We start from the raw sequence: 54,886 nt of genomic DNA, 5'->3' as shown, positions 1-54,886 counted from the left end.
ACCCCGAGATCACACCGGCCTGGCCGCGCCCGGACGCCGAACCGGTGCGGCTGCACGCCGGTGCCATGCGCGACGGCTCCGCTCACCACCGAACCGTCCGCGTCACAGGACTTCCACCTCGTCCCCGACGCCAGGTCGGGCCCGCTGCTCAAGACCCAGCCCGCGCCAGGACCGCCGTACCGGATCTTCGCGCTCACCCCGCTCTCGGCCTACCTCGTCACCTACAGGGACGGGGTGAAGGGCATCAAGGTCATGTCGCAGGGGATCATCGACCTGAAGAACCGGAACTCCCTCTACCTGCCGGACCCCCTCGTTCCCGGTGAGACGGTGACGATCACCTGGGAGATGAGCGCGCTCGATCGCACTGTCCCCGCAGGACAACGCATAGCGCTCATCCTGCTCGGCGACAACTACGGCTCGGACACCGTGCCCGTGCCCGTGGTCGGCGGCCACAGCGCGATCACCCTGTAGAGCAAGGCGCAGGACACGACATCACGGTGCTGGTCGCGACTCCGTCGCGGTCGCGACCAGCGCCGCGGCGGCCGCCAGGGCGTCGACGTGCTCCCGCACCAGCTCGCGCAGTTCCGCGAAGCCGGGGTTGTCGTGGCGCAGCCACCGGCGGCGAGCCAGGCGCCAGCCCGACACCGCCGATTCCAGGGCGAGCTCGACGACGTGGTCCGGTGTCCGGTCCTCCCGCGGGCGGAGGACTTCGCGCAACCGGCCGGCTGTCCTGGCGCAGAGCTCCAGCCCGACCGCCTCCACCGCCGGGATCTCGTCGATCACGCGGGCGGCCTCGACGAACCGGGCGCACCACTCGTCGTCGAACCGCGTGGTCGCTTCGACGAGCGCCTCGCCCACCAGCTCGATGACGAGGCCGGTTCTCCCGGAACCGCTCAGCACGTCCACGGCGGCGTCGAAGAAGTCGCTCTCGAGGGCGATGAGGACGTTTTCCTTCGTGGGGAAGAAGCGGAAGAACGTGCGACGGGACACGTCGGCACGTTCGGCTATGGCGTCCACCGTCGTGGCGCCGAAGCCGCGCTGGGCGCACAGGTCCAGGGTGGCGCCGATGATGGCCTCGCGTGTCTGGATCCTTCTGCGTTCGCGCAGACCCATGACTTCCATGCCGGAAGCCTATCCCGACGAGCTAAAACTGACACCTTGCGCCAAGTGGCACACCGTGCCAATCTGGGGTTCATGCGAGCTCTGATCACCGACCAGCGCGCCGCGGGCCGGATTCGCGTGGCCGACGTCGCCGAACCGGTTCCGGCGCCGGACGAGGCCCTGGTCCGCGTGCACGCCTTCTCGGTCAACCCCGGTGACCTGCACCAGGTCTCGACCGCACCCGACGGCACGGTGGCGGGCTGGGAGGCGTCCGGTGTCGTGGAGCGGGAAGCGGCCGACGGCAGTGGACCGGCGCGGGGAACGCACGTCATCACCTGCGCGGCCGCCGGCGGCTGGGCCGAGGTGCGCGCGGTCCCGACCCGGTGGCTCGGCGTCGTCCCGGACGGTGTGGACCTGGTCGGCGCGGCGACCCTGCCGGTCGCCGCCGGCTCGGCCCTGCGCGCGCTGCGGGCGGTGGGGCCCATCCTCGGCCGGCGGGTGCTCGTGACCGGCGCGACCGGTGCGGTCGGCGCCCACGCCGTCCAGCTCGCCGCCATGGGCGGGGCCGAAGTCGTGGCCGTCACCCGGGATCCGGCTCGTGAGCCGTGGTTGCGCGAACTGGGCGCGACCGAGGTCGTCACCCGTCCCTCCGCGGTGACCGGCGCCGTCGACGGGGTCGTCGACAACGTCGGTGGCGACGTGCTCACCGAGGCGTTCGCATTACTCCGCGACGGCGGCGTGCTCATGACCGTCGGCCGTGCGGCCCGGCAGGACGCCGTTCTGCCGCCCGATGCCCTGCTGGGCGCCTGGGACCTGCCTCAACGGGAGATCCGCACGTTCATGCTGCTGTTCGAGGACATCCGCCTCGACCGCGATCTCACCCTGCTCGCCCGATGGGTCGCGGAGGGCAGGCTGCGCACGCGCGTCGACCGCGTCGAAGGCCTGGAGGCGGGCGCGGAGCTGATCGCAGGCGGCGAGTGGACCGGCAAACTGGTCGTGCGGCTGACCTGATCGCGACGGCTTCGTCCGCAGCCCCGTCAGGTTGCCGGACGCAGCCGCCGCACGGTCGCCGGGCCGTCGACGGCGCCGCGGGCGATGCGGTGGGCGAGCTCTTCCAACCGTTCCTGGGTCGTGCGGTCCACCGGCTGGTACACGACGACACGGGTGCGGGGGTTTTCCTCGATCAACATCGTGATGGCGTGCACGGTCAGGTTGCCGACGTGCAGTGACCGGATGCGCTTCACCCATCCCGGTTCGGTGGACACGTCCGCCTGCTCCCACAGGCGCGCGAACAGCGGTGACTCCTCGCGGAGCCGGCCGAGCAACGGCGCCCACGCCGGATCCGCGACCGACTCGCCGTGGTAGGCGCGCAGTTTGGCCACGAGGGCCGCGTACTCCTGTTCGTGGCCGGAGTGCCCCGCGATCCAGTCGGGGTGGGTGAAGTGCAGGTAGGCGCAGTTGCGGTCGGCCTCCGGCAGCGCCTCCAGGTCGTCGATCATGAACCGGAACGACGCGTTGTAGGCCAAGGGCTCGAACCAGGGGGTGATCACCACCGCCGGGTGCGGGGAGAGGCTGTCCAGCAGCACCTGCAGCCGGCCGGCCACCCCTTCGAAGTTCGACGGTTGTTCCGCGTCCGGGTGTCCGCCGAGGAGGAACAGGTGCCGGCGCTCGCCGCTCGAAAGCCGCAACGCGTCCGCGATCGCGGCCAGCACCTCCACGCTCGGCCGCACGTCACGTCCTTGCTCGAGCCACGTGTACCAGCTCGACCCGACGTTCGCGAGAACCGCGACCTCCTCGCGGCGCAGTCCCTTCACCCGGCGGCCGCCGCCTCCTGGCAGTCCCACGTCCGCGGGCGAGAGCCGGTCGCGCCGTGCACGCAGGTACGCACCGAGTTCACGAGAACGCACGTCTGCCACGGCAACGAGCATCTCACGGCCGGGCGAGCTCACGCTGGTGGTCCGAGCACCAGCACCACGACACTCTGGGCCGCTGCTCGCCGGACTCGCACAGTGGGGCTCCACCGCACTTCCGCGCACGAACTCCTGCCGGCAGAAGGATCGAGTACAACCGTGATCAAGATGATCATCACCTTGAAGCGTCGTGAAGGCATGACCCACGACGAGTTCAAGCACTACCAGCAGAACGTCCACCGTCCACTGCTCATGTCGATCCCGGAGACCGGCCTGTACATCCGCCGGTTCGTCGTGTCGTACCCCGTTCCAGCGCCCCAGTACCCCGAACCGGAGTACGACTCGGTGGTGGAGGTCTGGTTCGACGGCATGGCCGACCTCGAAGCCCTGTTCTCCAGCGACAACTTCCTGAAGAAGATCGACCCGGACCACGGGAACTTCATCGACCTGTCGGCGTTCAGGCAGATCATCTCCGAAGAGGACGTGGTCATCGACCACCGGTAGCTCGCAACGGGCTGCGCCACGCGTCGGCGTGGCGCAGCCCGCGAGAACACTCACCCGGCGGAAGGCTCACCTCACCGTGATGTTGGAGTTGCCACTGCTCTGGTAGCCCTCGGTCGCGAGGATCATGTAGTAGTTGAAACTGCCCAGCCGCATGTCGGCACGGCTCCACGCGTCGAAGTGGTTTCCGGTGGTGATGGATCCACCCGTCTTCTTCTGCTGCCGGACGCTCCAGAACTGCGGGACGGTCTTGGTGCCTTCCACGGAAGGCGCGTTGTAACGCATGGTCTGATAGATGTCGTACGTGCCGCCATCGGTGGTGACGCTGCCCTTGTAGGTACCGGTGGGCCGCCAGCTCCCCCAGTTGTCGACGATGTAGTACTCGACGAGCGGGTTCGACGTCCAGCCGTACAGAGTCAGATACGCATTGCCCGACGGGTTGAAGCTTCCGGAATAGTTCACCGTCCGCCGTGAACCGTTGCTCCAGCCCTTGCCGCCGACGAAGTTGCCGACATTGCTCCACGAGGTGCTGTAGTTGCCACCGGACCCGAAGTCCATGCAGACCCTGCCGCCACCATCGGTCCAGAACGAATAGTAGTAACCGCCGTTGTTGCCGGTCTGGCTCGAGCACGTGGCGGCGATACCGACATCGGCGCTGGCGACGACCGGTGTCAGCGCCATGACCAACGCGGTGCAGGCGCCGCCGACGAGCAGTGCGACACGGCCGCGCTTGCGGCTCGACGGTCGCGAACTGGCTTCAGCCATATGCGGAACTCCTCGTCATTGAGGTTGACACGGCAGCGGACAGCACGAATCGACCGGTGTGAATTCTCGGTGATCGCGATGACGGCCGCCATCGATTCCGGCCAACTCGCCGAGTTGACCGGCGGTGCGGTCACGACCGGCCGGTCCGGAATTCACGGACCCCGGATCGACCGTGGCCGAACCTTTATCGACACTAGCAGTGCCCAGCCGACTACCCAAGGTTGCCGATAGGTTTCGAAACCTTTTCGATGGGCTTGGACCCGCTATAGCGGGTTGATTTTGTGCTCACCAAACTCGTCGCGTTGATCGAATGTCGGCGGACCGAGCTAAAAGATTTAGCTCTCGGGTGACCTGCACATCGCAGGCGCGCAACTCATGGCTGTGCAATGACCACACCGGTGCGCGCGGCTCGGGAAACGCCCCAGTCGTAGAGCGCCTGGAGTGCGGGCTCCAAGCTCCGGCCCTCCTCCGTCAGCGAGTACTCGACGCGGGGCGGCACCTCGGCCCGGGACACCAGCCCCGCGTCCTGCAGCTCGCGGAGCCGCTGCACGAACATCTTCTCGCTGATGCCGGCCACCTTGCGGCGCAGCTCGCCGTAGTGGTGCGGGCGTTCCTTGAGGTGGGCGAGGATCACGGCGCGCCACTTGCCGCCGATGACGTCGAGAGCGAGCTCGACAGGACACTGGTACACGGGCTCTCCTCACCAAAAGGTGCGTACTTGCCGGGCTTTTCGCTTGCTGCTGGAGTGGGCGTCGTGATCAACGACCAGTCAACACCTTCGCTGTACACGTGGGCCGGTGGCGAGGCGGCCCTGTCGCGGCTGACCGAGGCGTTCTACCGGCGCGTCGCCGACGACGCGGTGCTCGCGCCGGTGTTCGCCGGCATGGAGGCCGGTCACGCCCGCCACGTCGCGCTGTGGCTGGGCGAGGTGTTCGGCGGGCCCGCCGCCTACACCGCCGGGCGGGGCGGCTACGAGTTCATGCTGGCCAAGCACCTCGGCCGGGGCATCACCGAGGAACAGCGCCGCCGCTGGCTGACCCTGATCGTGGACGCGGCGGACGAGGTGGGGCTGCCGAGCGATCCCGAGTTCCGCGCGGCGTTCGTGTCCTACCTGGAGTGGGGCACGCGGCTGGCGGTGCGGAACTCCGCACCGGACGCCACACCGTTCCACGGCGCGCCCGTGCCGAAGTGGGGCTGGGGCGAGGCGCCGCCGTACATCGCGGAGTGATCCGGCCATGAACTCGATCGGGGCGTTCTCGAACGACAGCGCTACGACTCCTCCCGCCCCGACGCACGGCCGTGGCTGTACGGCATCGCCACGAACCTGGTCGGCCGGCACCGGCGGGAGGAGGTGCGCCGCTACCGGGGCCCCGGCCGGGTCCCACGTGGACGACCACGCCGACCGGGTGTCCTCGGACGTCACCGCGCGGGCCATGCGGTCGATGCCGACCGGCGCGCTGGGGGCGTTGTCCGCCGAGGACAGGGACGTGCCGCTGCTGGTCGCGTGGGAGCAGCTCAGCTGTCTCGAGGCCGAGGAAGCGCTGGTGATCCCGGCCGGTCGACTCGTACGGCAAGGACGTGCTGGGCATGGTCAGCGACTCGTACCTGCCGGGGCCGCAGCGGGCCGCGTTGTTCGAGGCGGTGACCCGCGTGCCGGGGCCGACCGTGGTGAGGGACGTCTCGGCGGGCCGTCCCGGGATCGGGATCAGCCGGCCGGCACCGGAGGGCTCGGGGCCGAGGGCCGAACCGGTGGTGATGGTGTTCGACCAGAACACCTACGAGTACCTCGGCACGAAGAACAAGCCGCTCGACGCGTCCGGGTCCGTCGACCAGGTGGGCGACCGGATCTGGTGGCGCGACCGGGAACGTTGCCGGGCCACGCCACCAGCCGACGGACGAGGTCCTGGTGCGCACCGCCGAGGCAGTGCGCACCAGGACCCTCCTCAGTTCGTGCCGATCGCGAACAGGTGGATCTGCTTGTCCGTCGCGAGAGTCACGCTCGCGATGGTCTTGCCCTCGGGGGCGTCGAACGGCGCGGTGGCGAAGATGAACGCCGGTCCGGTGCCGCCCGAGGCCACGTTGCGGTAGCGGGGGTGCGCGACGACGGTGTTGCCGAAGACCGGCTCTTCAGGGCTGCCACCGGGAAGCACCCAGTCGCCGAACGACATGTCGGCCGGGGCGGTGCTGCCGTCGGTGAAGGTGACGGTGGCGGTGCCCCTGTGGTCGCCGTTGCCGGCCGCGCCGACGAACACCAGGCGCGTGGGCTGTCCGGCCAGGGTGACGGTCTGGCCCTCCGCGGCGACGTTGTCCGGGCGGCCTGCCGGTGGTGCGGGCCAGGTGAACGTCGTGCCCGCGACCTCGGACTGCTCGCCGCCGGTCAGGCCCGCCTCGGCGAGCGCCTGGCGGGAGTAGCTGTTGCCGGCGCCGTCGAGGTTCGCCCGTGACTTGTCGTTGTCGTCGGTGATCCCGGTGTTGTCGTAGCGGGTGACGAGGCTTCCTTCCTGGGCCACCAGCACCGTCACGGTGGTGGTGACCGTGCGGTGGTCGCCCTTGATGGTCAGCGGGATGTCGTAGTAGCCCTCGGGTGCGGTCGCGCTCACCTGGAACCGCGCCTGGCCGTCGTCCAGGCGGAACCGCTGCGGGCCGGTGACGGTGATCCCGGCGGGTGGCGTGCTGGTGACGCTCAATGTCCGGTCCCTGCCCGCGAGCCTGCGCGCGGACACGGTGAGCTCGGCGGTGCCGCCGGGCTGAACGGTGATCATGTTGTCGGCACTGGCCAGGAAGTCGTGCTCACCGTCGCGATAGGACGGTGGGGCCTCGTCGGCGTCGGTGGCCCACTTCTGGTCCGGTGTGGTGCACAGGTCGAAGTCGAGCTCGCCGCCGGTGGTGATGATGTCGCGGGGCAGGCTGGTGCGCTCGTGGTCGCGGCCGTCGAGGTCGAGGTCGTGCACGTACATCGCGGTGGCGGAGGCCTTGGGCGCGTTGATGGTCAGGTCGCGGCCGGGCAGGTCGAGCACGATGCGCGGGAACAGCGGGCTGTGCACGGCCAGGTCCGAGGTGCCCGGCGTGGCGGGGTAGAGACCCAGCGCGGCCCAGACGTACCAGGAGGACTGGGCGCCGAGGTCGTCGTTGCCCGGCTCGCCGTCCGGGGTGGCGTTGAACAGGGTGGTCATGATCTGCCGGACCACCTGCTGCGTGCGCCAGGGCCGTCCGGTGTGGTTGTAGAGCCACGGGATGCCGAACGCGGGTTCGTTGCCCGCCCACATGTACGGCTTCAGCGGGCCGGCGTTGAGCTCGGTGGTGAAGGTGTCCAGGCGTGCCGCGGCCGCGTCCTCGCCGCCCATCGCGGTGATGAGGCCCGCCGGGTTGTGCGGGACCATCCAGCTGTACTGCACCGAGTTGCCCTCGTCGAACCCGTCCTGCCCGAACCCTCCTGACGGCGGGGTGAACGCCGGGCCGTCGGGGAACCGGCCGTCGCCGTCGCGCGGCTGGACGTGGGCGGTGGCCGGGTTGAACAGGTTCTGCCAGTTCTGGCCGCGCCGGGTGAACTCCGCGGCGGTCGCGCGGTCGCCGGCGGCGAGGGCGAGCTGGGCGATGGCGAAGTCGTCGACCGACCACTCCAGGGTGATCGAGGCGCCGACCCGGTTGTGGTCGCCGCGGGCGGCGTCGGTGTTGGGCAGGTAACCGCGCTGGACGTACTCGCTGATGCCAGGACGCTCCTGGTAGGCGCCCGGTGTGGTGTCGACCGTGGTCGCGCCCTTGACGAGGTACCGGAGCGCCGTTGTGAGGTCGAAGTCCTTGGCGCCGTAAGCGTGCAGGTTGGCGATCAACGGGACCGAGCTGTCGCCGGTCATCTGTGCGGTGTAGTCGTTGGCGAGCGGCCAGCGCGGCCACCAGCCGCCCTGCACGGCGTCGTTGACGAGCGACTGGGCCATGTCGCCGGCCTCGCGCGGCCACAGCATCCCGTGCAGCGGGGCCAGGCTGCGATAGGTGTCCCAGTCGGAGAAGTTGGCGTACTGGGTGCGTCCCGCCGGAAGGGTGTGGATCTGGTCGTCGAAGCCGATGTAGCGGCCGTCCACGTCGTTGAACGTGTTGGGGTGCATGAGCGAGTGGTAGAGCGCGGTGTAGAAGGTCTTCAGCTCGTCCGCGTTCGTGCCGGCGACCCGGATCCTGCTCAGCTCGGTGCGCCACTTCGCCCTGGTGGCCGTGCGAACCCCGTCCGCGTCCCAGTCCGGGACCTCCTGGGCCATGTTCCGCTTCGCGCCGTCCACGCCGACGTACGACAGCGCCACCTTCGCCTTGACCTGACCCGCGGGGAAGCTCAGGTAGGCGCCGGCACGCGGCGCCCGCACGGTGCCGCTGCCCGGGCTGATCGCGTTGCCGTCCCAGGTGCCCCGTGCGGTGAACGGCCGGTCGAAGGTGATGGCGTAGTAGATGGTGTACTTGTTGGCCTTGCCGCAGAACCCGCCGGTGGCGGCCGAGCCTGTGATGGTCGTGTCGTTCTCGACGGTCACCTCGGCCGCGGTGTTGCCGGACAGACTCGCTCCGCCCTTGACCAGGACGTGGCCGTCTGCGGGCAGGGTGAAGGTGGCCAAGCCGGTGCGCGTGGTGGCGGTCAGCTCGGCCCGGACCCGCGAGTCCTCGAGCGTCACGGCGTAGTAGCCGGGCTCGGCCTGCTCGGTGCTGTGCTGGTAGCGCTCGACGCGGTCCCAGGGCTTGTCCCCCAGGTCGCCGGTGATCGGCAGGATCGGCACGTCACCGAAGGCGCTGCACCCCACGCTGGCGTGTGTGAGGCTGAAACCTCGGATCTTTTCGTTGTGGTACTGGTAACCGGCGTACGAGCCCTGCGTGTCCGGCGAGAACTGCACCATGCCGAACGGCACCGAGGGGCCGGGGAAGTTGTTGATCTCCCCCGCCGCCGCGTTCGCCATCCCGGTGCCGATGAAAGGATCTACGTACGCGCTCGGATCGGCCACCAACGGCGGCGCCGGTTCCGCGGACGCGACCAGCGGGGCCGCGATCATCACCGCGGCCGCGATCATCACCACTCTGCTGCAGCGCATACATCGGAACTTTCAGCACAACCCCGCCGCTGTCAACGTTGTCTTCACTGATTGACCCGTTCCGGACAGCGCGCTCTCAACGGCGGCGGGCAGCAGGAGCGAGAGACGGGCTGACCCAGCCGTTGTCCGCGGGGTTGAGGGTGAGGCCGGGCGCCACGATCTGGTCGATGCGGTCCAGGACGTCGTCGGTCAGCACCACCTCGGCCGCGGCGAGCTGCGACTCGAGGTGGTCCGGGGTGCGCGGGCCGATGATCGCGCTGGTGATGGCGGGGTGACGCAGGACGAACGCGATCGCCATCTGGATCAGGCTGAGCCCCGCCTCCTCGGCGAGCCGCGCCAACCGGTCGGCGGCCTCGAGCTTGCGCTGGTTCTCGGGCAGTGCCAGGTCGAACCGGTTGGCCAGGCGCCTGCGGGCCTGCGACATCGGTCCGGTCTGGTCGTCCTCGCGGTAGCGGCCGGTGAGCCAGCCGCCGGCCAGCGGGCTGTAGGACAGCACGCCCATGCCGTAACGCTGACAGACCGGCAGCACCTCGTTCTCGATGCCGCGGGTGAGGATCGAGTAGGTGGGCTGCTCGGTGACGAACCGCTCGCGGCCGCGAGCGCGGGCGATGTGCTGGGCTTCGACGATGGTGGACGCGGGGAACGTGGAGTGCCCGATGTAGCGGACCTTGCCCGCGCGGACGAGGTCGGTGAGCGCACCCAGCGTCTCGTCCAGATCGACCGACGGGTCCCAGCGGTGCATCTGGTAGAGGTCGATGTGGTCGACGTCCAGGCGCCGCAACGAGTTCTCGACCGCGGTCGTGACCCAGCGGCGGGACGCGCCGCGGTGGTTCGGGTCGTCGTCCATGGGCATGAAGAACTTCGTGGCGAGCACGACGTCGTCACGACGGCCCTTCAGCGCCTTGCCGACGATGACCTCGCACTCGCCCTGGGAGTAGACGTCGGCGGTGTCGACGAAGGTGATGCCGGCGTCCAGCGCGCGGTGGATCGTCTTGATGCTCTCGTCGTGGTCCTTGGTGCCCCAGTCGCCGAACATCATGGTGCCCAGGCACAGGGTGCTGACCGAGACGCCGGTGCGTCCCAGCTGTCGCTGTTCCACAGGTGTGTCCTTTCTGGAGTGTCAGCGCGCCGCAGCTGCCGGCCTCAGGCCCGCGAGCGGCCGAGGTCCTGGGTGGCGGCCCAGCTGGCCAGCATCCTGAGCCCGTCCGCGGCCGGCGTGCCGGACGCGGCGGTGTAGACGTTGAGGGTCAGGCCGGGCTCGGACGGCAGCTCCATCGACTCGAAGTTCAGGTCGAGCTGTCCCACGACCGGGTGACGCAGCCGCTTCTGCCCGCTCCGGTGGTACTGCACGTCGTGCGACGCCCACCGCTTGCGGAACACCTCGCTGCGCGTGGACAGCTCCCCCACCAGTTCGATGAGCTTGCGGTCGTGCGGGTTGCGCCCGGCCTCCAGCCGCAACATCGCGGCGGCGTCGTTGGCCACCCGGTCCCAGTCCACGAAGAACTCCCGCGCGGCCGGGTCGAGGTAGACGAACCGGGTCGTGTTCGCCGGTCGGCGCGGATCGGCCAGCACCGGCGCGTAGAGCGCCCGGCCGAGGCGGTTCAACGCCACGATGTCGTGCCGGCCGTTGCGCACCCAGGCCGGCGCGTCCGTGATCGCGTCGAGCACCTGCTGCACGACGGGCCGCACCGCCACGGGCGGGGTGCGCCGGCGCCGCTCCCCCGGCTCGGCAGTCCTGGCCAGCGTGAAGAGGTGCTCCCGCTCGGCCTCGTCGAGCCGCAGCGCGCGGGCGAGGGCGTCCAGCACGCTGTCCGACGCGCCGGAGAGGTTCCCGCGTTCCATGCGCACGTAGTAGTCGATGGACACCCCGGCGAGCAGCGCGACCTCTTCCCGGCGCAACCCCTCGACCCGCCGGTTCCCGCCGAACGCGGGCAGCCCTGCCTGCTCGGGCGTGATGCGCGCCCGCCGTGAGCGGAGGAACTCGCGCACCTCGGCGCGGTGGTCGATCTGGGCCATAAGCCCAGCGTAGGCGCGCTGGGCGGATGAGGGAGGGTCTGACATTACCCCCGAAGAGGTGGTGGAACGACGTCGTCGAGGCGTGACGGGTCACGTCACCAGCCCGGCCTGCCGCAACCGCGACGAGACGGCGTCGCGGACTTCTTCCCCGCGCACGGCGATGCCGTCGCCGTCGACCGCGCCACGACAGGATTCGGGGTACCGGCACCATCCCTCGCTGGCGGAGCTCACAGCGCCCGGCACCACCCAACCGGCTTCACGATGTCCGGCAGCGCGGGTCTCATGACCCGGCTCTGTTCCGCCGGCGGGCTGTCCTGATCTCGTCGACGTAGTCGAGAAGTTCCCCAGAGCGACACGATCACACAGGCCCGGTCGTCCATCCTCACGTCACCGGACGGCGTGTACGCCCGCCGCAGGTCCCCGAACGCGCTCACCGGATCCAGGGCCAGGAGCAGTGAGCGCAGGCCCACGCCTTCTGCCCTCGTCATGCCCTGCGGCAGGGAGGTGGTGGACTCGCCCTGGCTCTGCGGCAGCCTGTCCGCGAGCGTCTCGGTCAGTTCGATGTCCGCCTTGGCCAGGTCGAGCTCGTCCTTGGACAACGTCGTGGCGTAGGCCGCGCGGGCCACCGGGACCACGAACCGGAGCATGGAGGCGATGAACCGCACGTACGGACCGATCGTGGTGGTACTTCTCGTCACCGGTCAGCACGTTCCGCTCGGGCAGGTGGTCCGACGGCAAGGCCGCCCCCTCATTGTCGGAGGCGATCGATCGTAGTGCGCGGTCCTCCCGGCGACCAGGCGGCAGCAGGCGCCTCTCCCTGGCCGGATCGGCGCCCCACCGGCCACGTGAGCTGAAACTGTTGTGACGAAAGCTTTTCGCGGACGGCAGTCGCGGAACCCGGCCAACGGGAGCGCCGGAAACCGTTCAGGCGAGGCCGACCTGCGGCGTGACCGAGGACGGAGTACCGTAGTCACGTTGATCCTGATGCGGTCACGCAAGGCGTGAGCCCAGACCTCGCGACGTCCAGGACGACTGGAATCAGTCGACGTGGTGGAGGAAACCGGTGTCAACCGCAGGTGATCTCTCGTTATCCGGTGGTGCGACCACCGATGAATGACCCTGATAGAACCCGGCGAACGTTGAGCCACGCACGCGCGACGGTGATGGCCGCGTTTCGTGGCAGTGACAGCAAACTCGACACGTTGGCACGCGTGATTCGCGCGTGCGTGGACGTGCTTCCCGTGGACGGTGCCTCCGTTTCGGTGATGAGCGGTCCACGGGAGCGGGAAATGCTCTACGCCAGCGACGAGACCGCGGCGGAGATCGAGACCGTCCAGTTCAGCCTGGGCGAGGGTCCTTGCTTCGAGGCGTTCGCCACCCGCAGACCCGTGCTGGTTCCCGATCTGCCGCAGGCCTCGGCCCTGGAGTGGCCGATGTTCGCGGCGGCGATCAGCCGGCTGCCCATCGGCGCGATCTTCGCGTTCCCGCTGCAGGCAGGTGCGATCGACATCGGCGCGGTCGACCTCTACCGCCACCGGCCTGGCTGGTTGACGGGTGACGAACTGGCCGTCGCGCTGGAGGTCGTGGACGTCGTGTCCGCGGTGCTCCTCGGACTCCTGCTGGGCGAGGTCGACGACGCCGACGGGTTGAGGGGTCTGATGTCGCCGGGACGCGAGCAGGTGCACCAGGCCACCGGCATGCTCGTCGCGGCCTTCGACATCTCCGCGGAGGAGGCCCTCGCCCGGCTGCGGGGGTACGCGTTCGTCGTGAACAAGCCGGTGGACGAGGTCGCGAAGGGCATCGTGACGCGCGAGATCTCCCCGTTGGAGCTCGACAGATGACCACGAGCGATGGGTTTGTGGTGACCTGTTCCAGGCAGCACCACCGCCGGACGAAGCAGACAGGAGCTGTTGATGAACGGTAGGGCTTCCTCGAGAACGGAGCGGGAGTCCCGGCTGCTCCAGGCGTTCGTCCAACTGGCGGACACCTTGGTCGACGACTACGACGTGGTGGACGTGCTGCACCGGCTGGTCGAGCACTGCGTGCTGCTGCTGGACGCGACGGCGGCCGGGTTGATGCTCTCCGACCAGCGCGGCGGCCTGCGCGTGCTGGCCCACTCCTCCGCCCAGACGGAGATGCTCGAACTGTTCCAGCTCAAGGCCGGCGAAGGTCCGTGCCTGGAGTGCGTCCACAGCGGCGAGCCGGTGCACGTCCCCGACCTGGCGGCCGAGACCCAGCGCTGGCCCCGGTTCGCGCCGCGCGCTCTGGAGGAGGGTTTCGCCTCCGTGCACGCGGTGCCGATGAGGTTGCGCCGCGAGACCATCGGCACGCTGAACCTGTTCCGCCGGGAGACCGGTCCGCTGGTCCAGGAGGACCTGCTGGTGGTGCGGGCCCTGGCGGACACGGCCACGATCGGGATCCTCCAGGAACGTGCCATCCGGCGCGGCGAGGTCGTCACCGAGCAGTTGCAGACGGCGCTGAACAGCCGGGTCGTCATCGAGCAGGCCAAGGGTGTGCTCGCGCTCGCGGGAAGCCTGGAGATGGAGCAGGCGTTCCAGGTGTTGCGCACCTACGCGCGGAACGGCGGTCGCCGCCTGGCCGAAGTCGCGCGTGAGCTCGTCGTCGGCGAGCTTCGCCCTCAGCAACTCCTCGGGACGAAGCACGGTTCCGGCGACGCGTGAGGCAATGACCCGCGAGAAGGGTTCGCCCGCACAGTCGCTGATCCGGTGGCGACATCGTGTGCCGGACGGTCCTCGCGCGGATGGCCTGGTCTTGCCGGCAGACTCAGCAGCCGCCCGGACCTCGCGGTCGTGACCTCGTCATGAGGAGAACACCGTGGGCGGCAATCCGGAACGACCCACGTCGACACGGTGCTGGACGGGACCGGTCTGCGGGTGCCGCCGAGGGATCCCGGAGCGATCGCGGAGGCGTTGCGGACGCTGCTCCCGAACGACGCACGACGGCAACGGCTCGGTGCCGCCGGCCGGGACAGGACGCGTGCGCGGTATTCCTGGGACCACATCGCCTCGGAGCTGGTGCGGGTCTGCACCGCCGTCGGCAGGACCGCGCCTGCCGCCACCCGACCGTCACATGTGGACTGAACGGGTCCGGCTCCTGGCCGGCGCCGAGTGCCCGAGGCCGTCGTGGCGGTTCCGCGCGGAGCGGCGCGGTCGTCGGGGCCTCCGCGCCGTACCATTCGCTGCGAGCGTTGAGCACCAGCGCCGTCACTTCGTTCCCGGTGAAAGGCGATGCGGCATGGACGACCTGACGACCGCGCTCGGGCATGAAAACGCGGACATCGCCGGAACGGACCGGCAGGACCCGGTGGAGCGCCTGGACGAGGCCGCCGCGGCGCTGGCGATGCTGAGAGACGGGTTCTCCGTCGAGGAACCCCTCGACGACATCCTCCAGCGGCTCGCCGACACCGCGACCAAGGCGATCCAGGACGCCGACGCCGTCACCATCACGGTCGACGACAAGCAGCCGAGAACCGCCGCTGCCAGCGACAGCGCTCTCGTCGAGGTCGACGAGAGGCAGTACGACGCCGACCGCGGCCCCTGCCTGGAGGCCGCACGCACCCACCAGGCCGTCCGCGCCGTCGTCGGCGAGAACGCCGACACCTGGCCGGAGTTCGAGGCGGCCGCGGGCCAGCACGGCGTGCGCGCCTACCTGTCCGTGCCCATCGCGCTGCCGGCGTCGGACCACAACGACGCCGTGCACGTGGGATCGCTCAACATCTACAGCCGCAACGCGGCGGCCTTCGACCCGTTCGACGAAAGCGTGATGCGGCTGTTCACCACCGCCGCCAGCGCCGCGATCACCCACGCCCACCAGCGCCAGAGATCGCGCGAGCACATCGAGAACCTCGAGACCGCGCTGGCCTCGCGAGCGGTCATCGACCAGGCCAAGGGGGTGCTCATGGCGGTGCACGCCTGCTCCGCCGACGAGGCCTTCTCCATGCTCGTCCAGCAGTCCCAGAACGGGAACGTCAAGCTCCGCGACGTCGCCAAGAAGCTCCTCGAGCAAGCCGCCCGGCGCTGAGCCCCGGCACGCCCGGAAGGTCGTATGCAGCCAAACAGCGGCGGCCCGCACCGGTGTGCGGTACTAATGTGCATGTTGAACCAGCCGCCCCGGCCCCCGGCGGTACCACCCACCACCTCATGGTTTGGGGTACTGCCATGCTCGGGCCGTCCGATGTCACGCGGTTGGAGGAAGCCACCCGCGCCCTGCGCGAGCTGGACTACCGCAGCGGCGGTGAGACCTGTCTCGACGACGTCCGGCAACGGATCCGCGACAGCATCCCGCTGCTCACCGCGCCGATGCCGGAACGCGTGCGGCGACGACTGCACGTCGCCCTGGCGGATCTGCGGAACCTCGCGGGCTGGGTGTGCTTCGACGCGGGCCTGGTGAGCAACGCGCACAACCACTTCTGCCACGCCCTGGCGCTGGCCGGACTCGCTCGTGCGGACGGGTTGACGGCCAACGTGTGCTACCGGCTCGGGCGCGTGTTCCTGCACCACGGGCAGCTCGACGAGGCGTCGCGCTACTTCGGCCTCGGCAGGATCGCGGCCTCCCGGTCGGGCGACGGCCTCGCGGCCAGCATCCTCTCCGTGAACGCGGCCTGGGCGTGTGCCAAGAGAGGCGCCGAGCACGATGCCCGCACGTTGCTCGACCGCGGCCGGGAGGAGTTCACCGCCGCGAACCGCACCGACGTGGCCGGCTGGGCAGCTTTCTTCACCGAGGCGGACCTGTCCGGGATCGCCGGAGCCGTGTACGCGGACCTGTCCGGCACGGTGGGGCGGCAGCACGCGCGGACCGCGGTTCCGCTGCTCACCGAGGCGGTCGACGGGTACGACGAGGGCATGGTCCGCAGCCGGACGTTCAGCCTGATCCTGCTGTCCACCAGTCATCTCGTCGAAGGGAACGTCCAGGCCGGCGTGGACGCCGGGCTGCGGGCGCTGGCGACGGCGGGAACCGTCCGCTCGGCCCGCGTGCGCGACCGCTTCCGCCCACTCGCGTGCCAGGCACGCCACCACGACCACGCCGCGGCGCGGGATCTCGCCGAGCGCGTCGATGCCGCCACCGGCACGCCTCCCGCGTCATGAGCGGTTCGCCGCGCCCCGGCCCCTGGCGTCTGGCGGCACTCACCGACGAACAGCGCGAGGTGCTGAAGCTGCGCGTCGTGCACGGCCTGTCCGCCGAGCAGACCGCCAGGGTGCTCCGGTCCACTCCGGCGGCGGTGCGGCTGCTGCAGCACCAGGCGCTGGAAGCCCTCCGCGCGGTGCTACGGCCGCCTCGGCCCCTTTCGTGACCGGTTCCGCGTGGGATGTTCGTCGCGAGCCGGTGAGCCGTGAGCGGCAGGCCGACGACTCGGCGCTCCCGTCCGGCGAGGCGTGCGACTCGCTCATCCGCCGGCCGTCGTCCGCCACCACCGCGGATGGACGAGCCGACTCGTCGGCGCAGCGGCTCGGCGGTCCCTCCGGACGGCGGGATGCCACCGCGCCCCGCCGAGGTCCACCGGGATGCTGGCCGTCCAGACGGGGGGAAGCACTGGTGCGGCTGCGCGGACACGCGTTCGCTCAGGACCATCCGGGCGTCGAGGTCCGCCGCGACGTCGTCACCCGGCGCCCGCGACCGAGTCCGGGAGGGCGGTCTGATCTCACGTGACGACTCCTCCTCCGGCGAAAGACCGACAGAGGTGGTCCCATGTCCGCGGAGAACCTGGCGGAGACCTTCGTCGAGCTGGCCGACACCCTGGCGGCCGACTTCGACCCCGCCGAGTTCATGCACCGGCTCAGCCACCGCTGCGTCACCGCGCTGGGGGTGGACGCGGCAGGCATCCTGCTCGCCGACCACGACGGTGAGCTGCAGGTGGTGGGCGCTTCCAGCGACCGCGCCCGGCTGGTCGAGCTCTTCGAGCTCCAGCACCGGCGGGGCCCGTGCGTGGAGTGCTACCTCACCAGCGCGCCGGTGACGCTCGCGAGCTCCACCGGCCCGCCGCACCGCTGGCGCGAGTTCTCCGCGGTGGCGAAGGAGGCCGGCTTCGGCGCCGTGCACGCGTTGCCGATGCGGTTGCGCGACCAGACGGTCGGTGCGCTGAACCTGTTCACCGTCGACGAAGCAGCGCTGGCGGAACCGACGCTCCGAGTCGCGCAGGCCATGGCCGACGTCGCCACCATCGGCCTGCTGCAAGCCAGGGTGATCAGTCATCGCGAGCTGCTCGCCGGTCAGCTGCAGAACGCCCTGCAGAGCAGGGTGCTCATCGAACAGGCGAAGGGCGTGCTCGCCGAGCGGCTGCAGATCGACATGGACCGGGCGTTCGACGCTCTGCGCCGGTACTCCCGGGACAACAACCTGCGCCTCCGCGAAGTGGCGGACGGAGTCATCACCGGTGTGATCGACGTGGCCGCGCTCAGAACGGCCGGAGCACCCGGTCCTCCGGCGTAGTGCCTCTTTTCGCAGTGCGCACATCAGCCTGTCACGAAATGATCTGCAATTCCGGAGAGGAGATTTCCCGACAAAGCGGTTCACACACTCGGCCGAGCCCGACCACCGGCATTCCGGCTGGTGGCGCACCCCAGCACGCCCCCGGCGCCCACTGCGCGAATGACTTGAAAAGTATGAGATCGACGACGCAGGGGTTACTCTGTGAAAACTCCGCCCAGACCCCGCGGTCGCTCTGACTTCATGAGGAGATGTCATTTGAGCACCGTGTGTGGTGACGTGTGAACGCGCCTCCGGCGGACGCGTCGATGATCGCTGAGCGCCTGCACCTCTCCATCGGTTTCCACGCGGCCGAACGCGACTGGGTCGTGGAGCGCCTGGCGGCACTCGGTTCTCGCCTGCGGTCGCACCGCGACGAGCTGGTCCGCCAGGTGGACGAAGCCGAGACCCGCACAGAGCCGCGCCGCAACCGGTCGCTGCGGTCGGCACCCGAGTTCGGGTAGCGACATGGGCTCCGAACAGCAGCGCCACGTGCCCGGCGCGGAGGCGGACGTCGACGTGGACCAGAACCGGCAGGCCGCCGTCCGCCAGATCTGCATCGCCTGCGGCATCAGGACGGACGCGGTCGGCACCGCGATCTACCTGCGGGGCGCACAGGGCGCCGTCCACCCGTTCACGACCGCCGGTTTCTGCGGCGAGGAGGTCGGGGAACTGCAGACCGTGCTCGCGGAGGGACCAGCCTTCATGTCGCTGCGGCAGACCTGGCCGGTGCTGGTGCCGGACCTCGCGGCCCCCCGCAGCACGGAACGCTGGCCCCGCTTCGCCCCCGCCGCCGTCGAGATCGGGGTGGCGGCGGTGTTCGCGTTCCCGTTGACGCTGGCGGCGCGGTCACTCGGCATCCTGGAGATCCACCGCGACCACTGCGGCGCACTGCTCCCCGGCGAGATCGCCGACGTGGTGCACCTGGCCGACGCGGCGACGGCCCTGGTGCTGGACCGGTCGGCGCGCTCCGGCCGCACTGATGAGCAGGACGACGACAGGGCCGCGCGGTCCGGCCTCACGGGTCGTCGCCTCTCCCCGGTCGCGAGCGACGGGGCCATGTTCACCAACGGCGACAAGTGAGAGGAGTGCGGATGTCGGACAGAATGGCCCAGACCTTCGTCGAACTGGCCGACACGCTCGTCGAGCAGTTCGACACCATCGAGTTCCTGCACGTGCTGACCGAACGGTGTGTCGAGCTGCTGGCCGTGAACGCGGCGGGGATCCTGCTGGCGGACGAACGGGGTGCGCTCACCCTGATGGCCGCTTCCAGCGAACTGCTGCGCTCTCTCGAGCACTTCCTGGTCGCGGGCGAGACCGGTCCTTCCGAGGAGTGCTTCCACTCCGGGCAGAGCGTGCGGTGTCCCGACCTGCGTGCGGAACCCCAGCGGTGGCCGCGGTTCGAGGCCGCCGCGGCGCGACTCGGGTTCGTCGCCGTCGACGCGGTGCCGATGCGGTTGCGGGACGAGGTCATCGGCACGCTGAACCTGTTCCGCACCTCGCCGGGAGCGCTACGGCCCGAGGCCACCGCACTGGCGCAGTCGTTCGCGAACGTCGCGACGATCAGCCTCCTCCAGGTGCGCGCGATCCGGCAGAACCAGGCGCTCGCCGAACAGCTGCAGCCCGGTCACCGCAGATCGGCGGGCTGACGAGGATCAGCCCGCCGCGGTCCCGCTGCTGGCTCCCGGCACACCAGCGCGCCAACGAGATCGGAGTGGACGTCGAACACGTCGACCAGCCCGGTGATCATGAGAGGCAGCCGCACCAGCCGGGTGCGGGCGACCACGCACAGCCGGCACGGCTCGAGCAGCGCCTCCTCCCTGACGAGGACCAGGACGGTGAGACCGGCCGCGCCGAGGAAGCTCACGTCGCTGAGGTCGACGACCAGGTGGTGAGTGGAGCGCGCGCGACGAGCCGATCGCTCAGCCACGGGCCACCACGACCACGTCGGGCAGGGCCAGCGGCTCTGTGACGGTCAGGCGGTCACCGGTCACGTCGTTCCGGACGGGCCGCGGGGTGTGATCGATACGTGTCACAGGAACTCCTCGGTCGGCTGTCGCCGCGCCTGGGTCCAGGGCACCTGAGCCCTGCGGAATCGTCGCCCGGTTGCCGCACGACCTCCGCCGCGGTCACTCCACAGTGGACTCCGAGCTGCTGATACCGGTCACACCGCCGATGGTGCGCCCCAGGTGGAGGCCTTCCTCGACGAGTGGCTGGCGAAAGTGTCCGCGATGGACGGACACGACCTGGCGTTCGCGGTTCCCGCCCACCGCATCGGCACCGCGCTGACCGCACTGGCCCGGTCGCGCGGGCTACGGGCGCGCTTCCACCCGATGATCAAGCCGTACCACCGCTTTCCGGTGTTTTCCGAGGTTCCGTTGCCACTGCCGCGCGAACTGGCGGAGGTGCTTCCGGCGGACGCCCGCATCGCCCGTCTCGCCGAATGGCGGGACAGCGAATGACGGCGAAGGTGATCGCCCTCGTGGGCTCGTTCCGGTCTACCGAGGATCGGCACCGGTGGTCGACGCCGGCGGTGCCGCTGACACCGCTGGCTCTCGCTCCAGGCATCTCCGACTCCCTCCAACGCCTCTTCAGCGGCCACGGGAGAGCGGCGGGCACCGGCAGGGCTCCGCGGCGGAGTAACGTCGGGTCATCGACCAGACACGGAACGACGAGAGTCCCCACACCGGCTCGACCGGGATCACCGGGAGGATCAGAGCGGGCGCGGCCCTGACGGCGGGCGTTGTCGCGCTCGTCGCGGTCGTCCTCGCCGTGGTCGTCGGCATCTCGGAGGCGGGCGCGGCGCTGCTGGGCGTGCTGGGCTGGCTGGTCGCGCTGGCGGCGAGCCTGCCGGTGCTCGCGTCGGCAGGCAGGCTGCACGCGGTCAGGAGACGCGACACCATCCTCGCGGCGGCATCGGGGATCACCGACGAGGTGGTGCGCCTCGGGCTCGTGCTGGTCGTCGTCCACGGGACCGGGTCGGCGCTCTGGGCGGGGTTCGGCTGGGCGCTGGCGGGGCTCGTGTTCACCGTCGCCACCCAGCTGACGCAGTTCAGCTGGCCCATCGGGCAGCAGGCCGCCGAACGGTTGCGGTCGCAGGGCGGGTACATGAGCACCCATCCACTGCACGGCGCCGTCCGAGGCGTCACGACCACCTCGTTCCACCTGGGCGCGACCCTGCTCCTGGCCGGCGGACCGTGGTGGCTGCTGGCCACCACGGCGGCGCACGCGGTGGTGAACACGGCGTTCGCCCGTTGGGCACAGCGAAGGCTCATATCTGTCGAACTGCTCGGCGCCGTCGTGAGCACGGCGCTTCTGGTGACCGCACTGCTCACGGCCTCCTGACCGCAAACGCGCAGGAGCGCACACCATGCGGTGTGCGCTCCTGCGGAAAGCGATGCGCGAGTCAGTCCTTCTTGAAGGCGTCCTTGACCTTCTCGACCGACTCCTTCAGGTGACCCTTCGCCTGGTCGACCTTGCCCTCCGACTGCAGCTCCTGGTCGTCGGTCGCTCCGCCGACGCCTTCCTTGACCTTGCCCTTGAGCTGGTCGCTCTTGGCGTCGATCTTGTCGTCGGTGCCCATGGCGGTCCGTTCCTTCCCGGCACCCGAATCTCAGGTGCGACGCTGACACCGGGATGCCCGCCCAGCCCGATTCCAACCCTCGAACTCCGGCCGGTCCGGCCGGTTTGCCCCGGCGGGAAGGGGGAATTCTTTCCAAGGCGCTGCGAAATTCGCCGTTCACCCGAACAACGGCTCTCCGCAGCCGCACCACCTGTCTGGAGCAGATGTATGACCGCGACACGCGACAGCTCGACCGACTCGAAACCCCTCCCCCAGGGCAGTGACTTCGCCCGCCTCACCAAAGAGCTGAAGGCAGCCGGGTTGCTGGACCGCCGGCGCGGCTACTACGTGTTGCGGATGACCATCAACGCGGTGCTGCTCGGCGGGATCGCCGTGATGTTCGTGGCACTGGGCGACTCCTGGTGGCAGATCGCCACCGCGGTCGCCCTGGCCGTGGTCTCGACGCAGCTGGCGTTCATCGGGCACGACGCCGGGCACAGGCAGATCTTCCGCAGCCACCGCCACAACGACGTCGTCGGGCACCTGCACGGCAGCCTCACCGGCATCAGCTACCAGTGGTGGGTCGCCAAGCACAACCGCCACCACGCCAACCCCAACCACGAGGACCACGACCCCGACATCGAGATCCACGCCCTCGCGTTCAGCCGCGCCCAGGCAGCGGAGAAGCGCGGCGTGTACAGCTGGATCACCAAGTACCAGGCGTTCCTGTTCTTCCCGCTGCTGACCGCCGAGGCGGTCGTGCTGCGACTCTCCGGCTTCGTCGCCTTGTACCGCAGGGAACTGCGCGCCCCGTGGCGGGAGGCGGCACTCCAGGTCCTGCCGCTGCTGGCCTACCTGACGGCCTTGTTCGTCGTGCTGTCCCCCTTGAAGGCGGTCGTGTTCATCGTCGTGCACCAGAGCCTGATGGGCGTCTACCTGGGGTGCTCGTTCGCCCCGAACCACAAGGGAATGCCGATCATCAGCGAGGGCCAGCGCCTGGACCACCTCCACAAGCAGGTGCTGACCTCCCGCAACGTCACCGGCGGCCGGTGGGTCGACGCGCTTCTCGGCGGGCTCAACCACCAGGTGGAGCACCACCTCTACCCGCACATGCCCCGGCCCAACCTGCGCCACGCGCAGCCCGTGGTCGAGGACTTCTGCCTGCGGCACGGCATTCCTTACAGCAAAACCACTCTGCGCAACTCTTACGGCCAGGTCCTGCGCCACCTGCACGATGCGGGAGCACCTCTGCGCGGGAAGTGAACTCCGCGACAGTCAGCTCCCCGCGTGAACCTGTCCGGCCGTGAACCCGTCCAGCCGTGAACCGGACGTCGATAACACCCGCGATGGCCCGGACGAGCACGTCCGCCACGTGCCGTTCGGTGACCTCGCCCCGGTTGTCCACAATGGACGCTTGCGGCCGGTCACCGGGACCTGCCGGCGCTAATCCAGGTTTCACGGTCTATCGCACGGCTATGCGTCCCTGCTCACCGCCGAGCCGGCGCGCGGGCCCGGCGCTCGCGGCGCCGGCGTTCCTCGGCATCGAGGTCGAGGCCGGACGCGACGTCGAAGCAGTTCCTGGTCTGTGCATCCCGGCCGTGCGGGGGGAGGATCAGAAACAGGGTTCCCTCGATCGGGTGGAGGTGGCAGGCCGTGGGTGAGGACTGGCTGTTCGGCTTCGGGTCCAACTCGCTGGAGGACCTGGTCGGGAAGCTGTTCGGCGGGACGGGGCAGACCCCGTCCGCGACGAGGCGCACCGACCACTACGGACGCGACCTCACCGCCGCGGCGCGGGACGGTCTGCTCGACCCGGTCATCGGCCGGGAGGACGTGATCGGCGAGGTGCTCGAGGTGTTGTCGCGGCGCACCAAGAACAACCCCGTGCTGATCGGGGATCCGGGGGTCGGCAAGACCGCCGTCGTGGAAGGGATCGCGGCACGGATCGCGAGTGGTGACGTGCCGGCGACGCTGAGCGGCAGGCGGCTGATCTCACTGGACCTGGCGGGCATGGTGGCCGGGGCGAAGTACCGGGGCGAGTTCGAGGAACGGCTGGAAGGCGTCATCGAGGAGGTGGCCGCGACGAACAGGATGGTGGTCCTGTTCCTCGACGAGCTGCACACCGTGGTGGGCGCCGGTAGTGCGGAAGGCGCGCCGATGGACGCCGCGAACATCCTCAAGCCGATGCTCACGACCGGACGTCTCCAGATCATCGGAGCCACCACGGCCGAGGACTACCGGCGGCACGTCGCGAAGGACGCCGCGTTCGAGCGGCGGTTCCAGCCGATCGCGGTCGACGAGCCGTCGGCCGGCGAGGCCATCGCCATTTTGCGCGGCCTGCGCGCCCGCTACGAGGCGCACCACGGGGTGCGCATCACGGACGAGGCGGTCGTGGCCGCCGTGGAGCTGTCAGCCCGGTACGTCACCGACCGGTTCCTGCCGGACAAGGCGGTCGACCTGGTGGACCGCGCGGGCGCGCGGGTCCGGTTGCGGGAGAAGTCCGCGATGCCACCGGATCCGGCGTCGCTCGAGCAGCGGGTGGACCGGGTGAAGCGGGAAAGGGCCACCGCGCAGGACGAGGACGTGCCCTTCCTCGACGACGAGCTCCGCAGAGCGGTCGCCGACCTGGAGGCCGCCCGCGCCGCGCTGGCCGACGCGCCCGAGGTGGGTGCCAACGACGTCGCCGAGATCGTGTCCCGCAGCACGGGCATCCCGGTCGCCCAGCTCACCGAGGCCGAACGGCACCGGCTGCTGCAGCTGGAGGACCACCTGCACCAGCGGATCGTCGGTCAGGACGAGGCGGTGGAGGCCGTGGCCGACGCGGTCCGCCAGGGTCGTGCGGGCCTCAAGCACCCGAACCGGCCCATCGGCTCGTTCCTGTTCCTCGGCCCGACCGGCGTGGGCAAGACCGAGGTCGCACGAGCGCTGGCGGAGGCGCTCTTCGGGTCGCAGGACAGGCTGATCCGGTTCGACATGAGCGAGTTCTCGCAGCAGCACACGGTCACACGGCTGACCGGCGCGCCGCCGGGGTACGTCGGCTACGAGGACGCCGGCCAGCTCACCGGCGCGGTCCGGCGCGTCCCGTACTCGGTCCTGCTGCTGGACGAGATCGAGAAGGCGCACACCGACGTCTTCAACACCCTGCTGCAGGTGCTCGACGCGGGCAGGCTCACCGACGGCCAGGGGCGCACCGCCGGCTTCGCCAACACCGTGATCATCATGACCAGCAACATCGGCGCCGACCAGCTCCTCGCCGCGGCCACCTCGGGCGTCGAGGTCGAACAGCTGCGCGGGCAGCTGATGGCCACCGTCCGCCGGTGCTTCCGCCCGGAGTTCCTCAACCGCCTCGACGAGATCATCCTGTTCCGCGGGCTGGACGCCGCTCAGCTGCGGCAGATCACCGCTCTGCTGCTCGACCGCACCCGCGAACGGCTGCGGGAGCAGGACATCACGCTGGAGGTCGACGACCAGGCCGTCGACTGGCTCGCGGCCCGCGGCTACGCCCCCGAGTACGGGGCCCGGCCGTTGCGCCGCACCATCAGCAGGGAGCTCGACCGGCGGCTGTCCCGCGCACTGCTCTCGGGCGAGCTTCGCGGCGGCCAGCACGTCGTCGTCAGCGTCGCCGACTCGGGCCTGGCACTGACCGTCACCGGTCCCGAGGAGGTCTAGTGACGGGGTTCCTCCTGACATCAGAGACGGTGCCGACGCACGGCGCGCATGTCCGCGCACGCCCGCTGACCAAGACGCCTTCGATCGGGGTACCGGCTCGCCTTCGTGGCGGATCAGGAGAAGGGTGGGGGCATGCCCTCCCGAGACCGCTGTTCCGATGACGCCGTCGCCGCGCGACGCATCGTCAGCGGGGTGACCAGCCGCGCGGCGCTGCACGAGGCCATCGGCGTGGTGCTGGCCCAGGGTGGAGGCGACCGTGGCCAGGTGATGGAGCGGTTCTGCGGCCACCGCACCGACGCCGACCGGGAGGCCGAGGTGGCGCGGGTGAACGCCGTCGTCGACGCCGCGGCCGAGCGGTGCTCCGATCCCGACTGGGAGGACTAGTGGTGTAGCCCGGAACGTCGCCAGGCGGTCGAACGGGCGCTGCGCGGCACTAGGCCTTCAGCAGCTCTTCCGCGGCCAGCTCCCCGCTGGTCAGTCCCTGCGCCACCGTCTTCGTGGTGCTGCCGGCGAGCCTCACGTACGAGGCGATCAGCGCACGGGCCTCGTCCGTGCCGAGGTCGAGCGCACCGGCCACCATGCCGACGGCGTGAGCCAGCAGCACGCGGTCGTTCAGCGTCGTCAGGGTCTGCGTGACCAGCCGGTGCGTGCGTGCCGGGTCGCGGTCCTGCGACAGCCCCACCACCCCCAGGTCGGCCAGCACCTGGCTGAGCCGCTGCTTCCACGGCTCCCACTCGGTGCGGTCCGCGAAGAACAGGTTGACCGCGCCGACCCCGCGACCTCCCAGGCGCAGCGGAACGGCGTGGATCGCGCGGAAACCGGCGTTCAGCGCCGCCGGGCGGAACGACGGCCAGCGGGGGTCCGCCTCCAGGTCCGGGCAGTCGACCGGGACGCCGGTGTGGACGCACTCCACGCAGGGACCCTCGTCGTTCTGCTGCTGCAGGAGCTCCAGGAAGCGCGTCCGCTCGTCCGACGCCGCCATGACGCTGAGACCGCCACGCGGATCGGTCAGCACCACCCCGATGGCCTCGGCCCCGAGCAGGCGCTCGCACGCGCTGGTCACCAGGCGCAGCACCGAGTCCGCGTCGTGACCGTCGACCAGGCTGGCGGTGAGCTCGCTCAACGTCACGGCGATCTGGTCCTGGACCTGGGGCACATCCGCAGCATACGACCCGGGGTGGTGCGGTGCGCGGCATCCGGTCAGTCCTTGAACCTGTCGAGTGGAAAGCGGCGCTCGAACAGGTCGCGTGCCACGTCCGGCACCGAACGGCCCGCAAGGCCGGAACCGCAGTGTCCACACCAGACAGAACGTCGACGCGCAACGCCTGTGCCAGAACCACGCGTCGGGGAGTGGTCGCGCACTCCTGGACGATCCGCGCGAGCCGGTCCCGGCGTTGCCCGTCCACCACCCGTCCTCGAAGTCGGCGGTCGCGTGGCCGGTGGCACGCGACGACCCACCGGACGCGCGGCGGTCAGTCGACGAGCTGGTCGAGTGGGATCCGCCTGGCCAGCACGTCCTTCGCCACGTCCAGCACGGACCTCCCGGCCGCGAAGGAGTGGGCGCGCAGCCTCAGGAAGGCGTCCTCGAGGCTGACCCTCAGCTGGGCGGCCAGCATTCCCGTCGCCATGTTCACCTCGTGGTACGAGACGTCCATGCGCAGCTGTTCCTCGTCACCGGCCCGCTCGTTCTGCGCCAGAAGGGCATGCGTGACCAGGTCGGCCAGCAGCGCGGCGTCGGCCACGGCCTCGCCGGAGAGGTGGTGCGCGCGCCTGCCGTACAGCGCCACCGTTCCCAGCACGATGGCGCCGACGCGCAACGGGAAGACGAACACCGACGACAGCCCGTCCGCCTCAGCGGCTGACGCGAACGCGGGCCAGCGGACCGCTTCGGAGGACAGGTCTCCGGCCAGCACCTGCTGCCCGGTGCCGGCGGCCTCCGCACCGGGTCCCTCGCCCAGGGTGTACTGCGCCTCGGTCAAGCGCGCCGACCACGTGTCGCTGGCACCGACGAGCTCCTGGGCCCAGCCACTGCCGTGCAGCACCAGCGCGGCGCCGTCCGCACCGGGCAGGACGTGGAGGAACGCGGCGCACAGGGCACGCCCCAACGCGGACCGGTCCGGCTCCGTCCCGCATTCGGCCACCAGCCGCGTGAGCCGGTCTCGGCGTTGGTCGTCCACCAGTCGTCCTCTTGCCGCGGTCGTGGGACGCGATCACGCCACTCCGGTTCAGCCTACGAACCCGTCAGAACCCGCGCACCTCACCCGTGGCGCGGGTCGAGGTCGTCGGCAGGCCGTCGGCAGCCCGTCTGCTCGTGATCGACTCCGCGATCTCGACGAGCTTCACGTTGAGGTCCTGCGATGTCCGGCGCAGCACGTCGAACGCCTCGTCCGCGGTCAGCCCGCGACGCGCCATGAGGATGCCCTTGGCCTGGCCGATCACGTCACGGGAGTCGATCGCACGGCGCAACTGCTGGGCCTGCAGCGCGGCGCGGTCGACCGCCTCGGTGTGCGCCAGGGCCAGCGAGGCGTGGGTGGCCAGCAGCAACGCCGCCGCCTGGTCCCTCTCGCCGAGGCCGTGCCGCTCGCGCGAGTAGATGTTCAGAGCCCCGGACAACCGCGGCGGCCGGACGCCGGGCAGCAACGCGGTGGACAGCAGGGCGCCCATGCCCCGCTCGGCCGCGGCAGGCCCGAAACGGGGCCAGGACCGGGCCATCGCCAGATCCGCGGCGACCACGAAGTCGGGCCCGTCCGGATCCGCGGCGTCCAGGCAGGGTCCTTCGCGCAGGCCGTACTGCAACCGGTCGAGCTCGACCGCCACCGGATCCGTCTCGACCGGCGTGTGAAACCGTCCGTCGGCGGAGCGCAGGGTGATGCTGACCAGATCCGCACCCGGCACGACCAGCACCGCGGCGCGCACCACGCGCTGCAGCACCTCGCCCGTCGTGGCCGCGCCGAGCAGGGAGCAGGTCAGCACGGCGAACTGCTCCGCCAGCGGTCCCATCAACGGCCCGTGGTCACGCTCCGGTGGGGCCACGGAGACGAGCGACTGGTCGACGTCGTCGGCGATCCGTTCTCTGCCACGCGTCCATTCCTCAGCGCTGAAGGGCATCCGCGGCACCTCCCGTCGTCCGCTCCGCCCGGCGGCCGTCGCAGGCGGTTGACGGGCAGGCCAGGCACCGCGCCGCGGAACCCCGGTCCACGGCGGTCGGCCGTGCCCGAGGACGTCGAAGCCGAGGACGCTCCATCACCGGCCCACTCTGTCAGAGGTTCGGGCCATCGCGCGATACGAACGCCTGCGCCCGCTCGGGCGGCGGACGTCTCCGGACCGGGTCGCCCCAGGTCAGCGCGTCGTCACGGTGTGCAGGGGCAGGCGTTCGCTGCCATGCGCACGCCTCCGCACCGCAGCAGCGCGAACACCGTCTTGCCACCGGGCCAGGGCTTCGTGCCCCAGCGGTGGGCCATGTCCTCGACCATCATGACGCCCCGGCCGCGGCTCTCACCGAGCCTCGACGCACCGCGCACGGGGTCCAGGGACGACGAGTCGTCCACCTCGACCACGACCTGGCACGGGTTCCGGGCGCGCGCGAGGCGCAGCCGTCCGGGACCGGCGGTGTGGTCGAGCACGTTCCTCACCAGCTCCGACACCACGAGCAGAACGTCGCACAGGTGGTCGCCGCCGAGGTCGGTGAGAGCTTCCTCCACCTGGCGGCGTACCGCGCCCACGTCGGTGTTCCGGTCCAGCCGGACGTCCAGGACGTGGAGCTGAGCGCGTTCTCCGTTGTCGATCACGGTGATCTCCGCCCTGCGCGCACCGAATCGTCGGCAGTGCGCGCACGACTGACGCTACTCCCCCGGATTTCGCCGATCCGATCGGCCACCGGCAGCAGCGAAGCCGGCGTCGGAGACCGACACCGGCTACGTCACGAAATCCACACGGACGGATGGTTGTTCACCGGCCGCCCGGTCACCGTCCTGGCTAGAGAACCCGCACGGCCACCGCGCGCGGCCCCTTGTCGCCCTGACCGATCTCGAACTCCACGGGCTGGTTGTCCGGGATGCCCCGGTGGGCGTAGTCCTGCACGTCGGACTGGTGCATGAACAGGTCAGGCCCACCGGCCTCGGACGCGATGAAGCCGAAGCCCTTGCTGCCGTTGAACCACTTGACGGTGCCTCGGTTCATGCACGTGCTCCTTCAGCGGGCCGGAACGCGTCCGGGGAAGTCGGGGTGGTGAGTCGTGCCGGCGCGGTCCAGGAGCCCGGCGGCAGGTCCGCCAGTCCGAGCATGGACAGCAGCTCACGGCAGTCGCCCGCGTCGTGGGCGTTCTCCGCCACTCGCCTCGCGGCCTGGCGCTGGTGGAGGGACTCCGCTCGTTCCGCGGACAGTCGTGCCTCGGCGAAGTCGAGTGCGGCGCCGGACCTGGGTGGGGCCATCACGAGGGCATCAGCTCATCGTGGTGCGCAACGCCGGGCGGAGAAGAAAAGGGGAACTGGCGATCCGGCGACAAGCCGGTGCTCCTGTCTCCGGCCGGAAACCACCGGACCGGACGGGATCGGGGACCGCGCCGGCCGGATGCCGTCGACTAAACCCCAACATGTGTCACAGTAGCCGACCGGACCCGGTCGTGGGGCGAAGTCGTGGGGTGAACCACGCTAATGTCGGGGCTCATGTCCGAGAACCAAGCCGGCCCCACCCTGGAGCCCACCCTGTCCGAATGGCTCAAGGCACGCGAGGAGACCGCCCGCCACCTGGCGACCGGCGCACCGAGGACAGTCGACGAGACCTGGGTGCAACGGCTCGCCGACCTGCTCGCGACCGAGCGGTCGTGGCAGGACCAGTACACGGAGCTCATCGCGCTCGGCAGCCCGGACGGCAACTTCCCGTCGTCGAACCGCTGAACACGCCGCCGGCCGGTGCCGGTCAGTCGCGGCCGGGCGGTCCAGCCGACGTGGGCGCGGCCGCGTCGAGGTCCGCCACGCGAAGACGGAACACCTGCAGATCGAGACCGAAGTACTTCCCGGTCTCACCGACCCAGTGCATGCCGTTGTTCCGCACGGCGGACGAGGCGCGCGTGTTGCCCGGCCGGACGACGGCGAACACCTCGTACACGTCGTGGCTGAACGCCCACGCGGCGAGGGCGTGGATCGTCTCAGTGGCATAGCCGTGGCCCCACACGTCAGGCCGCAGCTGACAGCCGACCTCCAGATCCTCCTGGCCGGGCGGCAGCGGGAGCAGGAGCGCGCCGCCGATCACCTGACCGTCGGCGGTGCGCTCGACCGCCCACCGGCCCGCCGGGGCCGCGAGCCGGGCGCTTTCGGCGATCCACTGCTGCAGCAGCAGTTTCATCGCTTTCGCGTCCGGGACCTGGTCCATCTCCGGGCTGAGCCAGCGGGTCACCTCGGCCCGGCCGTAGACCTCCAGCGCGGCCGGCGCGTCCTCGACGCGCCAGGGGCGCAGCGTCAGCCGGTCGCCGGTCACCACGTTCGTCTTCACGGTCATCGGCAGATGCAGCCGCGGGTGAGCGCGGAAGCCGTTGTCGCGGCGCAGTACCGCGCACCGAGCTGGTCGTGCTCACGCCACGGGTGGGGGCACACCTCGCAGCTCACATCGTTGTCGAGGGTGGCGGTCCGCGGCTCGGTCATGCGGGTACTCCGATGGTCGTTGCTGAAGATGGTCGTTGTGGGAGAAGGTTGTTGCTGAAGATGGTCGTTGCGGGAGAAGGAGAACGGGATCGTCAGCGCTCGCGCCGGGCGGGGGCACCCAGCACCGGCGCGATGATGGCCGGGTCGGTCGACAACCGCCGCCAGCTCCCGCCTCCAGCCAAACCCGGCCGGGCTTCCTGACGCGCCCAAGGCGGCACCAGCTCGATCGCTGTTGCACGACGTGCCCTCGGTGGCTTCATCCTACTCCGCCGGGGTCAGGTCCTTCTCAGCGCCACGACGGAGCCAGGTCCTCTTCCGCCTGGACGACCATCGACTCCAGGACCGGACCGCCGAACGTGGTGACCATCGCGACGTCGGCGGCGTCGCGGCCGCGACCGATGACGACACGGCCCTTGCGGGGCTCGTTGTTGCGCGGGTCGAAGGTCCACCAGCGGTCCCCGAGCCAGGCTTCCATCCACGCGGCGAAGTCCATCGGCGCGTCGCCGGGCGGCGCGTCGCCGGGCGGCACGTCGAGGTCCGGCAGGTAGCCGAAGACGTACCGGGCGGGGATGTCGAGGGCACGGCAGAACGAGATCGCCAGGTGCGTGAAGTCGCGGCCCACGCCGAACCTCGACCACGCCTCGTCGCCCAGCACGTCGGACACGCAGTACCGGCTGGCAGCGCGTGCAGCAGCACGTCGTCCGGAAGACCGTCGGGCAGCGTCTCCTGCACGGTCTCGTCCACGTCCTCCACCCTGTCCGGCACGTCGACCTGGGCGTTGTAGTGCACTGTGGACAGTCCGGAGGGCGGCACGACACGCGGGTATGCAGGAACTGCCGGTCCACACGGCATCCACAGTGGACTCGCGCACGCCGCTGCCGAGCAGGACCTCGACGGTGTCGGTGTTCTCTCGCTGGGCGGCGCACATCATGGAGTGGTGGGCGGCGGGCGGTTCGGTGTCCGGGCGACGAGGAGCAGGGTCAGGCGGCGCCGGTCCCCCGCGACGACGTCCACGGTGTGCGCGGGCCTGGACCAGAACCCGTTGAGCCGCACCCGAACGCCCTCCGCGACGACTTGGCGTGGCGCGGTGTCCTACTCGGTCAGGTTGTAGCTCACCCGCGAGATCTCACCCAGCCGGACTGCCGGCACCGCGAGCAGCGCCGGCAGTCCGGCGGTGAGGTCCGGGGAACGCGGCCACCAGGCACCGTCGACGTACCCCGTGGTGAGCGCCTTCGGCCGCAACCGCAATCGCAGCGGATACCGAGGCTGCTCGTCGGCCGTGACGGCCGAAGGGTTCGTGGAGATGAGGAGCCGACGTCAGGCCGGGGCCCCGTCTCGGTCCGGAAAGAACCGGTTCAGGCATCGCCGAGTGCGACGTGGACTTGACCGCCCGGGTGCGAGATGCTCTCGACAAAATCGGCACTACGCGATTTAAGGCGTGATCGGCCGAACAATGGATTTCTTATTCCGGAAATCCACGATCCGTCATTTACCAGAAAACTCTGGTGTGATTTCACGGTGTCAGCGCGCGTAGCGGTCCATGCACTCGGCGAGGTCCGACCAGCCCAGGAGCCGCGGGTTCGCCGCCGGCAGCGGCCGGGCGCCGGTGAGCGTCATGGACTCGGTCACGAAAGCCGCGACCACGTCCGGCGCCTGCACGACGTCCCCGGAAAGGCGGGCGAGGACGATCAGCGGCTCGGCCGGATCGGTTTCGATCGACACCGCCCAGCCCAGCGCCGAACTCCAGACGAGCATCACGTCACGATCGGGATGAGCCGCCGCACGAACGCCGAGGGCGATGTAGGCCGTGGCGGTGTCGGTGACCTCGAAGCTGGCGCCCTCGTGCGGCACGCCGAGAGCCTCCGCGACCGCGCCCACGTAGCGCTCGAGCGCACCCGCCAGCAGGTGGGTGCCCTCGGAGGTGGCGGCGGGCGCCGGGTCCTCGTGGGATGCCTGGTCTCCCTTGATGGACGCTGTCCGTGCCATGCGAACTCCGTCTTCCTCAGATCGCTGCGCAGCCGCGGCCGGTGCGCGCGGACCGCAAAGGTGACGAAGCGAGTGGACGAGCCGATCGACGGCCCTACGACCCTCACTGTAGCCGATGCGAGCCGGAGCGGGCTGTACCGCCCACATCCACCTCGTTCAGACCATCCATTGTGGACGAAAAGCGCATGACGGGAACGCGCGGTCGAAGTGACCTGGCACACGTCATGTCACATCGGCGGACCGAGCGGTGTCCTCATGCCGGACACGGTGACGCGGAGGAGGCATTCATGGCCGGCAAGACGCACGTGGTCGTGGTGGGAGGCGGGTACGCGGGTGTGCTGGCCGCGAACCGCCTGACGCTGCGCGAGGACCTGATGGTGACGTTGGTCAACCCCCGGCCGGACTTCGTCCACCGGGTGCGCCTGCACCAGCTGGTGGGCGGTTCGGACGACGCGGTCGTCGCCTACCGGGACGTGCTGGCGGAGAACGTCCGGCTCGTGGTGGACAGCGCGACCCTGATCGACACGACCGGCCGCCGTCTGACGCTCGCCGCCGGCGCCCCGCTCGGCTACGACCACCTCGTCTACGCCGTGGGCAGTGGCAACGCCGAGCCGCGCGTGCCGGGAGCGGCCGAGTTCGCGCACCCGATCTCCACCCTGGAGGCGGCACGGCGGCTGCGGTCGATTCTGGAGGCGGCACCGCCGACGGCTCCGGTGACGGTGGTCGGCGCCGGGCCCACGGGCATCGAGACCGCCGCCGAACTGGCGGAGCAGGGCCGTCGGGTCACGCTGGTCTGCGGCGGAGTCCTCGGCCCGTACCTCCACACCCGCGGCCGGCGCGCGGTCGCCAAGCAGCTGGCGGCGCTCGGTGTGACGGTCGTAGACGGCACCGACGCGGTGGTCACGGCGGTGACCCGCGACGCCGTGCGGCTGGCCGACGGCCGGGACCTGCCGAGCGAGGTCACCATCTGGACGGCGGGTTTCGGCGTTCCGGACCTGGCCGCCCGCAGCGGCCTGAGCACGGACACCGCAGGTCGTCTGCTGACCGACGAGACGCTCACGAGCGTCGACGACGACCGCGTCGTCGCGGCCGGGGACGCGGCGGCGCCGTCGGGGCTGCCGCTGCGGATGAGCTGCCTGAACGCGTTGCCGCTGGCCGCGCACGCCGCCGACACCGTGCTCAGCCGGCTGGCGGGCGAGCAGCCGGAGCAGCTCCGCCAGGGGTTCTACGCCCAGTGCGTCAGCCTCGGCAGGGACGCGGGCATCTTCCAGCTCGCCACCAGGTCCGACGTCGCGATGCGGCCACACGTCGCCGGTCGCACGGCGGCCAGGATCAAGGAGTTCATCTGCGCGGGCATCCCCAGGCAGCTGGCCGACGAGGCGCGCAAGCCGGGGTCGTTCAGCCTGCACCGGATGCCGGGCGGTGCAGCCAGGCGCCGGCGGTTGCTGGACGCCCACCGCGCACAGGAGCAGGCCATCGCCGTAGTCACAGGTCCCGCGCGTTAGCCGCGGGGAAACGCGGGTAGCCGGTGATCTCAGGACCCGAGCTGGAGGAGAGCGATGAGCGACACGACCACCGTCGATCGGCTGCGCACGGTGCTGACTGACGTGACCTACCCCGCGGACAAGGGTGCCTTGGTCGACCACGCCTCGCGCAACAACGCCGACGAGGACACCGTGCACGCGCTGCACTCCATCCCGGAGCGTGCGTACGAGTCGTTCGACGAGGTGCTCGACGTGGTCGCCGTCGACCAGAGCCGCGAGGCCTGAGCACTCGTCGTGCAGGACGGCCGGACTGCCCATACGGTCGAGCAAGGCTGATGAATCGGGACCGGATGCCTCCGGTGCCGATTTCGTCGCCTCCGAGCGAAACTCCGCAGCTGCGATCGCGACTCCGCCCCCGTGGCCGTCGCGGGGCGGAGCGCGCTCTGGACATCCGTACGCTCGACGGCCGCGGGCCGGAGGTGGGGGCACGATGAAGGATCGCAAAGCGGTGCGGATTCCCGCGCCCGCTGGTCGTTCCCGGTTCACCGGCGACGTGCCGGTCGTCGCCGTGGTGGGTGGCGGTATCGCGGGTCTCGCGGCGGCCACCCTTCTCGCGGAACGCGGTGCGCGCGTGGTGCTGTACGAACGCGAGGCCTATCTCGGCGGGCGGGTCGGCGGATGGCGCACGCAGCTGGCGGACGGCAGCGATGTCACGATGACCCGCGGGTTCCACGCGTTCTTCCGGCAGTACTACAACCTGCGCGCGTTGCTGAGGCGGGTGGATCCCGACGGCCGTGCGCTGACCCCGATGCCCGACTACCCGCTGTGGCACGCGCGGGGCGACCGCGACTCCTTCGCCGGGATGCCGACGACGGCGCCGTGGAACGTACTGGCGTTCCTGCGGCGCAGCCCGACGTTCCGCTGGCGTGACCTGCCGGAGATGAACCCCGACGCGGCGCTGAAGCTGCTCGACGTGTCCGTCCCGGGGGTTTACGACGAGCTCGACGGCATCGACGCCGCCGAGTACCTGCACCGCGTGCGGTTCCCGGAGGCGGCGCACGCGCTCGCGTTCGAGGTGTTCTCCCGCAGCTTCTTCGCGCACCCGCGGGACATGTCGGCCGCCGAGCTCGCCGTGATGTTCCACATCTACTTCCTCGGGTCGAACGAGGGACTGCTGTTCGACGTCGCGGCGGACCCGTTCCCGCACGGTCTGTGGGATCCGCTCGGCCAGCGCCTGACCGAGCTGGGCGCCGATGTGCGCACCGGCGTGGACGTGGAGTCGGTGGAACGGGGCGGGGCCCGGCGTGTCACCGTCACCACCGGGGACGGTGTTCTCGAGGCCGACGCCGTGGTGCTCGCCGCTGACGTCGAAGGGCTGCGCGGGATCGTGCATTCCTCCCCGGACCTGGGCGACGAGGACTGGCGGGCACGGGTGGCGGGACTGCGGACCGCACCACCGTTCCTGGTGTCGCGGTACTGGTTGGACCGCCGCGTCGACCGGCCCGGGTTCATCGGCACGAGCGGCTACGACCTGCTCGACAACGTCAGCGTGCTCGACAACTACGAACACGAGGCGCGGGCCTGGGCGGCACGCACGGGCGGCTCGGTCGTGGAGCTGCACGGCTACGCCATCCCGTCCGATGTGGACGAGAAGACGGCACGTCAGCGGCTCTGGGACCAGCTGACCGAGGTCTACCCCGAGACGAAGGGCGCCACCGTCGTCGACGAGCGGCACGAGTGGCGCTCCGACTGCCCGCTGTTCCCCGCCGGCGGCTACGAGGACAGGCCGCGGGTGAGCACGCCGGACGACTTCCTCGTGCTGGCGGGAGATCTGGTGCGCATCGACCTGCCGGTGGCGTTGATGGAACGCGCCGCCACGACCGGTTTCGCCGCCGCCAACCAGCTGCTCGGGCAGTGGGGCGTCAGCGGGACGGACCTGTGGACCGTTCCCGTCGAAGGCCGCGTCCCGTTGCTGCGTGCGGCCGCGCGCCGTCGGAGGTCGGCGTGAGGGTCGGCGCTTCGGCTGTTGCGGTCCGCGGACCTGCCGTCGCGGTGCGGGTCGTGGCCTGGCTCTGCGGCGCGCTCGTCGTGCTGGCGCAGATCGTCTACTCCATGACCGACCCGGAGGCCAGGCTCTTCACCACGGTGGCGTCGGTGATCGCGTTCGCGGTGGCTTCGGTGTGCGACGCCCTGGCCCGCTTCGGGCCGCGTGCGGCGGCTCTGCTGGTGGTCGTCGCCGGGGGCGGTGGGCTGCTGGCCGAGACCGTGGGCGTGCACACGGGCTTTCCGTTCGGCGACTACCGCTACACGGGGACGCTCGGCCCGGAGGTCGCCGGAGTGCCGGTGGTCGTGGCCATGGCATGGGTGATGATGTGCTGGCCCGCGTTGCTGGTGGGCCGGTCGCTCGCCGGGAACCACAGGGCCTGGTCGGTCGTGGCCGGCGCGTGGGCGTTGGCGTCGTGGGACGTGTTCCTCGATCCGCAGATGGTCGACGCCGGTCATTGGGCGTGGACCGATCCGAGTCCGGCTCTGCCCGGTGTGGACGGTGTCCCCCTGACGAACTACGCCGGCTGGCTGCTGGTCGCGGTGCTGATGATGGCCGTGCTGCACCGGAACGTCGGCGAACCGCGGGTGGACGGGGAGCTCGACCTGCGGGCCGGGCCGGCTCCGGTGCTGTACCTGTGGACCTACGGTTCGTCGGTGTGGGCGCACGCGGCGTTCTTCGGCCGGCCCACGGTGTCCCTGGTCGCCGGTGTTCTCATGGGAGTGGTGGCGCTGCCGTTCGCGCTGAAGTTGTGGCGGGCCCACCGGTGAGGGGATTTCTCGGTGCGGCGGTGCGCGGTGCGGCCGTCGGTTCTGTTGTGGCCGCGGCGCACGCCCTGCTGAACGCGCGGCTGATGCGGGTGCCGCGGGCCGACCCGCCACCGTGCCAGGAGAAGGTGTCGGTGCTGGTGCCCGCGCGGGACGAGGCTCACCGGATCGGGCCGACCATCAGGTCGCTGCGAGTCCAGCGCGGCGTGCCCGAGCTGGAGATCGTCGTGCTCGACGACGGGTCGACGGACGGCACCGCCGACGAGGTGCGCCGGGTGGCGGACGACGACGACCGGATCCGCGTCGTCACGGGGACCGCGCCGCCGGACGGCGTGCCCGGCAAGCCCCACGCCTGTGCCCAGCTGGCCGACCTGGCGCAAGGCGGTGTGCTGGTGTTCGTCGACGCTGACGTCGTGCTCGAGCCGCACGCGGTCGCCTCGGCCGTCGCGATGGTGCGCGAGAACGGCCTCGATGTGGTGTCACCGTTCCCCCGCCAGCTGGCCGACGGCGCCGGAGCGCGTCTCGTCCAGCCGTTGCTGCAGTGGTCGTGGCTGGTGTTCCTGCCGTTGCGGCTCGCCGAACGCTCCCCCAGGCCGTCGCTGTCCGCGGCCAACGGGCAGTTCCTCGTGGTGGACACCGGCGCCTACCACCGCAGCGGAGGCTTCGCGGGCATCGCCACCGCGGTCCTCGACGACATCGCGCTGATGCGGGCGGTCAAGCGCAGTGGCGGCCGCGGCGTGGTCGTCGACGGCAGCACGGTGGCGTCCTGCCGGATGTACGAGGACTGGGCGGAGGTCCGGGACGGCTACGAGAAGTCGCTGTGGTCGGCCACCGGCAGTCCGGCGGGCGCGGCGGCGTTGTCGGCCGTGCTCGCCTGGCTCTACGTCCTGCCCCCGATCGCCGCGCTCGGGGGGTCCCGGGCCGGTGCCGTCGGATATGCGGCCGGGGTGGTCACCCGGGTCGTGACCGCACGGCACACCGGTGGACGGGTGTGGCCCGACGCCTTCGCCCACCCCGTCTCGGTGGGGGTCCTGCTGACGCTCGTCGCGCGGTCGTGGCGAGCCCGGCGGGCGGGGAGGTTGCGGTGGAAGGGTCGATCGTTGCGGGAGAGCAGCTGACATGGCACGGGTAGCGGTGGTCGGCGCCGGCATGGGGGGACTGGCCGCGGCCGCGCGGCTGGCGAGGTCGGGGCACGAGGTCACCGTGTACGAACAGGCCTCCGGCCACGGCGGCAAGCTCGGCACGCTGCAGCGCGACGGGTACACCTTCGACACCGGACCATCGCTGCTGACACTCCCCCACGTCTACCGCGACCTGTTCGCGGACACCGGGGCACCGCTCGACGACCTCGTGGAGATCGTGCCGGTGGAACCGACCTGCCGCTACCGCTTCCCGGACGGCTCCGAGCTCGACTTGCCCCACGCCGAGGAACACGTCGAGGCCGCGCTGACCGACGCGTTCGGGCTCGAGGCAGCACTGCAGTGGCGGGCGGTGCTGACCGATGCCGAACGGTTGTGGGACCTCGTCGGCGAACCGGTGCTGCAGAACCCGTTGAACGGTGTGCGAGATTTGCTGCGCCGCTCGGCGAGCGTCCGGGACCTGATGGCGATCGCGCCGTGGCGCACGTTGCGCGGAGTCGGCGAACGACGGCTGCGCGATCCGCGGTTGCGCATGCTCCTCGACCGCTACGCCACCTACAGCGGCTCCGATCCCCGCCGCACGCCCGCGTTGATGACGGTGGTCCCGTTCATCGAGCAGAGGTTCGGCGGCTGGTACGTGCGCGGTGGGCTGCGGCGGCTCGGCGACGCCCTGCACGGCCGCTGCCTCGACCTCGGTGTGCGTTTCCGTTTCGGCGCGAAGGTAGCGGCGGTGGAGTCCGGCGGTGGCGGGGTGACAGGGGTGCGCCTGCAGGACGGCGAACGGCGGAACGCCGGCGTCGTGGTGTCCGATGTGGACGCCGAACACCTCTACGGCGACCTGCTCACCGATCGGCGCTCGCACCGTCCACACCGGATGTTGCGCAAGACCCAGCCGTCGCTGTCCGGGTTCGTGCTCCTCCTCGCCCTGCGCGGGAAGACCCCGGATCCTGCCCACCACCGCGTGCTGTTCCCCGCCGACTACGACGACGAGTTCGACTCCATCTTCGGACATCACCCGCGCCCGGTGCCGGACCCGGCGGTCTACGTCTGCGCGCCGGACGACGCCTCGATCGCACCCGAAGGCGACGAGGCGTGGTTCGTCCTGGTCAACGCGGCGCGGCAGGGCGACGTCGACTGGACCGCGCCGGGGCTCGCCGAGTCCTACGCCGACCGGGTTCTCCAGGTGATGGCCGACCGCGGACTGGACGTCCGCGACCGCGTGCGCTGGCGGGAGATCCGCACACCGGCCGACTGGGCGCGGGACACGGGATCGGTGGGCGGGTCGATCTACGGCTCGTCGTCCAACGGACCGCGGGCGGCCTTGCTCCGGCCCGCCAACCGCGCTCCCGTGCCCGGTCTGTTCCTCGTCGGCGGTTCGGCCCATCCGGGCGGCGGCCTGCCGCTCGTGGCGATGTCAGCGCGGATCGTCGCCCGCCTGGTCGGACCGGCCTGACGCGAACGGCCCCGTCCACGGCCTGCCGGTCAGCTCCCGCCGGATGCCGGCCGCGAGCCGGCCGAACCCCGCCACGGCGCACCCCGCCCACACCAGGGCGGACACCGCGGCCCAGCCCCACCCGGTGACGGGCGTGCCGGCGGGCGCCAGACCCGTTCCCGCACAGGCGATCGCGACGATGATGATCCTGGTCGGACGCTCCGCCACCGTGATCGCGCCGGCCGAGGCCATGCCGACGGCCTGCGCCTTGGCCCGCGCGTACTCGTGCATCAACACCGAGAGGCCGATGGCGACGCACCACCACGCCTCCGCGCCGAGCACGAACAACACCAGCACCAGCGCCACGTCCGTCAGCCGGTCCGCGACCGCGTCCACCACGGCGCCCAGCGGCCGCACCCGGCCGGTGCGCAGGGCGACCGCGCCGTCCAGCCCGTCGAACACACCGGTCGCCACGACCAGCAGCAGCGCGAGCAACGCCCACGGTCCGCCCAGGCCCGCGGCGGCGACCGCTCCTGCCGCGACCACCACCCCGGCCGCCGACAGGAGATCGGGGTGGACGCCGTCGAAGGGGCGGGCCAGCGCGTGCACGAACCGCAGCCAGCCGACGACGAGCCTGCTCGCGGAGACGTCCTCACCGTGCAGCCGGGACCACCCGGCGACTGGGGTCACCTCGTCACCAGTCATGGCACCACCGTAGGCCGATGGGTGACCTCGCGCAGGTTCGGGTACATCCCGATCATGCATGTACTCCGCGCCGTGCCGGCGGCTGTGTCGAGCGCGCTGCGCGGCCGGGACCTCCTGCTGTGGGCGGCGGGGCTGACGTTCTTCTCCGCTTTGGGCCTGGTGCCGCTGTTGCTGCTCGCTTTGCGCGGAGTGGCGTTGCTGTTCGGTCCGGATCTCGTGGTCGACGGCGCGCGCACTGTCGGCGGATCGCTGCCCAGCGCACACGACCCCACCTCCGCACTGGTTCGGCTCGCCGAGGCGGCGACGACCACCTCCTGGCCGTTGCTCCTCGCGGCGCTGTTCCCCGCGACGCTCTACGGCGAGGGCCTCCGCCGCGGCCTCGTGCAGGCGGCCGGCGAGCGGGTGACCAAGTGGACCGGGTGGGCCGGACGGATCACGTTCCTGCCCGTGCTGCTCCTGGCGCCGCTGCTGGTCGCGCTACCGCTGTCGTTCGCGTCGGCGGTCGGCCGCCTGTACGAGGCGGGCGGCTGGTCGACGGTGCTGGGGGTCGTGCTGTCGTTCCACCTCGACATGGTCCCGATCTGCGTGACCGTGGGTCTGGTGTTCGCCTTCGTCGGGCCGGTCGAGCTGCCGCTCAAGGTGGTCCTCGCGGCCGGTGTCGGCGTCGGCGCGATGCTCACGGGGTTCCTGCACGGGTTCGTGGTGTTCCTCGCGATCCCCGTGGACTGGGCGATTCCCTACGCCGGTCTGCAGGTACCGGGAGGGGTGGCGGCGCTCGGGCTGTGGCTGTTCCTGCTGCACGGCCTGCTGCTGTTCGGGTACCGGACCACGCTCAGCACCTGCGACGTGCTCCGTCAGCCGGAATCTGGATGTTCTCTGTGAGTGCGCCGCCGCCGCGGTGATCGGCAACGGGGATTCTCCGGAATCTCACAGGAGTTCCCAGGAACCGGTCAGACCGGGCCGTCAGGGTCGGTCCCATGACGATGATCGACGTGCGGGGGCTGACCAAGCGGTACGGCCTCGACACCGTGGTGGACGACCTGTCCTTCACGGTCGAGGCCGGTCAGGTGACCGGGTTCCTCGGGCCGAACGGCGCGGGCAAGTCCACGACCATGAAGGTGATCCTCGGGCTGGCGGCGCCCACCCGCGGTGCGGTGACGGTCGGCGGCGCCACTACCGCGGCCTGCCGGTGCCGCTGACCGAGGTGGGGGCGTTGCTCGACGCCGGCGCCGTGCACGGCGGGCGGAAGGCGCGTGACCACCTGCTGGCGCTCGCCGTCGGCAACGGCCTGCCCCGGCGGCGGGTGGACGAGGCGCTCGCCAGGACGGGGCTGGAAGGCGTGGCGCACCGGCGTGCGGGCGAGTTCTCGCTCGGCATGCGGCAACGGCTCGGCATCGCGGCGGCGCTGCTCGGCGACCCGCGTGTGCTGATCTTCGACGAGCCGGTCAACGGGCTCGACCCCGAGGGCATCCGCTGGATCCGCGACCTCATGCGGTCCCTCGCCCGCGAGGGCAGGGCGGTGCTGGTCTCCAGCCACCTCATGAGCGAGATGGCGCAGACCGCCGACCACCTCGTCGTGATCGGCCGCGGCAAGCTCATCGCCGACATGGGCGTGGCCGAGTTCCTGCGCGGCAGCGGAGAAGGCACGGTGCTCGTCCGCACGCCCGGCCCCGCCGCGTTCGCGCTCCAGCTGACCGCGACCGGCGCCACCGTGCGGGAGGGGCCCGACTCGTCGCTGGTCGTCTCCGGCCTCGGCGGCGAGGAGATCGGCAAGCTCGCCGCCTACCACGGCACCGTGCTCAGCGAGCTCACACCGCAACGGCCCTCGCTGGAGGACGCCTTCATGGACCTGACCAAGGACAGCGTCGAGTACCACGGGGTGACGGCATGAGCGCGCGGAAGGTGTCGTTCGCCCACTCCCTGCACGCCGAGTGGGTCAAGCTGCGCAGCCTGCGTTCCACCTGGTACACGCTCACCTGCCTGTTCGGGATGGGGCTGGGCATCACGTTCCTCGCGGCGGGACGGGCCGGCGAGGCGTACTGGGGCGCGCCGCCCGCCGAGCAGCTGGCGTGGGACCCGACCGAGCGCAGCCTGACCGCGTACCTCGCGGCCCAGCTGGTGATCGGTCTGCTGGGGACGCTGGTCGTGACCTCCGAGTACGCGACGCCCGGCACGACCTGCTCGCCCTGGACCCGACCCGCCCGGTGGACCTCACCGGCCCCTCCGGCACAGGACCACCCGGCCCCGCCCCCGTCCACGCCGACGAGGACAGCCTGCGCCAGGTGGTCACCAACCAACCTCATCGGCAACGCCGCCACCTACACCCCGCCGGGCACCGCGGTCCGCATAGGCGTCGGCACGGCCAACGGCCGCGCCGTGCTGGAAGTGGCGGACCAGGGCCCAGGCCTGCCGGCCCACCGAGCGGCACGCGTCTTCGACCGGTTCTACCGCGCCGACCACTCGCGCACCCGCGCGGGCGGCGCGAACGCCGGACTGGGCCTGGCGATCGCACGAGCCCTGGCCCGTGCCCACGACGGCGACGTGGAACTCGACACAGCCGTGGGCGAAGGCGCCTGCTTCCGCCTCACCTTGCCCGCATCTCCTCTCACGCCTCCGTGACCGGCCGCAGCAGCGAGCCCGCGCGTTCCTCCAGAAGCGCGACCGCCATCAGCTCACCGTCCACCGGCCCGAACCGCTCCAGGGCCTGCCCGTGAACACGCGTCACCACTTCGGACAACTCGGACGGCACGCCCCGGTCGCGGAACAACTCGGTGACCGCCTCCAACTCCTCGACGCACCGGTCCAACCCGAACAACGGCAGGTAGTCCCCGCCGAAGACGCGCTTCAGGTCGTGCCGCAAGAACTCGCTGCCGGCCGCACTGTCCGCCAGCAGCACACGCGACGCCTCAGCATCCAGACCGGCCGCCTGCCCGAGCAACACCGCCTCGGCCGTCGCCACCGCCTGCCCGAACCACAGCAGGTTCACCATCAACTTGGCGGTGTACCCGAGGCCGGAACCGCCCACCAGGCGAACGCGGTCCGCGATCACCTCCAGCAGCGGGAGCAGCCGCCGGAACGTGGCCGCGTCACCGCCGGCGAAGAGCTGGAGCGTGCCGGTCGCCGCGGCGTCGGGCCCACCTCCCATCGGTGCCTCCAGGACCGCGACGCCACGGGAGCGGGCGTCTTCCTGGATCGCCCGCATGACCAGCGGTGAGCTGCTGGTCAGGTCGAGCCACGTGGCCCCGCCGGGCAGCGCTTCCAGCAAGGATGCCGGGCCGCTCATCAAGGCCCGGACCTCTGGGATGCCCGGGAGGACCGTGATCAGCACATCCGCACGTGCCGCCGCCGCGCCCGCGGTGGGTTCCCAGCGAGCGCCGGCAGCGGTCACCGCATCGGCCACTTCGTGCCGGATGTCGGTCACCACCACGTCGAAGCCGGCGGCGGCGAGGTTGCGGCTGATCGGCAGACCCATCCGGCCGGCTCCGGCCACGGTGATGCGGGCACCGGGCTGAAGTAGCTCGGATGCTTTCCGGTCGTCCTCATCGGACAGTTCCATGGTTCCTCCTGCTGCGACGACACGGCCATCTAGGATGCGCACCGTGCCGGAACTGCTCGATCAGCACGAGTTGATCACCGTGCCCAGCTACCGGCTGATCACCATGCGGGATGAGGACAACGACGCGGGCGCAGGTCTGGACGAGGCGATCACACAGGCCGACACGGTCGTCGTCGCCTCGACCGGCTACGAGCTGGTCATCAGTTGCGCTCAGGACATCCTGCCGGTGTCGGTGCATCTGGAGGTGTGGTCCGCGCGACCGGCGGACGCCGATGAACCCGGCTGGTCGAGGCCTCGGGCTTTCGAGCTCGAGTGCCCGAGCGCTCTGGTGGTGCTCAGCTCCCCCACCGGCGGCGCGCTCGACGCGAGCCTGCCAGGCGGGCAAGGCGTTTACGCCCTCGACGTCGTCTACCGAGGTCGAGAACAGGCGCTGGCCGCACGCCGACACGTCCTCGAGCACGAGGACACCGTCAGCCACGTCCAGGCCGTTGCCGCGACACAACCCGGCGGCTTCGAGAGGTATCGGATCCGGATGTGGCTCATGGCCCCACTGCCCGACGAGGACGAGGACGAGTGAGGCTCTCCTCTCGCCCCGTCGCCCCCTCGCCCCGTCGTCAACGCGGCTGCTTGCGCACCCGGCCCCACGGCTTGAACACCGAGAGCACCATCGCGAACCCCAGCAGCGCCAAGGCACTGGTGGCGAGGAACGCGACGAACCACATGTCCTGCAACGGTTGTTCGCCCGACGAGAGCTCGCTGATCGGCCCCAGGAACAACAGCAGCATGGTGCACGCGACGACGTTGAGCACCAGCTTCACGGCGACCCACCGGTAGCGGACGAGTCCCCACTTGGTCGCCAGCCCCAGCAGGACACCGGTGACGAGGCAGACCAGTCCCGCCGCGAGGGCCGAGAGCAGCAACGGAACCACGGAGAAGTCCGCGAGCGCCTGGTACACGGCGGTGCGGTCGTCGCCCGACCGCGTCCACCCGATCGCCACGAGGACGGTGGCGGCGATGTCGATGCCGATCCAGGCGCCCGCCGACACGACGTGCGTCACCAGGATGCTCTTGCGCAGCCTGGACGGGATGGGCCAGCGGAGCAGGTTCGCCCGTGCCGGCGCGGTGGTCCTGGTCGTGGTGAGGGTGCTCATCGTCGTCCTTGTTCGTGCGGAGGGGTGGTGGGAAGAACGCCAGAAGCGGGCCAGGCCGGTCCGGCGGGCGACGACGACCTCGATGACTTCTTCTCCGGGAAGGCTCGTCCGCGTCCCCTAATAAAATCGCGAAAAAGCCTTCAGAGGAATACAAAACGCTTGCACACTTGTAAATCAGCACTTAACCATGACGCAATTGGTTCACCAATTCATCGCCGAGCGCCACGGCCGACCACACGATGCGGTCTTCCTGGGTGCGCCGCACCCAGGAGGACCGCGTCCTGCCCGACCCGCCCAACGTCACCGATCATCGAAGGCATGACGAACAACGACATGGCCGACGTCGTCGGCATGTGGGTCACGGCGGACGGTCACATCCGGCAGGAGCTGCGCGCCGACGGGCGCTACGACGAGGCGCGCGGCAACCGGCGCAGCGCCTACACCGGCTCGTACACGGTGACCGGGAACCACCTCGACTACGTCGACGACACCGGCTTCACCGCGACCGGGGACATCCGCGACGGCGTCCTCCACCACGAGCACCTCGTGCTCCACCGAGAGTCCACAATGGACAACAACTAGCCCTCGGACTTGACTACCTCCATGGTGAGGTAGGAGATCACCCGGCTGACACCGGGAATGGTCACGAGCTTGGTCATCTGGAAGACGGAGTAGGCGTCCGCGTCGGCCACGGCGACCCTCAGGAAGTAGTCCGGAACGCCGAACACGCGGCGGACTTCGACGACCTCGTCGAGGGCGGCGACGGTGGTCTCGAAGTGCCGGAGGCTGTCGACGTCGGTCACGGAGACCTCGACGGAGACGATCACCTCGACTCCCCGCCCCAGAGCTGCCGGGGAGACGACCGCGCGATAGCCGGTGATCACCCCGCGTTCCTCGAGCCTCTTGAGGCGGCGCAGGCACGGCGGCGGCGTCAGGCCCACCCGTGCCGCGAGTTCGACGTTCGACATCCGCCCGTCCCGGCGCAAGTGGAACAAAATGTCGCGATCGATGGCATCGAGTGTTTCATCATTGCCCACAACGGTGATCGTAGCGCGAAATCAGCAACCATATGACTCCAAACATGTCCTAAAGTTTCTCGTGAAGCGTCTGGGACTAGGAGACAGCGATGAGCGCACGATCCGACCGAGTCGCCCAGTGGCTCGAGCCGCGAACCGAAGAGATGGTCGGTCTCCTCTCCCGTCTGGTCGCCGAGCCCACCGAGAACCCGCCAGGGACGGGCCTGGGCCGGTGCGCACGACTGCTGGAGGAGGAGATGCGGCGGCTAGGCCTGGAGGCCGAGCTCATCGACATCACCGGCCCCCACCGGTTGGAGGACCCGTACGTCGTGCGCGGCAGCACCGGGGACGGGGCGAAGCTGCTGTACTTCCACGGCCACTACGACGTGGTGCCGGCGCAGGACCGGGAGCAGTTCCGCCTGCGGCGCGAGAACGGCGAGCTGATCGGCCGCGGGACCGCCGACATGAAGGGCGGCATCGTCAGCATGCTCTACGGGGCGGCGGCCGCGAAGGAGCTCGGCCTGCTGACGAACGGGCGCGTCGTGGTCCACCTCGTCCCGGACGAGGAGACCGGCAGCGTCGTCGGCGCCGGGCACCTGCGCGACCACCACCTGATCGACCCGTCCGCGGTGGCGGTGGTGACCGGTGAGCCCAGCGGCACCAGCATCTGGAACGCCGCACGCGGGGCGATCAGCCTCAGGGTCGGCTTCGAGGGGCGGGAGGCGCACGTCGGTCAGGCCGCGTTCGGCGTCAACACGTTCGCGCACATGGTCCACGTGGCGCGGCCGCTGCTGGCCTATGCCGAGGAGATGGCCGCGAAGCCCACCGGCTACCCGATGGATCCCGGCGACCCGACCGGTTCGATGGTCGTCGTCGGCGGGATCTGCGGTGGTGGGTCGAACTTCAACGTCGTGCCCGCCGACGCCTGGTTCACCGTCGACAGCCGGTTCAACCCCGAGGAGGACCTCCACGCCGAACTGGAACGGATGCGGGCCCTCATCCGCGACGCCGCGGCCGAGGTGGACGCGAAGGTCACCGTGGAGGTCACCCAGTTCCAGCCGCCCGCCGGGACTCCGGCTGAGCATCCGGCCGGGGTGGCGCTGGCCCGTTGTGTCGAGGAGGTCCGCGGCGAGCCCGCCCGGTTCGCGATGTGCGGCGGGATCCTCGAGAACCGCTGGTACGACCAGCTCGGCGTCCCCGCCTTCGCCTACGGCGCCGGCCGCCTCGACGTCTCGCACGGCCCCCACGAGCGCGTCGACGAGCAGGAGCTGGTCCGAACGGCCGCCGTCTACGCCCTCTACGCGGCCGACGTGCTCGCCTGAACCTCGCGCGGGCGCTGAACCCCGTGACATGGCACGGAACCGGGACATCGCGAGACTGACCGGAAGTTGCCCGCCGGTCAAGTAATGTCGTCCCGATCACCGAGGTGCGCTTGAACGAACAGGTCTGCCTTCACCGGTACCAGCCAGGCAGTGGAGGAAGTACGCATGAGTGGCACGGCCATGCCGACCGACCGGGCCGAAGACCAGGACAGCGCGCGAAGAGCGGTGGACCTGCCGGAGCTGCGGCAGTTGCTCGCCGGGCTGACGGCGGTGCGCGACGGCGACTTCGGCATCCAGCTGCCCGACGACTCCGACGGCCTGCTCGGTGAGATAGCGACCGTCTTCAACGGCATGGTGGACCAGCTGTCGCTGTTCACCTCCGAGGTCACCCGCGTCGCCCGCGAGGTCGGCACGGACGGCAGGCTGGGCGGCCAGGCCGAGGTGCCGGGGGTGTCCGGCACGTGGAAGGACCTCACCGACTCGGTGAACGCGATGGCGGGCAACCTGACGAGCCAGGTCCGCGACATCGCCCAGGTCGCGACGGCGGTGGCCAGCGGCGACCTCAGCCAGAAGATCGACGTGGACGCGCGGGGCGAGATCCTCGAGCTGAAGGACACCGTGAACACGATGGTGGACCAGCTCAGCTCGTTCGCCGACGAGGTCACCCGCGTGGCGCGGGAGGTCGGCAGCGAGGGCCGGCTCGGCGGCCAGGCCGAGGTGCCCGGTGTCGGCGGCGTGTGGCTCGACCTCACGAACTCCGTGAACTTCATGGCGGGCAACCTGACCGACCAGGTCCGCAACATCGCGCAGGTGACCACGGCGGTCGCGCGGGGCGACCTGAGCCAGAAGATCACCGTCACGGCGCGCGGCGAGATCCTGGAGCTCAAGAACACCATCAACACGATGGTCGACCAGCTCTCCTCGTTCGCCGACGAGGTCACCCGCGTCGCCCGCGAGGTCGGCACCGAGGGCGCGCTCGGCGGCCAGGCCGACGTGAAGGGCGTGTCCGGCACCTGGCGCGACCTCACCGACTCGGTGAACTTCATGGCGGGCAACCTGACCGCGCAGGTGCGGTCCATCGCCCAGGTCGCCACGGCGGTCGCGCGGGGCGACCTGAGCCAGAAGATCACGGTCAACGCCCGCGGCGAGATCCTCGAGCTGAAGAACACGATCAACACGATGGTCGACCAGCTCTCCTCGTTCGCCGACGAGGTCACCCGCGTCTCCCGCGAGGTCGGCACGGACGGCCGCCTCGGCGGTCAGGCGGACGTCAAGGGCGTGTCCGGCACGTGGAAGGACCTCACCGAGTCCGTCAACGTCATGGCGGACAACCTGACCGCGCAGGTGCGGTCCATCGCCCAGGTCACGACGGCGGTCGCGCGGGGCGACCTGAGCCAGAAGATCCGCGTCGACGCGCGCGGCGAGATCCTGGAGCTGAAGGAGACCATCAACACGATGGTCGACCAGCTGTCCGGCTTCGCCGACGAGGTCACCCGCGTCTCCCGCGAGGTCGGCACCGAGGGCAACCTGGGCGGCCAGGCGACCGTGCGCGGCGTCTCCGGCACGTGGAAGCACCTGACGGACAACGTGAACGTCATGGCGTCCAACCTGACGAACCAGGTGCGCTCGATCGCCCAGGTCGCCACGGCGGTCGCCAGGGGCGACCTCAGCCAGAAGATCACCGTCGAGGCCAAGGGCGAGGTCGCGGCACTGGCCGGCGTCATCAACACGATGGTCGACACGCTGTCCGCGTTCGCCGACGAGGTCACCCGCGTGGCGCGCGAGGTCGGCACCGAGGGCATGCTCGGCGGGCAGGCGCGCGTGCCGAACGTCGCCGGCACGTGGAAGGACCTCACCGACAACGTCAACTTCATGGCGAACAACCTGACCAACCAGGTGCGCAACATCGCCCAGGTCACCACCGCCGTCGCGCAGGGCGACCTGACGAAGAAGATCGACGTCGACGCGCGCGGCGAGATCCTGGAGCTCAAGACCACGATCAACACGATGGTCGACCAGCTCAGCTCCTTCGCCGCCGAGGTCACCCGCGTGGCGCGCGAGGTCGGCAGCGAGGGCAGGCTCGGCGGCCAGGCCGAGGTCGAGGGCGTGTCCGGCACGTGGAAGCGGCTCACCGAGAACGTCAACGAGCTCGCCGGGAACCTCACCCGGCAGGTGCGCGCGATCGCCGAGGTCACCAGCGCGGTCGCCGAGGGCGACCTGACCCGGTCGATCACCGTCGAGGCCTCCGGTGAGGTCGCCGAGCTCAAGGACAACATCAACTCGATGGTGGGGTCGCTGCGCGACTCGACCAAGGCCAACCAGGACCAGGACTGGCTGAAGTCCAACCTGGCCCGCATCTCCGGGCTCATGCAGGGCCGCCGCGACCTCGGCGTCGTGGCCGAGCTGGTCATGGACGAGCTGACGCCGCTCGTGTCGGCGCAGTTCGGCGCGTTCTACCTGGCCGACGACGCGGAGGACCGCCAGGAGCTGCGGCTGATCAGCTCCTACGGGCACTCCGGCGACGCGCAGCCCACCCGGTTCCGGTTCGGGCAGTCGCTGGTCGGCCAGGCCGCGCGCAGCCGCCGCACGATCGCGGTCGACGAGATGCCCGCGGACTACGTGGCCATCAGCTCCGGGCTCGGCCGCACGGCGCCGGTGAACCTGGTCGTGCTGCCGATCGTGGTGGAGGACCAGGTGCTCGGCGTGATCGAGCTGGCGTCGGTGCACCACTTCACCGACATCCACCGCGACTTCCTCGAACAGCTGATGGAGACCGTCGGCGTCAACGTCAACACCATCGTCGCCAACGCCCGCACCGACGAGCTGCTCGCCGAGTCGCAGCGGCTCGCGGGCGAGCTGCAGTCGCGCTCCGGTGAGCTGCAGGTGCGCCAGGAGGAGTTGCAGCGCTCCAACGCCGAGCTGGAGGAGAAGGCGGCGCTGCTGGCCACGCAGAACCGCGACATCGAGGCGAAGAACCTCGAGATCGAGCAGGCGCGGCAGGAGCTGGAGACCCGTGCGCGGGAGCTCTCCCTCGCGTCGAAGTACAAGTCGGAGTTCCTGGCCAACATGAGCCACGAGCTGCGCACCCCGCTCAACAGCCTGCTGATCCTCGCCCAGCTGCTCGCCCAGAACCCGAGCCGCAACCTCACGGCGAAGCAGGTCGAGTACGCGGGCATCATCCACTCCGCGGGCTCGGACCTGCTGGGGCTGATCAACGACATCCTCGACCTGTCCAAGATCGAGGCCGGCAAGATGGACATCACGCCGGAGCGGGTGTCGTTGCGGCAGCTGCTGGACTACGTCGAGGTGACGTTCCGGCCGCTCACCTCGCAGAAGGGCCTGAGCTTCCAGCTCACCACCTCGCCGGGCACGCCGCCGGAGCTCGTCACCGACGACTCGCGCCTGCAGCAGGTGCTGCGCAACCTGCTCTCCAACGCCGTGAAGTTCACCGAGACGGGCGGGGTCGAGCTGCGCATCGAGCTCGCCGACCCCCACGTCCTGCCGCCCGAGGTGCGCCAGCACGGCCCGGCGATCATGTTCCGGGTCAGCGACACGGGCATCGGCATCGCCGAGCACCAGCTCGAGTCGATCTTCGGCGCGTTCCAGCAGGCCGACGGCACGACCAGCCGCAAGTACGGCGGCACCGGGCTCGGCCTGTCGATCAGCCGCGAGATCGCCTACCTGCTCGGCGGCTCGATCACCGCGGAGAGCGCGGTCGGCAAGGGCAGCACCTTCACCCTCTACCTGCCGGTGCGGCGCACGGACTTCCCGGAGTCCGCACAGGACAGTCTCCCGCAGGCCGAGCCGGCCGCTCCTGCCGAGCACCCGCGGACGGCGGCCCACCAGCGCAGGTTGCTCGTGATCGAGGAACGGCCGCAGGGCCTGCTCTCGCTCGTCGCGCAGAGCGCCGTCACCGACCTCTCGGCGAGCGGCGACCCGCGCGGCCCGGTCGAGGTGGTCACCGCGGTCGGCAGGGAGGAGGCGGCCGCGGCGCTCGCGGCGGAGCCCTTCCACTGCGTGGTGCTGGAGCTGGACATGCCCGACGGCGCGGCGCTGCGGTTCTTGGAGGCGCTCGACGGTGACGCCGCCACGCGCATGATCCCGGTGCTCGCGCACAACAACCGCAGGCTTCCCGTGGAGTACGAGCAGCAGCTGGAGGCGCGCAGCGCCACGCGGCCGCTGGAGCTGCTGTCCAGTTTGGACGAGCTGCGGGAGCGGATCGCGTTGCACCTCAGCGCCGAGTACCCCGAGGACGTGCTTCCCCTGGTCCGCCCGGAGCAGCCGAGGCCGCCTCTTGCGCACCAGACCAACGGCCAGCTGGACGGCAGGACGGTGCTGATCGTCGACGACGACGCCCGCAACCTGTTCGCGCTCAGCAGCATCCTGGAGCTGCACGGCGTGCGCGTGCTGCACGCGGAGAACGGCAGGGAGGGCATCGACTCGCTGCTCGGCCACCCGGAGATCGACCTGATCCTGATGGACGTGATGATGCCCGAGATGGACGGCTACGCCGCCACGTCGGCGATCCGCGCCATGCCGGACCACGCCGGCCTGCCCATCATCGCGGTGACCGCGAAGGCGATGCCGGGTGACCGCGACAAGAGCATCGCCTCGGGAGCCAACGACTACGTGACCAAACCCGTCGACGCCGACGACCTCATCGCGTGCGTGCGCCGCTGGATGCGGTCCCGGTGACCACCGACCGTCCCGCCGTGGAGCGGCTCGTCAGCACGATCGACCGGCTCCGCAGGGAGATCGACGACGAGCGGGCCGCAGCGGACAGCAGAGCCGTCGTCGAGGTCGCGAAGGGCGTGCTCGTCGAGCGGCTGCGCTGCGGCCCGGCCCAGGCGGCCGCCCAGCTCGCGCTGCTCGCCGAGCAGGCGGGCACCACGCCGCTCGAACTCGCCGTCGAGATCATCAACGAGGTGTCCGGCGACAGCCTCACCGCGGTGGCCGGCGAGCCCGGCGGCACGACCGCGGTCCGGTTGCGGACGGCGGAGAGCGGTGCGCTGCACGCGGACGACACGCAAGCCGTCGCGCAGTCCCTTTTCGGCCACGCGCTCGCGCCCCTCGGTGCGGCCGCGGTGGCGATCTGGTCGGCGGGCGGGGACGGGTCCCTCACCCTCGCCGGGCACGCCGGGTTCGCACCGGGCGAGGCGAACCGCTGGCACTACGTCCCGCCGGGGGTGCCGACTCCCGCCCGCCGCGCGCTGGTCGAGCGGGACGCGGTGTGGATCACCGACCTCGGTGAGTCGGGACTGCCGTCGGTCGGTTCCGGCCTGCCAGGCCGCGTCGCCGTCCCCGCCGGGACCGGTGGCCGGATCGCCGGTGTGCTGGAGATCTGCTGGCCCGCGCCGCTGTCCCCTCAACCGCTGAGCGTGCACAAGCAGGTCGAGGCGCTGGCGGAGCTGTGCGCCGCCACGCTCGACAGCGCCCCGCCGCCGCTCGCACCGGCTCCGTCCGAGCTGGTCGACCTCGCCGACGGGCTGCTCGACCCCGCGCTGCTGCTCGGACCCGAGGTCTCGCCGGACGGCACGATCACCGACTTCCGGGTGCACCACGTGAACCACGGGTTCGTCGACCTCGCCGGCAGGCCGCGGGCGGCGATCGCGGGCAAGTCGTTGCTGGAGGCCTACCCGCTGGCCTCCGCCGAGGGCGACCTGTTCGACAAGATCGAGCACGTGCACGCCACCGGCGAGCCGTTCCGGACCGAGCGCATGGCCCTCGCCGCGCTCATCGACGAGGTGCCGCTCACGGTCACCGCCAGCGTGAGCATCACCAGGCACGGCGCGCTGGTCCTGGTCATCTGGAGGGTGCAGGACGAGACGGCCCGCCTGGCGAACCTCCTGCAGCACGCCCAGCGGCTCGGCAGGGTCGGCGGTTTCGAGGAGGAGCGGCACAGCGGCAGGATCATCTGGAACAGCCAGCTGTACTCGCTGTACGGACGCGAACCCGGCTCCGGCGCCGTGCCCCTGTCCGAGATCGCGGCGCACGCGCACCCCGACGACGTGCTCTCCCTCAACGGGTTCGTGCACACCGTCCTGCGCGAGCACCGGCAGGCGTCCGCGGCGTTCCGGTTGCAACGCCCGGACGGCGTGACCAGGCACGTGCGCGTGATCGCCGAGCCCGTGCTCGACTCCGGGGGTGACCTGCTCGCCGTCCGCGGCGCGTACCAGGACGTCTCCGCCCAGCACTGGACCGAGGTGGCCCTGTCGGCGACGCAGGACCAGCTCGCGATCACCGAGCAGGAAGCCCTGGAGCGCAACAGGCTCACGTTGCAGCTCCAGCAGGTGATCATGCCGCCCACCCACCCCACGATCGAGGCGTTCGGGCTGCGCGTCGCCGTGCGCTACCGGCCCGCCGCGCAGGAGGAGCTGGTCGGCGGCGACTGGTACGACGCCGTCGTCCTGCCCACGAAGCAGGTCCTGGTGTCGGTCGGCGACATCACCGGTCACGGCATCACCGGTGCGACCGGCATGGTGGTGCTGCGCAACGCACTGCGCGGGCTCGCCGCCACGGGCGCAGGCCCCGCGCAACTGCTCACCTGGCTCAACCTCGTGGCGCACCACCTCACCGACAACATCATCGCGACCGCGCTCTGCGGCCTCTACGACCCGCACACCCGCGTCCTGCGCTGGGCCCGCGCCGGTCACCTGCCACCGGTGCTCGTCAGGGACGGCGAGGCCTTTCTGCTGCCGATGCTGCGCGGTCTGCTGCTCGGCGCGGTCGCCGAGGCGTCCTATGAGGAGGGTGAGGTGGCGCTGGAGTCCGGCGACACCCTGCTGCTGTACACCGACGGGCTGGTGGAGCGCAGGGACGTTCCGCTCGACGACTGCCTGGACCACCTGTGCGAGGTGGCGCGGGCGCCGTGGCGGAACCTGGACGAGCTGCTCGACCACCTGCTCGCCCACGGCGAGTCCGACACCGACGACGACACCTGCGTGGTCGGTGTGCAACTGCCGTGACCCCGCCGGACAGTCAGTCCACGCGCGGTCAGCTCACGCGGTCGCACGGGGCCGGTGACTTCTCGCCGTCACCGCACCGGATCACCGCGAAGACCGTCTTGCCGGACTCCGGCCGTGACCTCGTCCCCCAGTTGGCAGACACGGAGCCCACCACCACCATTCCCCTGCCGCGGTCAGGGCCCAGCCTCGACCGTCCGTGACGCGGCTGGGCGGTGGAGGTGTCGTCGACCTCCACCAGGACCTGGCAGGGGTTCCGTCCGCGCAGGACGCGAAGCCGGCCGCCACCGGAGGTGTGGTCCAGGACGTTGCTCACCAGCTCTGTCACGACGAGGAGCACGTCGTAGCGGTGGTCCTCGCCGAGGCCTTGCAGCGCGTCGTCGACCTGGCGGCGCAGAACGGGTACGTCCAGGTCGTTCTCGACGGGCAGGTCGACGACCAGTGACCGGGCGTGCTCGTCGGCGATGGTCACGGGCGCTCTTGCCTCCACACTCACAGATCCACCGCTGACAGCGCTGTGCCACACCGTAACGGGTGATGCAGGGGGAACGCGCCAGAACCGTTTCAAACCTCTTTTCCGGATGATTTTTCGTCTCGAAAGCGCAACGCCACGCCG

At 70.7% G+C, this 54,886-nt stretch carries 60 protein-coding genes and 1 pseudogene; 34 read left to right on the top strand and 27 right to left on the bottom strand.

Annotation, left to right across the window (positions count from 1 at the left end; all coding sequences use genetic code 11):
* Positions 1 to 60 precede the first annotated feature (60 nt).
* Positions 61 to 471: a CocE/NonD family hydrolase C-terminal non-catalytic domain-containing protein gene (locus VM306_RS12095; RefSeq protein ID WP_325514210.1), complete on the top strand. Its 411-nt coding sequence runs from the start codon at positions 61 to 63 to the stop codon at positions 469 to 471.
* Between the two features lie 21 nt (positions 472 to 492).
* Here VM306_RS12095 and VM306_RS12090 read toward each other — a convergent pair whose 3' ends face one another.
* Positions 493 to 1,122: a TetR/AcrR family transcriptional regulator gene (locus VM306_RS12090; protein WP_325514208.1), complete on the bottom strand. Its 630-nt coding sequence runs from the start codon at positions 1,120 to 1,122 to the stop codon at positions 493 to 495.
* Between the two features lie 72 nt (positions 1,123 to 1,194).
* Here VM306_RS12090 and VM306_RS12085 point away from each other — a divergent pair, with 72 nt between their 5' ends.
* Positions 1,195 to 2,112, top strand: a complete 918-nt coding sequence (locus VM306_RS12085) for a zinc-binding dehydrogenase (protein WP_325514206.1) — start codon at positions 1,195 to 1,197, stop codon at positions 2,110 to 2,112.
* A 26-nt stretch (positions 2,113 to 2,138) separates the two neighbouring features.
* Here the strand turns inward: VM306_RS12085 and VM306_RS12080 are convergent, their stop codons facing one another.
* Positions 2,139 to 3,008, bottom strand: coding sequence for a helix-turn-helix transcriptional regulator (locus tag VM306_RS12080; protein WP_325514204.1), 870 nt, complete (start codon positions 3,006 to 3,008; stop codon positions 2,139 to 2,141).
* Between the two features lie 171 nt (positions 3,009 to 3,179).
* On the opposite strand from VM306_RS12080, the gene VM306_RS12075 reads away from it, so the two are divergent.
* Positions 3,180 to 3,515 (top strand): EthD domain-containing protein, encoded by a 336-nt coding sequence (locus VM306_RS12075; RefSeq protein ID WP_325514202.1) that lies wholly within the window; start codon positions 3,180 to 3,182, stop codon positions 3,513 to 3,515.
* A gap of 66 nt (positions 3,516 to 3,581) precedes the next feature.
* Here the strand turns inward: VM306_RS12075 and VM306_RS12070 are convergent, their stop codons facing one another.
* A complete protein-coding gene (locus VM306_RS12070; protein WP_325514200.1) occupies positions 3,582 to 4,277 on the bottom strand; it encodes a glycoside hydrolase family 11 protein in 696 nt (231 codons plus the stop codon).
* Positions 4,278 to 4,650: 373 nt separating this feature from the next.
* Complete coding sequence (locus VM306_RS12065; protein ID WP_325514198.1) at positions 4,651 to 4,968, bottom strand: helix-turn-helix domain-containing protein; 318 nt, start codon at positions 4,966 to 4,968, stop codon at positions 4,651 to 4,653.
* Between the two features lie 63 nt (positions 4,969 to 5,031).
* On the opposite strand from VM306_RS12065, the gene VM306_RS12060 reads away from it, so the two are divergent.
* A complete protein-coding gene (locus VM306_RS12060) occupies positions 5,032 to 5,505 on the top strand; it encodes a group II truncated hemoglobin (RefSeq protein ID WP_325514196.1) in 474 nt (157 codons plus the stop codon).
* A 715-nt stretch (positions 5,506 to 6,220) separates the two neighbouring features.
* On the opposite strand, the gene VM306_RS12055 is transcribed toward VM306_RS12060, so the two are convergent.
* The 5 genes from VM306_RS12055 to VM306_RS12035 all read right to left on the bottom strand — a co-directional run bounded on the left by VM306_RS12055 (position 6,221) and on the right by VM306_RS12035 (position 12,054).
* On the bottom strand, positions 6,221 to 9,340 hold the full coding sequence (locus tag VM306_RS12055; RefSeq protein ID WP_325514193.1) for a GH92 family glycosyl hydrolase: 3,120 nt from the start codon (positions 9,338 to 9,340) through the stop codon (positions 6,221 to 6,223).
* A gap of 76 nt (positions 9,341 to 9,416) precedes the next feature.
* The gene (locus VM306_RS12050; RefSeq protein WP_325514191.1) at positions 9,417 to 10,439 is read right to left on the bottom strand and encodes an aldo/keto reductase; all 1,023 of its coding nucleotides are present in this window, start codon (positions 10,437 to 10,439) and stop codon (positions 9,417 to 9,419) included.
* Between the two features lie 44 nt (positions 10,440 to 10,483).
* Positions 10,484 to 11,356, bottom strand: coding sequence for a helix-turn-helix transcriptional regulator (locus VM306_RS12045; RefSeq protein ID WP_325514189.1), 873 nt, complete (start codon positions 11,354 to 11,356; stop codon positions 10,484 to 10,486).
* Between the two features lie 90 nt (positions 11,357 to 11,446).
* Entirely contained in the window at positions 11,447 to 11,587 is a 141-nt protein-coding gene (locus VM306_RS12040) for a hypothetical protein (RefSeq protein WP_325514187.1), read from the bottom strand.
* Positions 11,584 to 12,054 carry a hypothetical protein gene (locus VM306_RS12035; protein ID WP_325514185.1) on the bottom strand — a complete coding sequence of 157 codons (471 nt, stop codon included), beginning with the start codon at positions 12,052 to 12,054 and terminating at the stop codon, positions 11,584 to 11,586. The genes VM306_RS12040 and VM306_RS12035 overlap by 4 nt, the downstream gene beginning before the upstream one ends.
* Positions 12,055 to 12,519: 465 nt before the next feature.
* On the opposite strand from VM306_RS12035, the gene VM306_RS12030 reads away from it, so the two are divergent.
* The 10 genes from VM306_RS12030 (at position 12,520) to VM306_RS11985 (ending at position 19,488) form a co-directional block, all read left to right on the top strand.
* Positions 12,520 to 13,197 (top strand): GAF and ANTAR domain-containing protein, encoded by a 678-nt coding sequence (locus VM306_RS12030; protein ID WP_325514183.1) that lies wholly within the window; start codon positions 12,520 to 12,522, stop codon positions 13,195 to 13,197.
* A 72-nt stretch (positions 13,198 to 13,269) separates the two neighbouring features.
* On the top strand, positions 13,270 to 14,037 hold the full coding sequence (locus tag VM306_RS12025) for a GAF and ANTAR domain-containing protein (RefSeq protein WP_325514181.1): 768 nt from the start codon (positions 13,270 to 13,272) through the stop codon (positions 14,035 to 14,037).
* A 189-nt stretch (positions 14,038 to 14,226) separates the two neighbouring features.
* Positions 14,227 to 14,457 (top strand): glycosyltransferase, encoded by a 231-nt coding sequence (locus VM306_RS12020; protein ID WP_325514179.1) that lies wholly within the window; start codon positions 14,227 to 14,229, stop codon positions 14,455 to 14,457.
* 154 nt (positions 14,458 to 14,611) lie between these two features.
* Entirely contained in the window at positions 14,612 to 15,397 is a 786-nt protein-coding gene (locus VM306_RS12015; RefSeq protein ID WP_325514177.1) for a GAF and ANTAR domain-containing protein, read from the top strand.
* Positions 15,398 to 15,516: 119 nt separating this feature from the next.
* A complete protein-coding gene (locus tag VM306_RS12010; RefSeq protein ID WP_325514176.1) occupies positions 15,517 to 16,461 on the top strand; it encodes a tetratricopeptide repeat protein in 945 nt (314 codons plus the stop codon).
* A complete protein-coding gene (locus VM306_RS12005) occupies positions 16,458 to 16,667 on the top strand; it encodes a sigma factor-like helix-turn-helix DNA-binding protein (RefSeq protein WP_325514174.1) in 210 nt (69 codons plus the stop codon). The genes VM306_RS12010 and VM306_RS12005 overlap by 4 nt, the downstream gene beginning before the upstream one ends.
* 395 nt (positions 16,668 to 17,062) lie before the next feature.
* Positions 17,063 to 17,803, top strand: coding sequence for a GAF and ANTAR domain-containing protein (locus VM306_RS12000; protein ID WP_325514172.1), 741 nt, complete (start codon positions 17,063 to 17,065; stop codon positions 17,801 to 17,803).
* A gap of 305 nt (positions 17,804 to 18,108) precedes the next feature.
* Entirely contained in the window at positions 18,109 to 18,303 is a 195-nt protein-coding gene (locus VM306_RS11995) for a hypothetical protein (RefSeq protein ID WP_325514170.1), read from the top strand.
* A 4-nt stretch (positions 18,304 to 18,307) separates the two neighbouring features.
* Positions 18,308 to 18,922, top strand: a complete 615-nt coding sequence (locus tag VM306_RS11990; protein ID WP_325514168.1) for a hypothetical protein — start codon at positions 18,308 to 18,310, stop codon at positions 18,920 to 18,922.
* Positions 18,923 to 18,933: 11 nt separating this feature from the next.
* The gene (locus VM306_RS11985) at positions 18,934 to 19,488 is read left to right on the top strand and encodes a GAF domain-containing protein (RefSeq protein WP_325514166.1); all 555 of its coding nucleotides are present in this window, start codon (positions 18,934 to 18,936) and stop codon (positions 19,486 to 19,488) included.
* On the opposite strand, the gene VM306_RS11980 is transcribed toward VM306_RS11985, so the two are convergent.
* On the bottom strand, positions 19,467 to 19,769 hold the full coding sequence (locus VM306_RS11980) for an STAS domain-containing protein (RefSeq protein WP_325514163.1): 303 nt from the start codon (positions 19,767 to 19,769) through the stop codon (positions 19,467 to 19,469). The genes VM306_RS11985 and VM306_RS11980 overlap by 22 nt on opposite strands.
* Before the next feature lie 259 nt (positions 19,770 to 20,028).
* On the opposite strand from VM306_RS11980, the gene VM306_RS11975 reads away from it, so the two are divergent.
* Both VM306_RS11975 and VM306_RS11970 read left to right on the top strand, forming a co-directional pair.
* Positions 20,029 to 20,301: a hypothetical protein gene (locus VM306_RS11975; RefSeq protein WP_325514161.1), complete on the top strand. Its 273-nt coding sequence runs from the start codon at positions 20,029 to 20,031 to the stop codon at positions 20,299 to 20,301.
* A 310-nt stretch (positions 20,302 to 20,611) separates the two neighbouring features.
* Positions 20,612 to 21,184 carry a hypothetical protein gene (locus VM306_RS11970; RefSeq protein WP_325514156.1) on the top strand — a complete coding sequence of 191 codons (573 nt, stop codon included), beginning with the start codon at positions 20,612 to 20,614 and terminating at the stop codon, positions 21,182 to 21,184.
* A gap of 61 nt (positions 21,185 to 21,245) precedes the next feature.
* Here VM306_RS11970 and VM306_RS11965 read toward each other — a convergent pair whose 3' ends face one another.
* Positions 21,246 to 21,422 (bottom strand): CsbD family protein, encoded by a 177-nt coding sequence (locus tag VM306_RS11965; protein WP_325514153.1) that lies wholly within the window; start codon positions 21,420 to 21,422, stop codon positions 21,246 to 21,248.
* A 207-nt stretch (positions 21,423 to 21,629) separates the two neighbouring features.
* On the opposite strand from VM306_RS11965, the gene VM306_RS11960 reads away from it, so the two are divergent.
* From VM306_RS11960 to VM306_RS11950, 3 genes are all read left to right on the top strand, one after another.
* Positions 21,630 to 22,664 carry an acyl-CoA desaturase gene (locus tag VM306_RS11960; protein ID WP_325514150.1) on the top strand — a complete coding sequence of 345 codons (1,035 nt, stop codon included), beginning with the start codon at positions 21,630 to 21,632 and terminating at the stop codon, positions 22,662 to 22,664.
* Positions 22,665 to 23,054: 390 nt separating this feature from the next.
* Positions 23,055 to 25,067, top strand: coding sequence for an ATP-dependent Clp protease ATP-binding subunit (locus tag VM306_RS11955; protein WP_325514148.1), 2,013 nt, complete (start codon positions 23,055 to 23,057; stop codon positions 25,065 to 25,067).
* Between the two features lie 132 nt (positions 25,068 to 25,199).
* On the top strand, positions 25,200 to 25,451 hold the full coding sequence (locus tag VM306_RS11950) for a hypothetical protein (RefSeq protein WP_325514146.1): 252 nt from the start codon (positions 25,200 to 25,202) through the stop codon (positions 25,449 to 25,451).
* Positions 25,452 to 25,500: 49 nt separating this feature from the next.
* Here VM306_RS11950 and VM306_RS11945 read toward each other — a convergent pair whose 3' ends face one another.
* The 6 genes from VM306_RS11945 to VM306_RS11920 form a co-directional block, all read right to left on the bottom strand.
* Positions 25,501 to 26,223 (bottom strand): GAF domain-containing protein, encoded by a 723-nt coding sequence (locus tag VM306_RS11945; RefSeq protein ID WP_325514143.1) that lies wholly within the window; start codon positions 26,221 to 26,223, stop codon positions 25,501 to 25,503.
* Positions 26,224 to 26,539: 316 nt separating this feature from the next.
* A complete protein-coding gene (locus VM306_RS11940; RefSeq protein ID WP_325514141.1) occupies positions 26,540 to 27,244 on the bottom strand; it encodes a GAF and ANTAR domain-containing protein in 705 nt (234 codons plus the stop codon).
* A 64-nt stretch (positions 27,245 to 27,308) separates the two neighbouring features.
* On the bottom strand, positions 27,309 to 28,175 hold the full coding sequence (locus VM306_RS11935) for an ANTAR domain-containing protein (protein WP_414672363.1): 867 nt from the start codon (positions 28,173 to 28,175) through the stop codon (positions 27,309 to 27,311).
* A gap of 242 nt (positions 28,176 to 28,417) precedes the next feature.
* Positions 28,418 to 28,855: an ATP-binding protein gene (locus tag VM306_RS11930; RefSeq protein ID WP_325514139.1), complete on the bottom strand. Its 438-nt coding sequence runs from the start codon at positions 28,853 to 28,855 to the stop codon at positions 28,418 to 28,420.
* Positions 28,856 to 29,042: 187 nt separating this feature from the next.
* Positions 29,043 to 29,246: a cold shock domain-containing protein gene (locus tag VM306_RS11925; RefSeq protein ID WP_325514137.1), complete on the bottom strand. Its 204-nt coding sequence runs from the start codon at positions 29,244 to 29,246 to the stop codon at positions 29,043 to 29,045.
* Entirely contained in the window at positions 29,243 to 29,497 is a 255-nt protein-coding gene (locus VM306_RS11920; protein WP_325514135.1) for a hypothetical protein, read from the bottom strand. Before VM306_RS11920 ends, VM306_RS11925 begins: the two co-directional genes overlap by 4 nt.
* 234 nt (positions 29,498 to 29,731) lie before the next feature.
* On the opposite strand from VM306_RS11920, the gene VM306_RS11915 reads away from it, so the two are divergent.
* Complete coding sequence (locus VM306_RS11915; RefSeq protein WP_325514133.1) at positions 29,732 to 29,962, top strand: hypothetical protein; 231 nt, start codon at positions 29,732 to 29,734, stop codon at positions 29,960 to 29,962.
* A gap of 22 nt (positions 29,963 to 29,984) precedes the next feature.
* Here VM306_RS11915 and VM306_RS11910 read toward each other — a convergent pair whose 3' ends face one another.
* The 5 genes from VM306_RS11910 to VM306_RS11890 all read right to left on the bottom strand — a co-directional run bounded on the left by VM306_RS11910 (position 29,985) and on the right by VM306_RS11890 (position 32,692).
* Positions 29,985 to 30,563 carry a GNAT family N-acetyltransferase gene (locus VM306_RS11910; protein WP_325514131.1) on the bottom strand — a complete coding sequence of 193 codons (579 nt, stop codon included), beginning with the start codon at positions 30,561 to 30,563 and terminating at the stop codon, positions 29,985 to 29,987.
* The gene (locus VM306_RS11905) at positions 30,560 to 30,706 is read right to left on the bottom strand and encodes an RGCVC family protein (protein WP_325514129.1); all 147 of its coding nucleotides are present in this window, start codon (positions 30,704 to 30,706) and stop codon (positions 30,560 to 30,562) included. Before VM306_RS11905 ends, VM306_RS11910 begins: the two co-directional genes overlap by 4 nt.
* Before the next feature lie 286 nt (positions 30,707 to 30,992).
* Positions 30,993 to 31,370, bottom strand: coding sequence for a transglutaminase family protein (locus VM306_RS11900; RefSeq protein WP_325514127.1), 378 nt, complete (start codon positions 31,368 to 31,370; stop codon positions 30,993 to 30,995).
* Between the two features lie 428 nt (positions 31,371 to 31,798).
* Positions 31,799 to 31,954 carry a DUF5994 family protein gene (locus VM306_RS11895; protein WP_325514125.1) on the bottom strand — a complete coding sequence of 52 codons (156 nt, stop codon included), beginning with the start codon at positions 31,952 to 31,954 and terminating at the stop codon, positions 31,799 to 31,801.
* Positions 31,955 to 32,227: 273 nt separating this feature from the next.
* Positions 32,228 to 32,692, bottom strand: coding sequence for a DUF6292 family protein (locus tag VM306_RS11890; RefSeq protein WP_325514123.1), 465 nt, complete (start codon positions 32,690 to 32,692; stop codon positions 32,228 to 32,230).
* A gap of 287 nt (positions 32,693 to 32,979) precedes the next feature.
* Between VM306_RS11890 and VM306_RS11885 the strand changes: the two genes are divergently transcribed.
* The 6 genes from VM306_RS11885 (at position 32,980) to VM306_RS11860 (ending at position 39,579) form a co-directional block, all read left to right on the top strand.
* Positions 32,980 to 34,197, top strand: a complete 1,218-nt coding sequence (locus VM306_RS11885) for an NAD(P)/FAD-dependent oxidoreductase (RefSeq protein WP_325514121.1) — start codon at positions 32,980 to 32,982, stop codon at positions 34,195 to 34,197.
* A gap of 54 nt (positions 34,198 to 34,251) precedes the next feature.
* Positions 34,252 to 34,461, top strand: a complete 210-nt coding sequence (locus VM306_RS11880) for a DUF2795 domain-containing protein (RefSeq protein ID WP_325514119.1) — start codon at positions 34,252 to 34,254, stop codon at positions 34,459 to 34,461.
* A 205-nt stretch (positions 34,462 to 34,666) separates the two neighbouring features.
* Positions 34,667 to 36,184, top strand: a complete 1,518-nt coding sequence (locus VM306_RS11875) for an FAD-dependent oxidoreductase (protein WP_325514117.1) — start codon at positions 34,667 to 34,669, stop codon at positions 36,182 to 36,184.
* Positions 36,181 to 36,990, top strand: coding sequence for a carotenoid biosynthesis protein (locus VM306_RS11870; RefSeq protein WP_325514115.1), 810 nt, complete (start codon positions 36,181 to 36,183; stop codon positions 36,988 to 36,990). Before VM306_RS11875 ends, VM306_RS11870 begins: the two co-directional genes overlap by 4 nt.
* Entirely contained in the window at positions 36,987 to 38,105 is a 1,119-nt protein-coding gene (locus VM306_RS11865; protein WP_325514112.1) for a glycosyltransferase family 2 protein, read from the top strand. Before VM306_RS11870 ends, VM306_RS11865 begins: the two co-directional genes overlap by 4 nt.
* Position 38,106: 1 nt before the next feature.
* Positions 38,107 to 39,579, top strand: coding sequence for a phytoene desaturase family protein (locus VM306_RS11860; protein WP_325514110.1), 1,473 nt, complete (start codon positions 38,107 to 38,109; stop codon positions 39,577 to 39,579).
* Here the strand turns inward: VM306_RS11860 and VM306_RS11855 are convergent.
* Positions 39,541 to 40,263 carry a CDP-alcohol phosphatidyltransferase family protein gene (locus VM306_RS11855; RefSeq protein WP_325514108.1) on the bottom strand — a complete coding sequence of 241 codons (723 nt, stop codon included), beginning with the start codon at positions 40,261 to 40,263 and terminating at the stop codon, positions 39,541 to 39,543. The two genes, VM306_RS11860 and VM306_RS11855, sit on opposite strands and share 39 nt — an antisense overlap.
* 21 nt (positions 40,264 to 40,284) lie before the next feature.
* On the opposite strand from VM306_RS11855, the gene VM306_RS11850 reads away from it, so the two are divergent.
* The 3 genes and pseudogenes from VM306_RS11850 (at position 40,285) to VM306_RS11840 (ending at position 42,882) form a co-directional block, all read left to right on the top strand.
* On the top strand, positions 40,285 to 41,145 hold the full coding sequence (locus VM306_RS11850; RefSeq protein ID WP_325514106.1) for a YhjD/YihY/BrkB family envelope integrity protein: 861 nt from the start codon (positions 40,285 to 40,287) through the stop codon (positions 41,143 to 41,145).
* Positions 41,146 to 41,246: 101 nt separating this feature from the next.
* A pseudogene (locus VM306_RS11845) lies at positions 41,247 to 42,154 on the top strand (ATP-binding cassette domain-containing protein).
* On the top strand, positions 42,151 to 42,882 hold the full coding sequence (locus tag VM306_RS11840; protein ID WP_325514104.1) for a sensor histidine kinase: 732 nt from the start codon (positions 42,151 to 42,153) through the stop codon (positions 42,880 to 42,882). The pseudogene VM306_RS11845 and the gene VM306_RS11840 overlap by 4 nt, the downstream one beginning before the upstream one ends.
* Here the strand turns inward: VM306_RS11840 and VM306_RS11835 are convergent.
* Positions 42,869 to 43,819 (bottom strand): NAD(P)-dependent oxidoreductase, encoded by a 951-nt coding sequence (locus VM306_RS11835; RefSeq protein WP_325514102.1) that lies wholly within the window; start codon positions 43,817 to 43,819, stop codon positions 42,869 to 42,871. The genes VM306_RS11840 and VM306_RS11835 overlap by 14 nt on opposite strands.
* Before the next feature lie 43 nt (positions 43,820 to 43,862).
* On the opposite strand from VM306_RS11835, the gene VM306_RS11830 reads away from it, so the two are divergent.
* A complete protein-coding gene (locus VM306_RS11830; RefSeq protein ID WP_325514100.1) occupies positions 43,863 to 44,396 on the top strand; it encodes a hypothetical protein in 534 nt (177 codons plus the stop codon).
* Positions 44,397 to 44,433: 37 nt separating this feature from the next.
* Here the strand turns inward: VM306_RS11830 and VM306_RS11825 are convergent, their stop codons facing one another.
* Positions 44,434 to 44,970, bottom strand: a complete 537-nt coding sequence (locus tag VM306_RS11825) for a hypothetical protein (RefSeq protein WP_325514098.1) — start codon at positions 44,968 to 44,970, stop codon at positions 44,434 to 44,436.
* 318 nt (positions 44,971 to 45,288) lie between these two features.
* On the opposite strand from VM306_RS11825, the gene VM306_RS11820 reads away from it, so the two are divergent.
* Positions 45,289 to 45,552, top strand: a complete 264-nt coding sequence (locus VM306_RS11820; RefSeq protein WP_325514096.1) for an Atu4866 domain-containing protein — start codon at positions 45,289 to 45,291, stop codon at positions 45,550 to 45,552.
* Here the strand turns inward: VM306_RS11820 and VM306_RS11815 are convergent.
* The gene (locus VM306_RS11815; RefSeq protein WP_325514094.1) at positions 45,549 to 46,007 is read right to left on the bottom strand and encodes an Lrp/AsnC family transcriptional regulator; all 459 of its coding nucleotides are present in this window, start codon (positions 46,005 to 46,007) and stop codon (positions 45,549 to 45,551) included. The two genes, VM306_RS11820 and VM306_RS11815, sit on opposite strands and share 4 nt — an antisense overlap.
* Positions 46,008 to 46,096: 89 nt before the next feature.
* Here VM306_RS11815 and VM306_RS11810 point away from each other — a divergent pair, with 89 nt between their 5' ends.
* The 3 genes from VM306_RS11810 (at position 46,097) to VM306_RS11800 (ending at position 54,273) form a co-directional block, all read left to right on the top strand.
* Complete coding sequence (locus tag VM306_RS11810) at positions 46,097 to 47,308, top strand: M20 family metallopeptidase (protein WP_325514092.1); 1,212 nt, start codon at positions 46,097 to 46,099, stop codon at positions 47,306 to 47,308.
* A gap of 180 nt (positions 47,309 to 47,488) precedes the next feature.
* Positions 47,489 to 52,003 carry a hybrid sensor histidine kinase/response regulator gene (locus VM306_RS11805; RefSeq protein ID WP_325514427.1) on the top strand — a complete coding sequence of 1,505 codons (4,515 nt, stop codon included), beginning with the start codon at positions 47,489 to 47,491 and terminating at the stop codon, positions 52,001 to 52,003.
* A complete protein-coding gene (locus VM306_RS11800) occupies positions 52,000 to 54,273 on the top strand; it encodes a SpoIIE family protein phosphatase (protein WP_325514090.1) in 2,274 nt (757 codons plus the stop codon). The genes VM306_RS11805 and VM306_RS11800 overlap by 4 nt, the downstream gene beginning before the upstream one ends.
* A 28-nt stretch (positions 54,274 to 54,301) precedes the next feature.
* Here the strand turns inward: VM306_RS11800 and VM306_RS11795 are convergent, their stop codons facing one another.
* Entirely contained in the window at positions 54,302 to 54,742 is a 441-nt protein-coding gene (locus VM306_RS11795) for an ATP-binding protein (RefSeq protein WP_325514088.1), read from the bottom strand.
* Between the last annotated feature and the right edge of the window lie 144 nt (positions 54,743 to 54,886).

This window comes from Lentzea sp., from assembly GCF_035525475.1.
In the GTDB taxonomy this organism is placed as follows: domain Bacteria; phylum Actinomycetota; class Actinomycetes; order Mycobacteriales; family Pseudonocardiaceae; genus Lentzea.
The sequence above is the reverse complement of the archived record's forward strand: the minus strand, read 5'-3'. Positions and strand labels throughout refer to the sequence as shown.

Bases quoted from the DNA above. Each gene is read 5' to 3' on its own strand.
- VM306_RS12090 (WP_325514208.1), bottom strand. From the start codon at position 1,122: ATGGAAGTCATGGGTCTGCGCGAACGCAGAAGGATCCAGACACGCGAG.
- VM306_RS12085 (WP_325514206.1), top strand. From the start codon at position 1,195: ATGCGAGCTCTGATCACCGACCAGCGCGCCGCGGGCCGGATTCGCGTG.
- VM306_RS12075 (WP_325514202.1), top strand. From the start codon at position 3,180: ATGATCATCACCTTGAAGCGTCGTGAAGGCATGACCCACGACGAGTTC.
- VM306_RS12070 (WP_325514200.1), bottom strand. From the start codon at position 4,277: ATGGCTGAAGCCAGTTCGCGACCGTCGAGCCGCAAGCGCGGCCGTGTC.
- VM306_RS12055 (WP_325514193.1), bottom strand. From the start codon at position 9,340: ATGCGCTGCAGCAGAGTGGTGATGATCGCGGCCGCGGTGATGATCGCG.
- VM306_RS12045 (WP_325514189.1), bottom strand. From the start codon at position 11,356: ATGGCCCAGATCGACCACCGCGCCGAGGTGCGCGAGTTCCTCCGCTCA.
- VM306_RS12030 (WP_325514183.1), top strand. From the start codon at position 12,520: ATGGCCGCGTTTCGTGGCAGTGACAGCAAACTCGACACGTTGGCACGC.
- VM306_RS12025 (WP_325514181.1), top strand. From the start codon at position 13,270: ATGAACGGTAGGGCTTCCTCGAGAACGGAGCGGGAGTCCCGGCTGCTC.
- VM306_RS12015 (WP_325514177.1), top strand. From the start codon at position 14,612: ATGGACGACCTGACGACCGCGCTCGGGCATGAAAACGCGGACATCGCC.
- VM306_RS12010 (WP_325514176.1), top strand. From the start codon at position 15,517: ATGGTTTGGGGTACTGCCATGCTCGGGCCGTCCGATGTCACGCGGTTG.
- VM306_RS12005 (WP_325514174.1), top strand. From the start codon at position 16,458: ATGAGCGGTTCGCCGCGCCCCGGCCCCTGGCGTCTGGCGGCACTCACC.
- VM306_RS12000 (WP_325514172.1), top strand. From the start codon at position 17,063: ATGTCCGCGGAGAACCTGGCGGAGACCTTCGTCGAGCTGGCCGACACC.
- VM306_RS11995 (WP_325514170.1), top strand. From the start codon at position 18,109: ATGATCGCTGAGCGCCTGCACCTCTCCATCGGTTTCCACGCGGCCGAA.
- VM306_RS11990 (WP_325514168.1), top strand. From the start codon at position 18,308: ATGGGCTCCGAACAGCAGCGCCACGTGCCCGGCGCGGAGGCGGACGTC.
- VM306_RS11985 (WP_325514166.1), top strand. From the start codon at position 18,934: ATGTCGGACAGAATGGCCCAGACCTTCGTCGAACTGGCCGACACGCTC.
- VM306_RS11965 (WP_325514153.1), bottom strand. From the start codon at position 21,422: ATGGGCACCGACGACAAGATCGACGCCAAGAGCGACCAGCTCAAGGGC.
- VM306_RS11960 (WP_325514150.1), top strand. From the start codon at position 21,630: ATGACCGCGACACGCGACAGCTCGACCGACTCGAAACCCCTCCCCCAG.
- VM306_RS11950 (WP_325514146.1), top strand. From the start codon at position 25,200: ATGCCCTCCCGAGACCGCTGTTCCGATGACGCCGTCGCCGCGCGACGC.
- VM306_RS11935 (WP_414672363.1), bottom strand. From the start codon at position 28,175: ATGCCCTTCAGCGCTGAGGAATGGACGCGTGGCAGAGAACGGATCGCC.
- VM306_RS11925 (WP_325514137.1), bottom strand. From the start codon at position 29,246: ATGAACCGAGGCACCGTCAAGTGGTTCAACGGCAGCAAGGGCTTCGGC.
- VM306_RS11920 (WP_325514135.1), bottom strand. From the start codon at position 29,497: ATGGCCCCACCCAGGTCCGGCGCCGCACTCGACTTCGCCGAGGCACGA.
- VM306_RS11915 (WP_325514133.1), top strand. From the start codon at position 29,732: ATGTCCGAGAACCAAGCCGGCCCCACCCTGGAGCCCACCCTGTCCGAA.
- VM306_RS11910 (WP_325514131.1), bottom strand. From the start codon at position 30,563: ATGACCGTGAAGACGAACGTGGTGACCGGCGACCGGCTGACGCTGCGC.
- VM306_RS11905 (WP_325514129.1), bottom strand. From the start codon at position 30,706: ATGACCGAGCCGCGGACCGCCACCCTCGACAACGATGTGAGCTGCGAG.
- VM306_RS11890 (WP_325514123.1), bottom strand. From the start codon at position 32,692: ATGGCACGGACAGCGTCCATCAAGGGAGACCAGGCATCCCACGAGGAC.
- VM306_RS11885 (WP_325514121.1), top strand. From the start codon at position 32,980: ATGGCCGGCAAGACGCACGTGGTCGTGGTGGGAGGCGGGTACGCGGGT.
- VM306_RS11880 (WP_325514119.1), top strand. From the start codon at position 34,252: ATGAGCGACACGACCACCGTCGATCGGCTGCGCACGGTGCTGACTGAC.
- VM306_RS11875 (WP_325514117.1), top strand. From the start codon at position 34,667: ATGAAGGATCGCAAAGCGGTGCGGATTCCCGCGCCCGCTGGTCGTTCC.
- VM306_RS11860 (WP_325514110.1), top strand. From the start codon at position 38,107: ATGGCACGGGTAGCGGTGGTCGGCGCCGGCATGGGGGGACTGGCCGCG.
- VM306_RS11855 (WP_325514108.1), bottom strand. From the start codon at position 40,263: ATGACTGGTGACGAGGTGACCCCAGTCGCCGGGTGGTCCCGGCTGCAC.
- VM306_RS11840 (WP_325514104.1), top strand. From the start codon at position 42,151: ATGAGCGCGCGGAAGGTGTCGTTCGCCCACTCCCTGCACGCCGAGTGG.
- VM306_RS11835 (WP_325514102.1), bottom strand. From the start codon at position 43,819: ATGGAACTGTCCGATGAGGACGACCGGAAAGCATCCGAGCTACTTCAG.
- VM306_RS11825 (WP_325514098.1), bottom strand. From the start codon at position 44,970: ATGAGCACCCTCACCACGACCAGGACCACCGCGCCGGCACGGGCGAAC.
- VM306_RS11820 (WP_325514096.1), top strand. From the start codon at position 45,289: ATGACGAACAACGACATGGCCGACGTCGTCGGCATGTGGGTCACGGCG.
- VM306_RS11810 (WP_325514092.1), top strand. From the start codon at position 46,097: ATGAGCGCACGATCCGACCGAGTCGCCCAGTGGCTCGAGCCGCGAACC.
- VM306_RS11805 (WP_325514427.1), top strand. From the start codon at position 47,489: ATGCCGACCGACCGGGCCGAAGACCAGGACAGCGCGCGAAGAGCGGTG.